The following is a 57,671-nucleotide window of genomic DNA, read 5'->3' on the forward strand; positions in this document are numbered from 1 at the left end:
GAGTGGTAGCAAGGGGCGGACTTGAACCGCCGACCCCAGCATTATGAGTGCTGTGCTCTAACCAGCTGAGCTACCTTGCCACAGAGGCCGCGAATTGTCCGCGAGCGCCCCGCGCCTGTCAAGGCGGGGAACCCACACCGGGGATTGAGCGTCCATTTCTTGCACACTGGGAATTTAGTTGATAATGATTATCAATTATTGTTCCGGTAATACTTGACCGATTTAGTTGGTTTTCACTAGTCTATCACCGTAATCACGTACCAAAGGTGTGGGTATGCGTCTGACCACCAAGGGCCGCTATGCGGTGACCGCGATGCTGGATCTGGCTTTGCACGCGGACACCGGCCCCGTCTCCCTGGCTGACATTTCCGACCGTCAGGGAATCTCCATCTCCTATCTGGAGCAGTTGTTCGCCAAGCTGCGTCGCCGCCATCTGGTCACCAGTGTGCGCGGCCCCGGCGGCGGTTACCGGTTGAGCCGTTCCGGTGACGATATCGACGTGGCCGCAGTGATCGCGGCGGTGGACGAGTCCGTGGACGCCACCCGCTGTGGCGGCCAGGGCGACTGCCAGGAAGGCGACATCTGCCTGACCCATCACCTGTGGTGCGACCTCTCCGATCAGATCCAGGATTTTCTGTCCGGCATCACCCTGGGTGAGCTGGTGGCCCGCCATGAGGTGCGGTCCGTGGCTCAGCGTCAGGACGCACGGCAGAACCGGGTTCCGGTGAGCACCCTTTAACCCGTAACCGAATCTTCCCATCATGTCCCAAGCGGTTTATCTGGATTACGCCGCCACCACCCCGGTGGACCCCCGGGTGGTGAAGGCAATGACGGCCTGTCTGGGGCCGGACGACAACTTCGGCAACCCGGCCTCGCGCAGCCACCTGTACGGCTGGCTTGCCGAGGAGGCGGTGGAAAACGCCCGCCGCCAGGTGGCCGACGCCATCAACGCCGACCCCCGCGAGATCGTCTGGACCAGCGGTGCCACCGAGGCCGACAACCTGGCCCTCAAAGGCGTGCTGGAGCAGCGTGGCGGTGGCCATGTGATCACCGCCACCTCCGAGCACAAGGCGGTACTCGATCCCTGCGCCTGGCTGGAGCGCCGGGGCCACCCGGTGACCTGGATCGCCCCGGAGGCGGACGGTCGCGTGGACCCGGCCAAGGTCAAGGCGGCGCTGCGCGAGGACACCGTGCTGGTGTCCATCATGCATGCCAACAACGAGACCGGGGTGATCAACGACATCGCCACTATCGGCGCCCTGTGCCGCGAGCACGGCGCCCTGTTCCACACCGACGCGGCGCAGAGCGCCGGCAAGCTGCCTCTGGACGTGCGCGAGCTGCCCGTGGATCTGGTGTCACTGTGCGCCCACAAGATTTATGGCCCCAAGGGCATCGGCGCGCTTTATGTGCGGCGTCACCCGGATGTCCGGGTGGCAGCCCAGATTCACGGCGGTGGCCACGAGCGCAACATGCGCTCCGGCACCCTGGCCACGCACCAGATCGTGGGCATGGGCGAGGCGCTGGCCCTGGCAATGGCGGAGCGGGACAACGAGCAGGCGCGCCTCGCCGCCCTGCGCGATCGTCTCTATGCGAAGATCGCGGAACTGCCCGGCGTTCATCTCAACGGGCGAGACGCACCTCGCCTGGCCGGTCATCTGAACCTGGCCTTCGAAGGGGTTGATGGCGAGATGCTGCTCACCGCGCTTACCGAGGCGGCGGTGTCCACCGGTTCCGCCTGCACCTCCGCCACCCTGGAGCCCTCCTATGTGCTCAAGGCCATGGGCTTGGCCGACGACCTGGCGCGCAGCGCTCTGCGTTTTTCCGTGGGCCGCTTCACCTCCGAGGCGGACATTGACCGCGTCGGGCAGAACGTGACGGAGGTCGTCACCCGGCTCCGCGAGGCCAGCCGGCACCGCGCCTGAAACCCGCGTCAGCGCCGGGCCGGGCGGTTCCGGCGATTGGCCCGCGCCTTGCTTCCCGCTTCATGAAACGACAAGGGGAGCGGCGCATGCATGGCGTGATTCTGTATCAGTTCCGGCATTTCGTGACGGACCGTTTCGGCCCTGGTGTTTGGGAGGGAGCGCGCCGTGCTGCGGGGCTGGCGGACCAGGCCCATGCCCCGGTGCGGCTTTATCCGGATGCTCATCTGGAGCGTTTGCTGGTGGCCCTCGAGGATGAAGTGGGCCTGTGCCGGAACGATCTTCTGGAGAGTTTCGGGGCCTGGACCATTCCACCTTTGATCAAGATGTACCGGTCTTTGATTCCCGCCCACTGGGACGCCCGGGATTTCCTGCTCAATCTGGAAGAGCATATCCACGAGAAGCTGGTGAGGCTCAAGGATCCCCAGGCCCAGCCGCCGCGCATCCAGGTGCGGGAGACCGCTCCCGGGGTGCTGGAGCTGTATTATCACTCGCACCGGGATTTGAGCGCTCTGGCGGTGGGGGCGGTGTACGGCGTGGCCGGGTATTTCGGGGAAAAGGCGGAACTGATGGAAAACGAGCCGGTGCGCGGCGGCCACCGGCGGTTCGTGTTCCGGCTGACGCGCGCGGAGAGCCGGCGGCCCTCGCTGACCGCCGTCTAGCAGGCTGCCAGGAGGTCAGGCGGACAGGGCGGCGGCTTCCTGCTTGATGCGGCCGACCATGGACAGCAGGCCGTTGCCCCGGGTGGGGCTCAGGTGGCGCAGCAGGTCGATGCGTTCGAAGAAGGCGTCCATGTCGTAGGCGGCCACCTCTTGCGGCGCCTTGCCATTGAGGGCGGTGAGGATGATCGCCGCCAGGCCGCGCACGATCAGGGCATCGGATTCCACCGCCAGATAGAGGATGCCGGCGTCCGCGTCATAGTCGGTGACCAGCCATACCTGGCTCTGGCAACCGCGCACGAAGCGCTCCTCGGTGCGCAGTTCCTCCGGCATGGGCGGCAGTTGCTTGCCCAGGTCGATGATGTAGCGGTAGCGCTCTTCCCAGTCGTCCAGGAATTCCAGGTCCTCGCAAATGTCCTCGGCGGTGACGTCGCGGCCCAGCTTGATGTCGCGGATATTAAACTCGCTCAAAACCCAATGTCTCCGCTTGCACGCAACACGCTCCACGCTCACACGCCGCGTGCTGGCGTGTTGCGTGCAAGCGTGTCGGCGTTTTCAAAACAAGCCCAGTTCGAGCTGGGCTTCCTCGGTCATCATGTCGCGGCTCCAGGGCGGATCGAAGATCAACGCCACTTCCACCGCGTCCACGTTCGGCACCTTGGCCAGTCGGTCCTCCACGTCGCCCACCAGCACCGGGCCCATGCCGCAGTTGGGGGCGGTGAGGGTCATGCGCACCTGCACCACGTTTTTTTCGTCACGGCGGATCACGTCGCAGCCGTACACCAGGCCCAGGTCGACGATGTTCACCGGGATTTCCGGGTCGTAGATGGTGCCCAGCACCTGCTGCAGGTCCTCGTCGCGCACCGAGCCGTCTTCTTCCGGCGCCTCGAAATCCAGCTCCAGCGGAGTCTGGCCGATGGCGTCGGCGTCGGTGCCGTCGATGCGCGCCATGTTGCCGTTGATCGTCACCGTGTAGGTGCCGCCCAAAGCCTGGCGCAGGTTCACGAAACTGTTCTTGTGGATGGTGATGCGGGTGCCGTCCGGCACCAGCCGCGCCGGTACGTCCCGGCTCACCACCACGGTGCGCTGTTCCAAGGTAGAGGGTCCGGTGGCCAAATCAGATCTCGTCCATATCCTCGACGGTGAAGCTCTCGCCGCAGCCGCATTCGCCGGTGGCGTTGGGGTTGCGGAACTTGAACAGGCTGTTGACGCCTTCCTTCACATAGTCGATTTGCAGGCCATTGAGCATGGCCAGCCATTTTTCCGGCACGTACAGCACCACGCCGTCCACCTCGAAGCGGCGGTCGCCGTCCTGCGGTCGCTCGACGAAGTTGAGCTCGTACATGTAGCCGGAGCAGCCCGACTCATCCAGGTCCAGGCGGATGCCGCCGGCGTTGGCGCGGGCGATTTCGCGACGGGCCTGATCGCGGGCGGCGTCGGTCATGTGAATCTCGGCCTGGCCGGGTACGAATGTCTGTACGGTCATAGCGTCACCTTGCTGAGTGGCAAGTTGCGGGCGGCCACATAAGGCCGCTGGTTCAAAGAAAAGTCTGAACCTTCTTCAGCGCCTGGAACAGGCTGTCCACCTCTTCCAGGGTATTGTAGATCGAAAACGACGCGCGCACCGTGCCGGGAATGCCCAGGCTGTCCATCAGTGGCATGCAGCAATGGTGGCCGGTGCGTACCGCCACGCCCTGCTGGTCGAGCAGGGTGCCCACGTCCGCCGGGTGGGCGCCGTCCAGCAAGAAGGACAGCACGCCCACCTTGGTGGCGGCGTTACCGATGATTTTCAAGCCGTCGAAGGCCCCGGCCTGCTCGGTGGCGGAAGCCAGCAGCGCGTCTTCGTGGGCGCTCAGCGCGGCGCGGTCCTGCTGGCCGAGCCAGCGCACCGCCGCGCCCAGGCCGATTACCCCGGCGATGTTGGGGGTGCCCGGCTCGAACTTGTAGGGCAGCTTGTTCCAGGTGCTTTTCTCGAAGCTCACCGTCTCGATCATCTCGCCGCCGGTTTGGTAGGGCGGCATGGCGTCGAGCAGCTCGCGGCGGCCGTACAGCGCGCCGATGCCGGTGGGGCCGAACAGCTTGTGGCCGGAGCAGGCGTAGAAATCACAGCCCAGCTCACGCACGTCCACCGGGAAATGGGCCACCGCCTGGGCGCCATCCACCAGGGTCACGGCGCCGACGTCGCGGGCCGCTTTCAGCCAGCGTTTCAGCGGGTTCACGGTGCCCAGGCTGTTGGACACATGGGACAGGGCGACAATGCGCGTGCGCTCGTTGAGCAGGTCAAGATAGGCCTGCTCGTCGACGCTGCCGTCCTCGTTGAGCGGCACCACTTTCAGTAGCGCGCCGGTGCGTTCGCAGGCCTGCTGCCAGGGCACGATGTTGGCGTGGTGTTCCAGGGCGGTGATCAGCACTTCATCGCCGGGCTGGAGCCGTTCGCGGCCATGGCTCTGGGCCACCAGGTTGATGCCCTCGGTGGTGCCCTTGGTCCAGATGATTTCCTCGCGGTCGGCGTTGAGGAAATCCGCCACGGTGGCCCGGGCCGCCTCGAACTCGGCGGTGGCCTTGTCGCTCAGGTAGTGGGCGCCACGGTGCACATTGCTGTTGACGCCCTCGTAGTAGGCGGTCACCGCGTCGATCACCGCCCGGGGCTTCTGGGTGGTGGCGGCGTTGTCGAGATACACCAGCGGTTTGCCGTTCACCGTCTGTTCAAGGATCGGGAACTGCGCGCGCAGGGCCTGCACATCGAAGCTCATGCGGCCTCCTCGTCAGCGCCCGGGCGCTGGCCGAGCTCGGCGGCCAGCCAGGGTTGGGCCCAGTCCGCCACGGCCTGGTCCGGCAGGCTCATGATCAGCTCGTTGACGAAGCCCAGGCTGAGCATGCGCTTGGCCTCGGCCAGCGGGATGCCCCGCGACTGCAGGTAGAACTGCTGCAGGGCGTCGAGCTGGCCGACGGTGGCGCCGTGGGCGCATTTGACGTCGTCGTTGTAGATTTCCAGCTCCGGTTTGGTGTCGATCTCCGCGCCGGGGTTGAGCAGCAGGTTCTTGTTGCTCAGTTCCGCCAGGGTGCCCTTGGCGCCCGGGTGGATGTGGATGCGGCCGTTGAGCACGGCGCGGCCCTTCTCTCCGGCCAGCCCCCGGTACACCTGATTGGAGGTGCACTCCGGCACGCGGTGCTCCACGCACAGCTGGTTGTCGATGTGGCTGCGGTCGCGGGCCACGAAGATGCCGTGCATATTCAGCTCGGCGCCGCTCTTGTCCAGGAAGGCGCGCACGTCGTTGCGGCGCAGCCGGTTGCCGGCCATCAACTGGTAGCTGTCGATGCGGCTGACGCCGGTTTGCTGGAACAACAGGGTGCCGATGTGCAGGCTGTCGCCGGCGTCGGCCTGCAGCCGGTAATGGGTCAGCCGGGCGTTGTCGGCGGCCTGGATGGCGGTGACCGCGTTGGTCAGCACCGGCCCGGCGCCCAGGTATTGCTCGATCAGGGTCAGGCGGCTGCCGGCGGCCAGGTTCACTTCCAGCCGGGTATTGCAGTGCGAGGGCGCGTCGCCGGCGCTCACGTGCAGCACCTGGATCGGGGCGGACACATCGGTGTTGGCGGCCACGTCCAGGGTCACCGCGTCTTCCAGGGCGGCGCCGTTGTAAAGGGCGAACGGCGTGGTCAGCCCCTCCAGACGGCTTGCCCGGCGGCCCAGGGAGACGCCCTCGGGCAGGGTGGTGTGGCGTTCATCCAGGCGACCGTTGACCAGCACCAGCCGGTAGTCGCTCAGGCGCGGCAGATGCTCCGGCGCGGCGCCTTCGGCGCGGGCCGCCAGGTGGCCGTCGGTGAGCGCGTACAAGGAGGTGTACTTCCAGGCCTCGGTCTTGCGCCCGGGGAAGGCGGCGCCTTCCAGGGCCGCCAGGGCTTCCTGGCGCAGCGGCGCCAGCGCTTCCACCGGCGTTGCCTGGCGGGCGTTTTCCAGAGCCCGGGTCTTAAGGTCCTCGGGCAGGTTCAGGGCGTTGTCGCCACTCATGCCGTCCGGTCCTCTTTATCGTTGCCGCCGTTCTGGTCGTCGGTCAGCCAGCCGTAGCCGTGCTGCTCCAGTTCCAGGGCCAGTTCCTTGCCGCCGGATTTGATGATCCGGCCGCCGGACAGCACATGCACGTGGTCCGGCACGATGTAGTCCAGCAGGCGCTGGTAGTGGGTCACCAGCACGATGCCACGCTCCGGCCCGCGCAGGGAGTTGACCCCCTTGGCCACGGTCTGCAGGGCGTCGATGTCCAGGCCGGAGTCGGTTTCGTCGAGCAGCGCCAGCTTCGGCTCCATCAGCAGCATCTGCATGATTTCGTTGCGCTTTTTCTCGCCGCCGGAGAACCCCTCGTTGACGCCGCGCTTGAGGAACTGCGGGTCCAGGTCCACCTGTTTGCAGGCCTCGCGGGCCTTGCGCAGCAGGGTCACCGAATCCCACTCTTCCTTGCCCTGGGCGGCGCGGGTGGCTTCCAGGGCCGCCTTCAGGAATTCCATGTTGGAGACGCCGGGGATTTCCACCGGGTACTGGAACGCCAGGAACAGACCCAGCTGCGCTCGCTCTTCGGGCTCCAGCTCCGCCAGGCTTTTGCCTTCGAACAGGGCTTCGCCGCCGGTGATCTCGTAGTTGTCGCGCCCGGCCAGCACGTTGGCCAGGGTGGACTTGCCGGAGCCGTTGGGGCCCATGATGGCGTGCACCTCGCCGGGCTTCACGGTGAGGTTCAGGCCCTTGAGGATCGGTTGGCCGGCCACGGAGGCGTGCAGATCGCGAATTTCCAGCATTAATCGACTTCCAGACAATTCATTCAGATTCGTTCAACGGAGGTGGGCCGTTGGCTCAGCCCACCGCTCCTTCCAGGCTCACTTCCAGCAGCTTGCCGGCTTCCACCGCGAACTCCATGGGCAGTTCCTTGAACACTTCCTTGCAGAAGCCGTTCACGATCATGGAGATCGCCTTTTCCGGATCGATGCCGCGCTGCCGGCACAGGAACAGCTGGTCGTCACTCACCTTGGAGGTGGTGGCCTCGTGTTCCACGGTGGCGCTGGGGTGCTTGGTCTCGATGTAGGGGAAGGTGTGCGCGCCGCAGGTGTCGCCCAGCAGCAGGGAGTCGCACTGGGTGAAGTTGCGCGCGTTCTCCGCCCGCGGGCCCATGCGCACCAGACCCCGGTAGGCGTTGGAACTCTTGCCCGCCGAAATGCCCTTGGAAACGATGGTGCTCTTGGTGTTGCGGCCCAGGTGGATCATCTTGGTGCCGGTGTCGGCCTGTTGGGCGTGGCGGGTCAGCGCCACCGAGTAGAACTCGCCCACGGAATGGTCGCCGCGCAGCACCACGGACGGGTACTTCCAGGTGATCGCGGAGCCGGTTTCCACCTGGGTCCAGCTGATCTTGGCGTGGTCGTGGGCGACGCCGCGCTTGGTCACGAAGTTGTAGATGCCGCCCTTACCGTCCTCGTCGCCGGGGTACCAGTTCTGCACCGTGGAATACTTGATCTCGGCGCCGGGCAGGGCCACCAGCTCCACCACCGCCGCGTGCAGCTGGTTCTCGTCGCGCTGCGGCGCGGTGCAGCCTTCCAGGTAGCTCACGTAGCTGCCCTCGTCGGCGACGATCAGGGTGCGCTCGAACTGGCCGGTGTTGGCCTCGTTGATGCGGAAGTAGGTGGACAGCTCCATGGGGCAGCGCACCCCCTTGGGGATGTAGACAAAGGAGCCATCGGTGAATACCGCGGAGTTGAGGCCGGCGAAGTAGTTGTCGCCTTTGGGGACCACGGAGCCCAGGTACTTCCTGACCAGCTCCGGGTGCTCGCGCACCGCCTCTGAGATCGAGCAGAAGATCACCCCGGCCTCGGCCAGCTTGCTCTTGAAGGTGGTGGCCACGGACACCGAGTCGAACACCGCGTCCACGGCCACGCCGGCGAGCATTTCCTGTTCGTGCAGGGGGATGCCCAGCTTCTTGTAGGTCTCAAGCAGCTCCGGGTCCACCTCATCCAGGCTCTTTGGCCGATCTTCCATGCTTTTCGGCGCGGAATAGTAGGAGATCGCGTTCAAGTCCACCGGCGGGTATTCCACGTGGGCCCAGTTCGGCTCCTGCATGGTCTGCCAGTGGCGGTAGGCTTCCAGGCGCCATTCCAGCAGCCATTCGGGCTCTTCCTTCTTGGCGGAAATAACGCGGATGACGTCCTCGTTGAGGCCCGGGGGCAGGGTGTCGGATTCCACCAGGGTGGTGAAGCCCGCCTCGTACTCGGAGCGGATGACGCGATCCAGTTCGGAATTGTCGAGTTCGGCTTGGCTGCTCATAGTTCGTGGCTCATCGTTGCAAAGTGCCGGTTGCTGCTTAGGTACCGGTCTTCGCGGAATACCATAGTAAATTACTCAGGTATTATAGAGGATAAGGCGGCGAGGGGGAATCCGGTCAGGCACGGCGGTCCGTTAGCGGCGGCCAACGGTATCATATTCGGCCCTTGATGCGTATAATCCGCCGGTTTCAGCGACCCCCAAAGACTTATGCAATTCTGGAGTGATCAGACAGATGGCTGTTGAGCGTACCCTCTCTATTATCAAGCCCGATGCCGTGGCCAAGAACGCGATCGGCGAGATCCTGGGCCGTTTCGAGAAAGCGGGCCTGAAGGTGGTGGCGATGAAAATGCTGCACCTGAGCCGTGAGCAGGCCGAAGGCTTCTACGCCGAGCACAAAGAGCGTCCGTTCTTCGGCGACCTGGTGGCTTTCATGACCAGCGGCCCGGTGACCGTGCAGGTGCTGGAAGGCGAGGACGCGGTGAAGAAAAACCGCGATCTGATGGGCGCCACCAACCCCAAGGATGCCGACGCCGGCACCATTCGCGCGGATTTCGCGGAAACCATCGACGAAAACGCTGTCCATGGTTCTGATTCCACCGAATCCGCCGCCCGCGAAGTGGACTACTTCTTCGCCGACGAGGAAATCTGCCCGCGCACCCGCTAATACGGGTGCCTGGAGGAGACGCATGACCGCCCACGAGGTCCAGACCGACAAGGTGAATCTGCTCGGACTCACACGCCCCGCCATGGAGGAGTTCTTCCTGGCCATGGGCGAGAAGAAGTTCCGTGCCCAGCAGGTACTCAAGTGGATCCACCACCACCAGGTGGACGACTTCGAGCACATGACCGACGTGGGCAAGGCCCTGCGCGAAAAACTCGCCCGCGTGGCCGAGATTCGCGGTCCCGAGGTGCTCCACGAGGGCATCTCCCGGGACGGCACCCGCAAATGGGTGTTCGAGGCCGACAACGGTGGCGCCGTGGAGACCGTATTCATTCCCGACGGTCGCCGCGGCACCCTGTGCGTGTCCTCCCAGGTGGGCTGCGCCGTGGACTGCAGTTTCTGCTCCACCGGCAAGCAGGGCTTCCAGCGCGACCTGACCAGCGCCGAGATCATCGGCCAGGTATGGCAGGCCAGCCGCTCCTTCGGGCCGCGCAAGAACCTGGGCGAACATCCCATCACCAACGTGGTGATGATGGGCATGGGCGAACCGTTGCTGAACTACGGGCCGGTTCTGGACGCCATGCGCATCATGCGTGACGACCTGGGCTACGGCATCAGCAAACGCCGTATCACCCTGTCCACCTCCGGGGTGATCCCCAAGATTGATCAGCTTAGCGCCGACCTGGATGTGTCCCTGGCGCTGAGTCTGCACGCCCCCAACGACGAGTTGCGCAATGAACTGGTGCCGCTCAACCGCAAGTATCCGCTCAAGGAGCTGATGGCGGCGTGCAAGCGTTACAGCGACAACATCACCCATCGCCACAACACCATCACCATGGAATACGTGATGTTGCGCGATGTGAACGACAAACCGGAGCACGCCCGCCAGCTGGTCAAGCTGCTCAAGGGCATCCCGGTGAAGGTGAACCTGATTCCCTTCAACCCGTTCCCCCATGCCGGCTACGAACGTTCCCGCAAGGCGGACATCCTGGCATTCCACAAATTCCTGAATGACAATGGCGTTCTTACCACGGTGCGCACCACCCGCGGCGACGATATCGACGCGGCCTGCGGCCAGCTGGTGGGCGAGGTGAAGGACCGCACCCGCCGCAGCGAGCGGTGGAAGGCTTCCATTTTCCACCGCGCCGAACAACCGGACAGCAATACAGCGCCCGCGCAATGAGCCCTACGCTTCGACAGTTCGTCCTCATGCTTGTCCTCGCCGCCACCCTGGGCGCTTTGGGCGGGTGCATGACCGTCACCGAAGGGGGCGACCCGAACGAGGTCAACGTGGAGGACGCGGTGGCCACCCGGGTGGCCGCCGGCATGAAGTACCTGCAAATGGGCAACCCCTCCGAGGCGCGGCGTCATTTCTCCCGCGCCCTGTCGCTCGATGGCAACAGCGCCCAGGCACAAAACGCCATGGCCCTTCTGTACAACTACGAGCGCGACCCGGTGCAGGAGGAGTATCACTATAAGCAGGCGCTGCGCGCCGACCGTAATTATTCCCCGGCGCTCAACAACTACGGCACGCTGTTGTTTTCCCAGGGGCGCTATCAGGAAGCCCTGGACAAGTTCAAGCGCGCCGCCCACGACCCGGGCTATGAAGGCCGCGCCAGTGCTTTCAGCAACATGGGCGCCGCCTACAAGGCACTCGGCAAGCCGGAGCAGGCCCGCGAAGCCTATGTCCGCGCCCTGCGCCTGAATCCCCGTGCCAGCGCCGTGCTGCTGGAGCTGGCCCGCCTCTATTACGACGATGGCCGGCCCCGGTTGGGCTGGGACTACTATCGCGACTACGAGCGCCGCGTGCGCCCGCAGAGCGCCGAGGCGTTGTGGGTGGGCATTCGCCTGGCCGCGGCCCTCGGCAAGCGTGATCAGCAATCCAGCTATGAGCTGGCGTTGCAGAATCTCTACCCGGGCAGCCGGGAGTACCGGCTTTGGCAGGATTGGCGTAACGGGCAGGAGGGAGCTCAATGAGCGTGGACGAAGAGGCCATGTTACCCGGCGAGCGTTTGCGCCGGGCCAGGGAAGAGCAGGGTCTGAGTCAGGACGAGGTCTCCAAGCACCTGAGGCTGTCGCTGTCCTACCTGCGGGCCCTGGAGGAAGACGACTACGACCGGCTCCCGGAGCCGCCATTCATCAAGGGCTATTTGCGTAACTATGCCCGCTTTCTGGGGCTCCCCGCCGAGGAACTGGCGCGCCGCTTCCAGCAGGAGGTCGACGCTCTAAGCAGCGCCGAGGACGAGCGCCACCAGGAAGCCCAGGAAGACACGCCGCGCGGTCGGGAGTGGCGCCTGCCGATATTGCTGATCCTGGTGGTGGCGCTGGTGGTGGCTCTGGGCTGGTGGCTGTGGCCCCGGGACGGCGCGGTGCCCGGGGCCTCGGCTCCGGCCGGGGAAGCCGGCGCGCCGGCGTCGGAAAGCGCCCCGGCGGAGGGCGGCACCCCGGAGCCCGCGCTGCCCGAGAACACCGACCCGGTGGCCCCCGCCGACGAGACCCTGGAGCCGCTGCCCGACAACGGCGGCGCCAGCCCGGACGGTGGCGGCCCGGCGCCCTCGCGGCTGCCGGGCTCCATGTCCGACGAGTCCGAACTGGCCGACGCCGGCGCGCCGGATGCCGGTGTCGCCGACACCACCGACGCCGCGCCGCGCCCGGCGGAGGACGGCGTGGACCGCCTGCGCCTCTCTTTCTCCCGGGTCTGCTGGATCAAGGTGGTGGACGCCAGCGGCGCCACCCTCAGCCAGGGGCAGCGCCAGGCCGGTGACAGCGTTACCCTGGAAGGCGAGGCCCCGTTCCGGCTCACCGTGGGTGACGCCGCCGCGGTCTCCTCGGTAAGCGTCAACGGCGAATCCCTCGCCCTGCCCAGCCAGCGCTCCGGCGATGTGGTACGCGTGACCTTGCCCTGAGCGCCCTTGCGCTTGCCACGAGCGCGCCCACATTCCTCACAGCTCGAACGTTTCAGGAAGCAGGTTATGGAACCGGAACTGTCCATTCAGCGTCGCAAATCGCGCCAGATCCACGTCGGCAAGGTGCCGGTGGGCGGTGATGCGCCGATCTCGGTGCAGAGCATGACCAACACCGACACCTGTGACGTGGACGCCACCGTGGGCCAGATCCGCCGGCTCGAGGACGTGGGCGCGGACATCGTGCGGGTCTCGGTGCCGACCATGGAGGCCGCCGAGGCCTTCGGCAACATCAAACGCCAGGTGTCGGTGCCGCTGGTGGCCGACATCCATTACGACTACAAGATCGCCCTCAAGGTGGCCGACGAAGGCGCCGACTGCCTGCGCATCAACCCCGGCAACATCGGCCGCGAGGACCGGGTGCGCGCGGTGATCGAATCCGCCCGCGACCACGGCGTGCCGATCCGCATCGGCGTCAACGCCGGCTCCCTGGAAAAGGAGCTGCAGCGCAAATACGGCGAGCCCACCAGCGACGCCCTGGTGGAATCCGCCCTGCGCCACGCCGAGATCCTGGACCGCTACGATTTCCAGGACTTCAAGATCAGCGTCAAGGCCTCCAACGTCTTCATGACCCTGCAGGCCTACCGCAAGCTGGCCAGCCAGATCGAACAGCCCCTGCACCTGGGCGTCACCGAGGCCGGCACGTTCCGCTCCGGCACGGTGAAGTCCGCGGTGGCCCTGGGCGGCCTGCTGATGGAAGGCATCGGCGACACCATCCGCATTTCCCTGGCCACCGACCCGGTGGAGGAAATCCGCGTCGGCTTCGACATCCTCAAGAGCCTCAATCTGCGCAAGAAGGGCGTCAACATCATCGCCTGCCCGAGCTGCTCCCGGCAGAACTTCAACGTGATCGATACGGTCAACGAGCTGGAAGCGCGCCTGGAGGACATCAACGAGTCCGTGGACCTGGCGGTGATCGGCTGTCTGGTGAACGGCCCCGGCGAAGCCCGCGAGGCGGACATCGGCCTGACCGGCGGCACCCCCAACAACCTGTCCTATCTGGATGGGGAAAAGAGCCACCACATCAAACAGGAAGCGCTGGTGGACGAGTTGGAACGCATGGTGCGCGCCAAGGTGGAAAAAATGCGCGAGGACGAGGCCAACGGCATCATCGCGCGCAGCGAGTAATAACGCCGGACGCTTGACGCCGGAGGCCGGACGCTGAACAACACCGGCTTCCGGCGGTCATTGTCGGGCGACGGATTAAACTGCGTCGGGCGTCCAGCGTCCGGCGTCGAGCGTTTTTTTAAGGAGCACCGGTGAGTAAGAAGATCGCGTCGGTACGCGGCATGAACGATGTATTGCCCGAGCAGACCCCGCTCTGGCAGTGGCTGGAGCAGCGTGCCCGCACGGTGCTGGCCGCCTACGGGTACCGGGAAATCCGCATGCCCATCGTGGAGCGCACCGAGCTGTTCGCCCGTGGCATCGGCGAGGTCACCGACATCGTCGAGAAGGAGATGTACACCTTCGAGGACCGCAGCGGCGACAGCCTGACCCTGCGCCCGGAAGGCACCGCCGGTTGCGTGCGTGCCGCCGAGGAACACGGCCTGCTGTACAACCAGACCCAGCGGCTCTGGTACACCGGCCCCATGTTCCGCCACGAGCGCCCCCAGGCCGGCCGCTACCGTCAGTTCCACCAGATCGGCGTGGAAACCTTCGGTATGGAAGGCCCGGACATCGACGCCGAGGTGATCCTGCTCACCGCCCGCCTGTGGAAGGATCTGGGGCTGGCGGACCAGGTCACCCTGGAACTGAACACCCTGGGCGACCCGGACGACCGGGCCCGCTACCGGGACGCCCTGGTGGCGTTTCTGCGCGAGCACCGCGAGCGCCTGGACGAGGACTCCAAGAACCGCCTGGAACGCAACCCGCTGCGGGTGCTGGACAGCAAGGACCCGGGCACCCGCGAGGTATTGCAGGACGCGCCACGGCTGGCCGACCACCTGGGCGACGCCGCCCGCGATCACTTCGAGCAGCTCAAGGCGCTGCTGGAAGCCGCCGGCGTCGACTACGTGATCAACCCCAACCTGGTGCGCGGGCTGGATTACTACGGGCGAACCGTGTTTGAGTGGACCACCGACGCGCTGGGCGCCCAGGGCACGGTGTGCGCCGGCGGTCGCTACGACGGCCTGGTACAGCAACTGGGCGGCAAACCCACCCCGGCGGTGGGTTTCGGCATGGGGCTGGAACGGCTGGTGCTGCTGCTGGAGAAAAAGGGTCAGGAACTGCCGGGCCCGGTGGCGATCTATATTACCGCCATGGGTAATGTGCAGGCCCAGGCACTGGCCCTGGCCGAGCGTCTGCGCGATGCCCTGCCGGGCGTCGGCATCCAATGCCACTGCGGCGGCGGTGGTTTCAAGAGCCAGATGAAGAAAGCGGATCGCAGCGGCGCCCGCTACGCCCTGATTCTGGGTGAGGACGAAGTGGCCGCCAGGCAGGTGGCCGTGAAGCCGCTGCGTGAACAAGACGAGCAACAGCAACTGAACGAGGACGAGGTGGCCGACTGGTTGGCCACCCGCCTGGCCGACTAAGGAGAACTGGGGTGGTCGACTACATCCGCGACGAAGAAGAACAGGCCGAACGGCTCAAGGAATGGTGGCAGAAGAATGGCACCGCCACGATCATCGTGATCGTGCTCGCCATCGGCGCGCTGCTCGGCTGGCGCCAGTGGCAGGACCACAGCGCTGGCCAGGCCGGCGAGGCGTCGCAACATTACGAAGCGATGATGACCGCGCTCGGCCAGCAAGGCGACGCGGACCTGGTACGCAACGCCGCCAACACCCTGATCGAGGATTTCGGTGGCAGCGCCTACGCTGGCTACGCGCATCTCGCCCTGGCCAGACTGGCCGTCAATGACGGCGACCTGGGCGCCGCCGCCGAGCAGCTCACCACCGTGGCCGAGGACCCGGCCACCCGCGAGCTGGAATACACCGCGCGCCTGCGGTTGGCCCGTGTTCTGATCGCCCAGGGTGACCTGGACGCCGCCGACAAGCAGATCTCGCGCACCTTCCCGGAGGCCTGGCAAGGCCAGGCGCTGGAGCTGAAGGGGGACATCGCCAGCGCCCGGGACAACCAGGACGCGGCCCGCGCCGCCTACGGCGACGCCCTGGAGGCGCTGGACGAAGGCGCCGCCCGGGACCGCGTGCAAATGAAACTCGACGACCTGAAGTCCTAATCGTGAGCCTTTATTCGTGAAACATTCGTTTTCCGCCCCCGCGGCCGCCGTACTGCTTTGCGTGATGGCGCTGGCCGGTTGCTCCAGCAACCCCAACGCCATTGAACCCAACCCGCTGCCGGACTACGACAAGCGCTTCGACGTGGATCGCCTGTGGCGTTCCGGTGCCGGAGATGGCGTCGAGGAAAGCGCCGTCACCCTGCGCCCGGCGGTCACCGCCCAGCGCGTGTTCGCCGCCGACGTTCAAGGTCGCGTTTACGGTTTCGACCGTGAAAAAGGCAAGCGCCAGTGGCGCGCCAAGACCGGTGATCGTATCTCCGGCGGCCTGTACGCCGGCTATGGCCAGGTGCTGTACGGCACCCGCGAAGGCGACGCCGTGGCCCTGGACGCGGAGACCGGCGAGGAACTCTGGCGTACCCCGGTGAGCAGTGAGGTAATGGCCGAGCCCACCAGCAACGGTTTGCTGGCCATCTTCCAGACCATCGACGGCCACGTGCAGGCTCTGGACGCGGAAACCGGCGAGCAGGTCTGGGACTACGAAACCACGGTGCCCAACCTGACCCTGCTGGGCGCCGCCCAGCCCGTGATCGAAAGCGGTCGCGTCTACGCCGGCTTCGCCAGCGGCAAGGTGGCCGCCATCGAGCTGGAAACCGGCGCCCCGATCTGGGAGCGGCGCGTGGCCGAGCCGACCGGTCGCTCCGAGCTGGATCGTCTGGTGGACGTGGATTCCAGCCTGCTGGTGGAAAATGGCGGCGTGTTCACGGCCACCTTCCAGGGCAAGCTGGCCGTGCTCGACTGGGAAAACGGTCGCCCGTACTGGAACAAGGACCTTTCCAGCCATCAGGAACTGAGCTCCTACCTGGGCTCCCTGTTCGTCGCCGACAGCGACGGCCTGGTGCGCGCCGCCGAGCAGCGCAGCGGCAGCTTCCTGTGGCAGCAGGACAAACTCTACGGTCGCCGTCTCACCGGCACCGTGGTGCAGGGTGGCCTGGTGGTGGTCGGTGATTTCGAAGGCTATCTGCACTGGATGGACGCGGACACCGGCGAACTGGTGGCCCGTTATCATCATGACGGCGACCCGTTCGCCGGCACCCCGGTGGTCTACGACGACGTGCTCTACGCCCTTAGCGCCGACGGCCGGCTGGCCGCCTATCGCATCGAAGAGCGCGACTGACCCGCCCGCCCCAGGGCTCGGTAGGAGCGGCTGAAGCCGCTCCTACGGTTCCGTTCAGGCGGCCCGCTTTCCGGGCCGCCGGCCTCGGCGGCGCGCCATGTGTGGCGTCCGCCGCCCTATCCGGTATCATGGCGGCCTGACAGCCATCTCTTCCGACCCTTGAGCACTTAATGAAGCCCGTAATCGCCCTGGTGGGGCGCCCGAACGTGGGCAAATCCACCCTGTTCAATCGCCTCACGCGCACCCGCGACGCCATCGTGGCGGACTTCCCCGGCCTCACCCGGGACCGTCAATACGGTGACGGCAAACTCGGCGAGCGCCCCTATACGGTGGTGGACACCGGCGGCATCGGCGAGAGCGAGGAGGGCATCGACCGGCCAATGACCGACCAGGCCCGTCAGGCCGTGGGCGAAGCCGACGCGGTACTGTTCCTGGTGGATGGCCGCGCCGGCCTTACCGCCGCCGACGAGCAGGTGGCCATGGAGCTGCGCAAGCTGCCCAAGCCGGTGTTCCTGGTGGTCAACAAGACCGACGGCCTGGACCCGGAAACCGCCATGGCGGACTTCTACGCCCTGGGCCTCAGCGACCTGTTTCCGATCGCCGCCGCCCACGGTCGCGGCGTGCGCGCCATGGTCAACACCGTGCTGGATGCCTTCCCGGACGCCGAGGACGAAGAGGCCGTCCCCGAGGACCCGGACACCGTGCGCGTGGCGGTACTGGGGCGGCCCAACGTGGGCAAATCCACGCTCATCAACCGTATCCTCGGCGAGGAGCGGGTGATCGTCTACGACCACGCCGGCACCACCCGTGACAGCATCGAGGTGCCCTTCACCCGCCAGCCCAAGGACGGCGGCGAACCCCGCGACTACGTGTTGATCGACACCGCCGGCATCCGCCGTCGCGGCAAGGTCCACGAAGCGGTGGAAAAATTCTCCGTGATCAAGGCCCTGCAGGCGGTGGACGCGGCCCAGGTGGTGGTGCTGGTGGTGGATGCCCGCGACGGCATCACCGACCAGGATCTGCACCTGCTCGGCTATGTGCTGGAAGCGGGTCGCGCCCTGGTGGTAGCGGTGAACAAATGGGACGGCCTGGAGCCGGACCACCGGCAATGGGTGAAAACCGAACTGGAGCGGCGCCTGCATTTCGTGCCCTGGGTGAAGGTGCACTTCATCTCGGCCCTGCACGGCACCGGCGTGGGGGATCTGTTCGGCTATGTGGAGCGGGCCTGGGAATCCGCCTTCCTCAAGCTCGGCAGCAACGCGCTGACGCGTATGTTGCAGGACATCACCGTTTCCCACCCGCCGCCGCGCAACGGCCGCTTCCGCGCCAAGCTGCGCTACGCGCACCTGGGCGGCTCCAACCCGCCCACGGTGGTGATCCACGGCAACCGCACCGAGTCGCTGCCGAACAGCTACCAGCGCTATCTGGAAAACCGCTTCCGGGAGCTGCTCAAGATCGAGGGTTCGCCGATCCGGCTGGAACTGAAATCCGGTGACAACCCCTACGAGGGGCGCAAGAATCAGCTCACCGAACGGCAGATCAAGCGCAAGAGGCGCATGATGAAACACGTTAAGAAATAGCATGTTGCCCCAGTAGGAGCGGCTTCGGTCGCGATAACGGCCGGGCCGGGATGCCTCGGTGATCGCGGCTGATGCCGCACCTGCGGTGGGGCCGGGGGAAGAATCGTGAGACGCATTGGGGGATGCGCGCTGCTGGCACTGGGGCTGGCGGCGCCGGCCTGGGGCCAGTTCGACGACGCGGACGCCGAGGTGCCGCGCGTGCTGACGCCGGCGCGCCTGGACCAGCCGGTCTCGGAGGTGCCCGCCAGCGTCACCGTGATCGATCGCGAACTGATTCTCGCCAGCGGCGCCCGGGAACTCCATGAAGTAATGCGCCTGGTGCCCGGCATGAGCGTGGCCAAGGCCGACGGCAATCTGCCCTCGGTGAGCTACCACGGTACCCAGGCCCGCGATCAGCGCCGCATGCTGGTGCTGGTGGATGGCCGCAGCGTCTACCAGCCCGGTTTCGCCCGCGTGGACTGGAACGCCATCCCGGTGGGCCTGGAGGACGTGGAGCGCATCGAGGTGACCCGCGGCCCGGCCTCCGCCGCCTACGGCGCCAACGCCTTTACCGGCGTGATCAACATCATCACCCGTGATCCCCGCGACGTGGACGGCCAGCAGGCACGGCTGCGGCTTGGCAACAATGGCATCCTCGACACACGCGTGGCCGCCGCCCACCAGTTCGGCAACGGCGCCTGGCGGCTGAGCCTCAATGATCGCCGCGACGACGGCTACGACGCCGGCGTACCCCCCCTGGACACCGGTGACGCCAAGCGCGTCACCACCCTTAATGGCCGCTCGGTGTGGGAGCTGGGGCCCCGTGACACCCTTACCGTCCATGCCGGCGGCAGCCGCACCCGGCTCGACCGCCCCAACGAAAGCGGGCTGGACGCCATCGCCACCTACCGTGACGACAGCCAGGAACGGACCGAACGAGCCTTCCTCGGCCTGGAATGGCAGCGCCAGGTGTCACCTCGCCACGGATTCAAGGCGAGCTTCTATGGCCAGTACAACAACGACGACATCAACCTGGACCTGTGCTACCAGGACCCGCTCACCGGCGCTTTGGGGCCCGGCGGCGGCCTTTATTTTTCCCGGGAGCTGCGTGAGCACTTCCTGGCCAACGGCGGAGACATCGGCCAGACCCTGGCCACCGCCGCCGCCAACCCGGCCATCCAGAGCCGCTACGCGACTCTGCTGGCCAGCGGCGGCGGGCCCTTCTGCGGCATCGGTTATCTGGATGTGCGCGAGGACCGCTACGATCTGGAACTGCAGGACACCCTGCAACTGCGCCCCTGGGCGCGCCTGGTCACGGGCCTCAACCTGCGCCAGGACCGGGCCCGCTCCCAGGCGTTTCTGTCCGGCACCGCCGAGAATCTGAGCCACCGCCTGTTCACCAGCCTGGCGCTCAAGCCGCTGCCGCCGGTGACCGTCAACCTGGCCGGTTTTTGGGAGCACGACGAGATCAGCGGCCCCCACTTCAGCCCCCGCGCCGGCGTCAACTGGGAACTGATGCCAGGCCACACCCTGCGCGCCGTGTACGCCCGCGCCCTGCGCACCCCGGACATCTACGAGGATCAGGCGCGCATCAACCTGCCGATCAGCGGCCTGTCTGGCCCCTACGGCGACCGCCAGGGCCTGCTTGGCTGGGACCCGGCCTATTTCTTCATCACCCAGAACAGCCCCGGCACCCTGAACACGGAGCGCATCCGCTCCCGGGAACTGGGTTACTACGGCCGCTTCGCCGTGGAGGGCGTCGGCGGGTTCGAGGTGGATGTACGCTACTTCCGGGAGGAGCTCTGGGACCTGGTCAGCGGCGCCCTTAACCCGTTCAACTTCGAACCCGACAACGACGGTGAGGTAGCCCACCGGGGCACCGAGGCACAGCTGAGCTGGCGCCCCTCCGGCCGTCATCTGTTGCGGCTCACCGGCGCCCATATACACACCCGCGCCGCCGATGCCACGGAAACCCGTTTCGCCGCCCGCGACAGCGCCAGTGCCCTGTGGCTGTGGCGGTTCCACCGCGATTGGTGGTGGTCCACCGCCTGGTACCTGGCCCGGGACTACAATGATCACCCCTTTGAACGCCTGGATGCCCAACTCGGCTGGCGGCAAAGGCTGGCCGGCGCGGAATGGGAATGGCGCCTGCAGGTGCAGCAGCCGCTCAATAACCAGCCGGTGGTGTACTCCGAAAACCTCTATCAGGACGATCAACGCTACTGGCTCACGGTCTCCGTGAACTTCTAGCGGGCGAGGGAACCATGATGGACGCCACCGGCAGCACAGGACGGAGCCTCGGAGTCACCCGCTTAGGGTGGGCCGCGAGCCTGCTGCTGGCCGCGGCCCTGTGGGCGGGCCCGGTCTGGGCCGAGCCGTTGACGGTGCGCCTGCGCGCGCCGGACGCGACCGTGGCGCAACGGTTCGCCAGCCTGTTGGAGAGCGCCGGTGGTGGCCGGGTCGCGGTGGTGGAGCAGGGTGCCGCCGTGACCCTGGCCCTGGGAGAAGCCGCCTTCCGCGCCGAACTCGCCGACCCGGGCCACGGCCCGCTGCTGGGGCTGGCGGTGCCGCGCGCCGCCGCCGGCCTGGTCAGGCCGGGCTGCCACTGCAGTGCCATCTGGCGTGGCGTGCCCCTGGCCACGCAACTGGCGCTGATCGAGGCCCTGATGCCCGAGGCCGGTCGCATCGGCGTGCTGTTCGGCCCGAGCAGCGCCTGGGCCCCACCGCTGACCGCGCCCCGTGGGCGCCTTCTGGAAGCCGTGCTGGTGCCCGGGCCTGCCCGGCTGGCGCCCCTGCTGCGCCGTCACCTGCCCGACTGGGACGCGCTGTTGCTGCCCGAGGACGACGTCCTGTTTGGCCCGGGCGCCGCCAAGCTGGTGCTGCTCACCAGCTACCGGCAGCGGGTGCCGGTGTTCGGCCCCGGCGCCGATTTCGTGCACGCCGGCAGCGTCGCCAGCGCCTACCTGGATCCGCGCGACCTGGCACGCGGCGCCCTGGACTGGCTGGAGGCGCGGCGCCGCCACGGGGCATGGCCGGCCCAGGGCTTCGCCGGCCATTATTCCCTGGCGGTGAACGACCACGTGGCCCGCGCCTACGGCCTGAGCATCGTCGAGCGTGCGCGGCTGGAGCGCATCCTGGAGACTTCGCCATGAGACTGACCGGCGGCATCCGCCGACAACTGCAATGGCTCGGGGTGATCCCCGCCTTGATCATGCTGGTTCTGGTGCTGGTGGCGCTGACCTGGCAGCGCTTCGAGGACGTGGACAAGGAAGTGCGCCAGTTGGGTGGCTTCCTGGCCCAGCAAATGGCCGCCGGCGCCGAGTACGGCGTGCTTTCCGGCAACATCGACGATCTCCGCCGCCAGGCTCGCATGGTGCTGGAGCGACCGGACGTGCGCTACGTGGCCTTCCTGGACGAGCAGGGCGAGCCGCTGCTGCGTGCCGGCGAATCCCGCGATGACACCGGCGCCGTGCTCGCTTTCCACGCCGGTATCTACCGCCAGCCGGCGCTGGTGGACGGTGGCCTGGACGTGGTCAGGGACCAGCCGGATCGCATTGGCGAAGTGGTGCTGGGGCTGTCCCGGGGGCGCATCCTGGCGCGCCAGAAGGAGATCCTGGTGGCCAGCCTGCTGCCCGCCCTGCTGGCGGTGGTGGTGGGCCTGCTGATCGCCCGCTACCTGGCGCGCCGCATCGCCGAGCCGGTGACTCACCTGTCCCGGCTGGTGCGGGTGATCCGTGGTGGCGATTACCAGGCCCGCGGTACCCGGCTCCTGGAAGGGGAGCTGGCGGCCCTGCAGACCAACATCAACGACCTGGCCGCCGGCCTGGAGCAGGCCCGGGAAGACCAGCAACGGGCCATCGCCGACCTGCGCGACGCCCACCGGCAGGCCCAGCAGGCCAGCCAGGCGAAAAGTGAATTCCTGGCGATGATGAGCCACGAGTTGCGCACCCCCATGAATGGCGTGCTCGGCATGCTGCAACTGCTGGAAACCACCCGCCAGGACGACGAGCAGCGCGAATACACCCAGGCCGCCCTGGAATCCACCGGCCACCTGCTGGAAGTGATCAACGATATCCTCGATTTTTCCCGCATCGAGGCTGGCCGCATGGAGGTGGAGCAGACCTTCTTCGCGCCGGTGCCGCTGCTCAACAACTGCGTCGGCACCTTCCGCTACCTGGCCCGGGAAAAAGGGCTGTACCTGCGCCTGGAGGGCGCCGGCTGCCTGGCGGACCTGGAAATCCGCTCCGACCCCACCCGCCTGCGCCAGATCCTCAGCAACCTGATCTCCAACGCGGTGAAGTTCACCGAGGCCGGCGGCATCCGTGTGCAGGTGAGCATCTGCGACCAGCACCAGGACATCATCGACCTGGCCATCGACGTGCGCGACACCGGCATTGGCATCCGCCCCGAGCAGCGCGAGAAACTGTTCCGCGCCTTCTCCCAGGTGGATTCCTCCGCCTCCCGGCGCTTCGGCGGCACCGGCCTGGGCCTGGTCATCGCCCGCCGCCTGGCGCGCATCCTGGGCGGCGACCTGACGCTGATCAGCGAGCCGGGGGAGGGCAGTTGCTTCACCCTCACCCTGCGCCTGCACACCCGCCCGGCGGTACTCACCGAGCTCGACCACCGCGAGCGCCGCCCGGAACGGCTCAGCGGCCGAGTGCTGCTGGTGGAAGACAATGAGGTGAACCGGCTGGTGGCGCGGCGCATGCTTGAGCACCTGGGTCTGGAAGTGGTCACCGCCGGTGATGGCGCCAGCGCCCTGGCCCTGGCCGGTGAGCAGCGCTTCAACTGCATCCTTATGGACGTGCAGATGCCGATCATGGACGGCCTGGAAGCCACCCGCGCCCTGCGCCGCCGGGAACGGGAAAGTGGCCGCGACCCGGTGCCGATCGTGGCGCTCACCGCCAACGCCATGTTCGAGGAGCGCCAGCGCTGCCTGGCCGCCGGCATGGACGCCCACCTGGCCAAGCCGTTCCGCCGCAACCTGCTCGCCAACCTGCTCAGCCGCTTCCTCCCCGCTGCCTGAGGCGGGGCCCTTGGGGTAGGCCCCCACCGTGGTTATCGCGACACGTCTTTGTAGGAGCGGCTTTAGCCGCGATCCGGCGCTTGGGCAAGCTTCCGGCGTGGCAATCGCGACTGAAGTCGCTCCTACAGTGGGGGGGCTCCGCGCCGGCTTACTTCGGGGGGTTAACGCGGGTGACGGTGGCTTCGAAGGAGCCCTTCGCCAGCCGCGTCTCCACGGTCTGGCCTTTCTGGAGGCTTTCCACCGAGCGCAGCGGCTCGCCATCCACCAACGTCAGCGAATAGCCCCGGTCCAGGGTGGCCAGCGGGCTGGCGGTATTCAGCCGGTGGCCCAGACCGCTCAGCCGCTGGGCCAGATGGCGCTGTTGATGGGTGAGCGGCACCGGCAGCCGCCGCCGCAACTCCGCCAGCCGCTGGGCCTGCCGCGTCACCTGCTGGGCCGGGGACTGCTGGCGCAGGCGCACGTCCAGGGGCCGCCAGCGGCTCTGCAGCAACGCCAGCCGCTGGCGCAGGGCCCGGGCCAGCCGCGCCTGCTGCTCGTCCACCAACTGCCGGGTCTGCTCCAGCTGCCGCTCCGGATGGCGCACCTGCAGCCGCCGGGTCAGGCCCTCCAGCCGCTGGCGCTGGCCGCGCAGGGCCAGCCCCATGAATTGCCGCTGACGCCGCGCCAGCACCGACAGCCGCTGCAGCAAGGCCTCGCCGTCCGGGCTGATCAGCTCCGCCGCCGCCGACGGCGTGGGCGCGCGCACGTCCGCCGCGAAATCGGTGAGCGCCACGTCCACCTCGTGGCCCACGGCGCTCACCACGGGCACCGGACTGGCCGCCACCGCCCGCACCAGGGCCTCGTCGTTGAACGCCCACAGATCCTCCAGGCTGCCGCCGCCCCGGCCGATCACCAGCACATCGCAATCGCCCCGGGCGGTGGCCCGTTCCAAAGCCGCGCGGATTTGCCCCGGTGCCTCGGCGCCCTGCACCGGGGTGGGGAAAATCAGCACTGGAATCGACGGCGCGCGCCGCTTGAGCACATGCAGAATGTCACGGATCGCCGCCCCGCTGGGGCTGGTGATCACCCCGATCTGCCTGGGCCAGGAGGGAAGTGGGCGCTTACGTTCCTGGGCGAACAAACCCTCGGACTCGAGCTTCGCCTTGAGCGCGTCGAACTGTGCCCGCAGGGCGCCTTCACCCGCCTCTTCCATGTGCTCGACGATGATCTGGAAACCACCCCGGGGCACGTACAACGTGATGCGCGCCCGCACCAGCACCTGCTGCCCGTCCCGGGGCTGGAACCGCAGCAGGCTGTTACGATTCCGAAACATGGCCCCGCTAACCTGGGCGCGGTCGTCCTTGAGGCTGAAATACAGATGCCCGGAACGGGGCCGCGCCAGATTGGACAGCTCCCCCTGAAGCCAGATCAAGGGGAAGCTGCCCTCCAGCAGGCCCTGGGCCTCCAGGTTCAAGCGGCTGACGGAATACGGTTGGCTGCGCGATGATGGGTCCATGGCGCGCAATGTAGCGATTTCCGCGCGCCCTTGCACCCTTCAAGGCGCGCCGGTACCCGCGCCCGTGCCTTTGTAGGAGCGGCTTCAGCCGCTCCTACGAGCATGGGCGCGGGGCCAGGAAGGCCACGCTTCACAGCGTTTTTGGATTGCCTGAAAGACGGTTTTTCCGGTAGACTATCCGGCTTAATTTAACGGAGCCCCTGGTTCGCCCTCGCGCCGGCTCCTCCCCGCCCGACCCGGCTTCCCGGCCGGCGACAGCCCGGCGCTCCGGGGTCCAGACTCCCCCAGTTTCTCTCTGTGCCTAGGGGTGCAAAATGCTCAGAATCGCGCAAGAAGCACTGACGTTCGACGACGTTCTGCTCCTGCCCGCCCACTCCGATGTGCTGCCCAACGAGGTCTCGCTCAAGACGCGCCTGACGCGCAATATCGAGCTGAACATCCCCCTGATCTCGGCGGCCATGGACACCGTCACCGAACACCGCCTGGCCATCACCATGGCCCAGGAAGGCGGCATTGGCATCCTGCACAAGAGCATGCCGGTGGAAGACCAGGCCCGGCAGGTACGCGCGGTCAAGAAATTCGAATCCGGAGTGGTCAAGGACCCGATCACCATCAGCCCCAACGCCACCGTCCGTGAGCTGATCAACCTCACCGACGCCAACAACATCTCCGGCGTGCCGGTGGTGGAAGGTGAACAGGTGGTGGGCATCGTCACCAGCCGCGACACCCGCTTCATCACCGACTACGACCAGCACGTGGCCGACATCATGACCGGCCGCGAGCGCCTGGTGACGGTGGGCGAGGGCGCCGACGCCAGCGAAGTGCAGGCGCTGCTGCACAAGCACCGCATCGAGAAGATCCTGGTGGTCAATGAATCCGGCGCCCTGCGCGGCATGATCACCGTCAAGGACATCGAAAAAGCCACCCGTTACCCCAACGCCTGCAAGGACGCTCAGGGCCGCCTGCGCGTGGGCGCGGCGGTGGGCACCGGCGGCGGCACCGAGGAGCGCGTGGCCGCGCTGGTGGAAGCCGGCGTCGACGTGATCGTGGTGGACACCGCCCACGGCCACTCCCAGGGCGTGCTCAATCGCGTCGCCTGGGTCAAGAAACACTTCCCCGAGGTTGACGTGATCGGCGGTAACATCGCCACCGCCGAAGCCGCCAAGGCCCTGCTGGAAGCCGGCGCCGACGGCGTCAAGGTGGGCATCGGCCCCGGCTCCATCTGCACCACCCGCATCGTCGCCGGCATCGGCGTGCCGCAGATCACCGCCGTCTCCGAAGTGGCCGCCGCCCTCAAGGGCACCGACGTGCCGCTGATCTCCGACGGTGGCATCCGCTTCTCCGGCGACATCGCCAAGGCTGTCGCCGCCGGGGCGCATGCCATCATGATCGGCTCCCTGCTGGCCGGCACCGAGGAAGCCCCCGGCGAAGTGGAACTGTTCCAGGGCGGCTACTACAAAGCCTACCGGGGCATGGGCTCCCTGGGCGCCATGTCCGGCAAAACCGGCTCCTCCGACCGCTACTTCCAGGACGCCGCCGCCGGCATCGAGAAGCTGGTGCCCGAAGGCATCGAAGGCCGCGTGCCCTACAAGGGCCCCATGAGCGCCATCGTCCACCAACTGATGGGCGGCCTGCGCGCCTCCATGGGCTACACCGGCTGCGCCGGCATCGACGAAATGCGCACCAAGCCCTACTTCGTGAAGGTCACCAACGCGGGCATGAAGGAATCCCACGTCCACGACGTGACCATCACCAAGGAAGCGCCGAATTATCCAGTCGGGTAACGGCCCTGTGATAACGCTGTAGGAGCGACTTCAGTCGCGATCAACCGGGGCCCGATCAAGGCCCAATCGCGGCTAAAGCGGAACGCCGCCCGGCCGCTCCTACCGCAAGACCAAACAAACCAAAACGGCCGGCTCACCCGCCGGCCTTTGCATTTAAACCGGCCCGCAACCGCCGGCCTAACCGGAAACGGACCATGCAAGACATCCACGCCCAGCGCATCCTGATCCTCGACTTCGGCTCCCAGTACACCCAGCTGATCGCCCGCCGCGTGCGCGAAATCGGCGTCTACTGCGAAATCCGCGCCTTCGACGCCACCGCCGAGGACATCGCCGAGTTCGACCCCAAAGGCATCATCCTCTCCGGCGGCCCGGAATCCGTCACCGCCGCCGAAACGCCCCGCGCCCCCCAAGCGGCCTTCGAACAGGGCGTGCCGGTGCTGGGCATCTGCTACGGCATGCAAACCATGGCCGAGCAACTGGGCGGCGCCGTCGTCGCCGGTGAAAAACACGAATTCGGCTACGCCCGCGTCGCCAAAGCCGACGGCAGCGAACTGCTCAACGGCATCATCGACCACGAAGAAGCCGGCACTGAATACCTGGACGTCTGGATGAGCCACGGCGACCGCGTCGGTGAAGTGCCCGACGGCTTCGTCGTCACCGCCACCACCGACAGCTGCCCCATCGCCGGCATGGCCAACGACGAAAAACGCTTCTACGGCGTCCAGTTCCACCCGGAAGTCACCCACACCCTCCAAGGCGGCCGCATCCTCGAACGCTTTATCCGCGAAATCTGCGCCTGTGACGCCCTCTGGACCCCGGCCAAGATCATCGACGACGCCATCGCTACCATCCAGGAACAGGTCGGCACCGACCACGTCATCCTCGGCCTCTCCGGCGGCGTCGACTCCTCCGTGGTCGCCGCGCTACTCCATAAAGCCATCGGCGACCAGCTCACCTGCGTCTTCGTCGACAACGGTCTCCTCCGCCACGGCGAAGGCGACCAGGTCATGGAAATGTTCGCCGACCACATGGGCGTCCGCGTCATCCGCGTCGACGCCGAAGACCACTTCCTCTCCCGCCTGGCCGGCGAGGCCGACCCGGAGAAGAAGCGCAAAATCATCGGCAACACCTTCATCGACATCTTCGACGCCGAAGCCGCCAAACTGAAAAACGCCAACTGGCTCGCCCAGGGCACCATTTACCCCGACGTAATCGAATCCGCCGCCTCCAAAACCGGCGGCGCCCACGTCATCAAATCCCACCACAATGTGGGCGGCCTCCCCGAGCACATGAAGCTCAAACTGGTCGAACCCCTGCGCGAACTCTTCAAAGATGAAGTCCGCAAAATCGGCCTCGAGCTCGGCCTCCCCTACGACATGGTCTACCGCCACCCCTTCCCCGGCCCCGGCCTGGGCGTGCGCATCCTCGGCGAAGTAAAGAAAGAATACGCCGACACCCTCCGCCTCGCCGACCACATCTTCATCGAAGAACTCAAAGCCGACGGCCTCTACCACAAAACCAGCCAGGCCTTCGCCGTCTTCCTCCCGGTCAAATCCGTCGGCGTCGTCGGCGACGCCCGCCGCTACGAATACGTGGTGGCGCTCCGCGCCGTCGAAACCATCGACTTCATGACCGCCCGCTGGGCGCACCTGCCCTACGAGTTCCTGGAGAAGGTCTCCAGCCGGATCATTAATGAGATCCCGGGGATCGGCCGGGTGACCTATGACATCTCGTCCAAGCCGCCGGCTACGATTGAGTGGGAATGACCTGATCTAGCCTAGCCTGGTAGTAATGGCTTACTTAAAAGGCCGCCGGCGCGGGAGCGTCGGCGGCCTTTTTGCGTTTTGGGAAAGCGGGAGGTCAAGATATCAGGAGGCAGCCGGCGGTGGGGTTTGTAAGCGGCTGATTTTTCTGCTTTTATTTAAAACCATAGGAAATCAAGAAAAGGGATATGGCGCTGGCGCGGTCATTGGGTATTCGAGATGGCGCCCTAATTCCTGTTAGAGCGAAAAGGTACAAGTTGTGGATCCAGGTTACGAAATGCTCTTTGAAACCACTATCCGATCCTTCATAGGGGATAAGGCATTCCATATTGCTGGCCAGGCTCATTCCGAAAAATCACGGAAAGATTGGTATCGAAAAGCAATCCAAAAGGTGGTCCATAGAGTTTCGGAAATCGAAACGAGCACAAAGCACAAGGAGCAATTGTGCTATTGGAGCGAAAGGGCGCTTGGCTCTTTGAGTGAACGTCCTTTTAACGAAACACTGTTTACGCTGTGCCTGTTGAGGCTAGTGGCTTCTTTGGTTGGCTATTTCGGGGTAAGGCCATACAGCATAGTTACGCCAGCATATTTTCAAACTCCGCCTCAGCACTACACCGAAATCATCGCCAATGGCGGTGATGTCATGCAGGATTACTACGATAAGAAGAGCTCGATAGAAACAAAAAGAAGGCTAATCCTCCAGCTCAAGCAAGAAGGGATGACAGATTTTGAAATCTCGTTGGTGTTCAATGTATCAGAGTATGAAGTTAGAAAACTCCGCAAAGAGCTCTAACAAACTGTTGTAGTTCGTTCCGGCCTGCGGCCTACACCGGACGTCCTTATCAGGGCGCCGCTAAACCAAGGCGTTATGCCTTGAAATGGATTAGGTGAAGTTGGTCAAAAAATGAAAAGATATGACGTTCAGTTCGAGCTCTCGTATTCAGGTGCAGATGCTGAGACTCACGAAATAGACTTTTATGATGTCTCTCAAGCGTTAATTGGGTTTCAACGATCCTTGGCCATAACCACTCACCTGATATTGAATGGTGAAATAATAACGCAAGCGCCTTCTTTGAAAGGTGCGCAGATATACGCCTTCCCGTCGGAAGAAGGAAGTTGGAAGGCCAAAGCAGGCGTACTAATTTTAGGGACAGCGGCGTATCATGTTGCAACAGCACCGAATAATACACCTCTCGGCCATTTGGTTTATTCTGCCTACGATTACGTCATCTCTGAAAGTCTTGGTTTTCACGTCGACTACGACAAATCTTTAGGCCAACTGTACGAGGAGAGCAAAGAGAAGAACATAGAGCTTCCCGAAGTTCGGGAGGCTCAGCTGGATTCTGTCATTGAAAAATGCTCAACCGCTATAACAGAAATTCATAGGCCCATATATAAAAATCAGACTGCTGAAGAAGCGAGAATATATACAAACATTAATAATGAGAGGACTCCTCTCAGTCCAGTGTTTTCGTTTGATACGTTTCGGTACATTATCGAGGAGTACGTGGAAGACGAAGTGGTAATTGTTCGAGGCTTTATCTCTAGCTACAACTCTAATACATACAAGGGAAGAATCTACGTCCCTGTAGAAGAAAGGCCGATATCATTCGAGTTGGCAGATAACGTTCGGGGCGAAGGAAGTATTCAGATTATAGTTGACAGCTTGAGAGCTAATGCTCTGAGAAACTTTGAGGCAGAGCCTGTTGAAGTCTTTTGTAGAGTTCAGCGCATTACGACACAGGCCGGTCATTTAAAGAAATATAAAGTGTTGGCTGTATCCGGAGAAATATTTAGTGAGTGATACGCTTGGCATAACAAAGGCAGTCAAGCCCACCCGTTTTTCACTACGCTTCGCTTCGTTAAAAGCGGGCGGTTGCTTCCGGCGTTAGGTGATTTGAATGAGAAAAATTTCTTTGCCCGCAACTAATACTGTTTCTATACCTATTTCATTGGATGGCAGTACGGAGGCCGATGGAAATGGCGAGGTCTATTTGGGCGCAATAGGCGCTGATGAAATCTCTATGCTCGGTACTGCTAGAGAGAACGGAATGCATATAATCTGGTCTACAATTTGCCTAGAAAAAAAGCTCGAAGATACGATTGCGGACTTCTTTTTTGGAAAAACTAACTTTCCGACAAGTCGCCGAAATGTGTTTTTAAATGAAGTTTTGCAATCGTCATCTTTCCAGCTTTCGTTCAAAAAGACCCTTATTGGCAAGGTCGTCAAAGAAACCGAGGTATTGAAAGGTAAAGAGTCGAGTAAGCTTCAGGGTTGCCTCAAGAAAATCATGATTTGGCGCAATGCTTTCGCACACGGAATTCTGAAATTTGATACAAAAGACGGCGTTTTACTCAGTTATTTTTCGGGTGGCCACCAGAAAATAATCTTGAATGAAGATTTTTGGGGTGAAGTTGAAAGCGTATTCGAAGAATGCACAGAGTACGTGGATAAAATTGACTCTGCGCTTTAAGACCTAACCAGTCGCGCAAGTCGGGCGGCTTTTAGCCGCCGCTTCCCTTCGCGTTAGGAACCCAAGTCACCAAGAAGAGTAGCAGCCATAGATGGTGAAGAAGAAAAAGCTAAGCAATCCCTTTTCTACGGGCGGTGGCGGTGTTCATTTTGAAGCGCATGTCCAGGCGTCTTTTGTTGCACTTATGCTCACTGGCGGTCATGCCCCATGTCTTCCCTGTTGGCCAATTGCAGAAATCAAACTTCAGGGCAAAATCGACGGCTTTGATACAGACGACCTCGTTGTTGTCGTAGAAAACTTGAACAGCAATGAAAGGCGGAAACTTCTCGGGCAGATCAAGCATACCATTGCCATCACGCAGGGCAGCACCCTTTTTGGGGAGGTGATGCAGGCCGCTTGGAATGATTTCAATAATCCTAAGGTGTTTTCTAGGGGTAAGGATATTATTGCACTGATCACAGGGCCGCTCAGCGTGACTGATGCACATAATGTGCAATGGTTGCTGAACCAGGCGAGGCACACCCAAGACGTTGATGAATTTTTTAGAAACGTCCAGCAGGCAAATTTCAGCCCACCCAAGAGTGCCGAGAAACTGGAGGTCATTCAGCATCATCTGAAGGTAGCAAAAGGCGGCAACGATGTTTCAAGGGACGAACTCTATGACTTCTTGAACCACTTTCATCTACTCGGCTACGATCTTGGGAGCGAGTTCGGTGTAGTCCTGTCTCTGCTGCATTCCCACATTTCCCAATTCCAGCAACAGTCTCCGCAGTGGGTCTGGTCACGGGTTGTCGATATCGTACAAACCTGGAATCAGGATGCCGGGACCATTATACCCAGCAAGATCCCGGACGACCTTCTGGATGCCTTCAAAAAAAGGGTTGTAGCGGAGATGCCCGAGGAGTTCAAGGCGGCACAGGAGAAACCTAGAACCGATTGGGCTCGGCACCCGGACGCCACCTATTTGGCCCTGGCGGTCTTGATTGGGAGCTGGAACGAAAAAAATGAATGTGACCTTGAGTCGATAGTCCAACTGCTTGGCATCAGTTATGACGAATGGTTGAAGAAGGCACGGGAAATATTGCATTGCCCTGACAGCCCGTTGTCTCTCAGAAACGGCATCTGGAAAATTGTTGATCGAGCCGAGCTTTGGAGTCTACTGGGATCGCGTATCCTTGATCAGAACCTCGACACGTTCAAGTTGCTTTCGGTTTCCGTACTGAAGGAGCCAGACCCCGGATTTGAACTGCCCGCTGAAGAGCGATACGCGGCAAGCATTCATGGCAAGGTGCTAAAATATTCAGACGTGTTGCGAAAAGGCATTGCCGAGGGCTTGGCTATTCTGGGAAACCAACAGGAGGCGTGCACTAACTGCTCGCAAGGGCAAGCTGAAGCAACCTGCGTATTGGTGATACGTGAACTCCTAACCGATGCTGACTGGGTTTTGTGGGGTAGCCTTAACAGTTTACTGCCCACTCTGGCGGAAGCCGCCCCGGATGAACTTCTTGATGTGGTCGAAAAGGCGATGCGTCTTACGCCCTGTCCTTTTGATGAGCTTTTTTCCCAGGAGGGAAACGGCTTCACTGGCGGTAACTATTTAATCGGTCTGCTATGGGCGTTGGAAGGGCTGGCTTGGGATGAACAGTATCTGGTTCGCGTCTGTGTTGCGCTCGGTGAACTTGCCAGCCATGACCCCGGCGGCCAGTGGGCTAATCGCCCAGCCAATTCGCTTGCAACCATTTTGCTACCCTGGCTTCCGCAAACTCTGGCATCTGTTGACAAGCGCAAGGTGGCTGTCCGTACGATCCTACAGGAATGGCCGGATATCGGCTGGGATTTGATCATCCAGCTTCTGCCCGGCCAGCACCAGATCTCTTCTGGATCTCACAAACCAACCTGGCGAAAGGTCATCCCCGATGATTGGGAAAAAAGCGTTACGCATAAGGCATACTGGCAGCAGTCATCTTTTTACGCGGAACTTGCGGTGACTGCCGCTGGTCAAAATACCAGTAGGCTTTCCACATTGATTGGTCATTTTGATGACTTGCCTGAACCCGCTTTTGATCAACTGCTCCAGGTTCTTGCTTCCAAACCCATTTCAGAACTCCCCGAAGAGCAACGACTTTCGATTTGGGACCATCTTACGAAGTTTACAAACAAACACCGAAGGTTTTCCGATGCGAAATGGGCAATTCCCGACGAACTGATTACCAGGATTGAGCACGTTGCAGAGCAACTCGCTCCCACTAACCCTTTCAATTTATATCAGCATCTTTTTACAGATAGTGACTTTGATCTGTACGAAGAGAACGGCGATTGGGAGGAGCAGCGGAAGAAACTGGACGCGCGACGCGAAATGGCCGTTTCGGAAATCTTTCATCAAGATGGTTCCGATGGTGTTATCCGATTTGCTGAATCAGTTTCCTCAGCCGGTCAGGTAGGGCAAGCGCTAGGGGTTATTGTCGATTCAGTCATTGAGCGCACCCTTTTGCCCGCCTTCCTGGCGTCAGAAGACAACAAACGCAACGCCTTGGTGAGCGGTTTTATCTGGAGGCGTTATCTTCTCAAAGGCTGGGAGTGGTGCGACGATCTCGATAAATCTGGTTGGACGCCCGAGCAAGTAGGACAATTCCTGGCTTATTTACCGTTTACAAAAGAAACATGGCGCCGTGCTTCTGAATGGCTCCAGGCGCAAGAGTGTGAATACTGGATTCGCACCGACGCGAATGCTTATCAGGCCGATGGTGATCTTGCCGATGCAGTTGAAAAACTGATTGAACATGGGAGACCATATGCAGCAATCGACTGTCTGGACAGGATGCGCCATGCCAAGCAGCCAATCGATAGTAGCCAATGTGTTCGAGCGCTGCTTGCAGCGCCTTCTTCCAGTGAGCCCAGCTACGCCATGCATGCGTACCACATTGTTGAACTGATTAAGTTTCTCCAGACAGAATCTTCAGTGGACCTGGATGATCTCTTTAGAGTTGAGTGGGCATATGTTCCTTTGCTCGACCGTTATAGAGGTGCTGCGCCCCAACTTCTTGAAAGCAGATTGGCCAATGACCCGGAGTTCTTTTGCGAGGCAATTCGCCTTATCTACCGTTCCAAGAAAGAGGGCCAGACGCCGAGAGAGCTAACCGAGGAATCAAAGGCAATTGCAACAAATGCCTGGCGGCTACTACATGAGTGGAAGACACCGCCTGGAACACAACAAGATGGAACATTCAGCGAAGAGCGTTTTACTGAATGGCTCCGAAGTGTAAAGGAAGCCTGTACGGAATCCGGCCACCTGGAAGTTGCGCTCATCAATATTGGCGAAGTATTGATTCATGCCCCACCCGATCAAGACGGCTTATGGATACGCCGCGCGGTCGCTGCCGCACTGAATGACCGCGAAGCTGATGACATGCGAGATGGTTACAAGACGGGGATATACAACTCACGCGGTATTCATTGCGTTGACCCAACCGGAAAACCGGAGCGAGAACTCGCTGATCAGTTCCGAAGCAAAGCCGAGGATGTAGAGAACGCAGGTTTTCAGCGATTTGCCGTTACCTTGCGAGGTTTGGCGGACGGCTATGACCGAGAGGCAGAGCGAATAATTGTCGATTATAAAGACCCGGATGATGACTAATAGCAATATTTAACAAGACCGTAAACGCGGTTATATTCCTTGCTCGCTGCGCTCACCAAAAGTACGCCGGTTACGGCTGGCGTTAGCCGTATGAACGAAGAAGAACGCTGAGATTATATAGTGTCCCTTGATGAATAGTTCTCAAAATATGGGGCATCCTGTCAGAGCGGTGCTTTTTTATCATCCGAGAATCGGACTTGGCGTTTGCGCATGGAGTGAATCTGGCATCAATGCTGACGGCAGTTTCTGGCAGTAATCTATAAGGTTAGATCTTGCCTTTGGCCTATCTCGCGGAAGCGAGAAGCCCCGGCGCAAAGCCGGGGCCAGCCGCTCACTGAAGGCGCTCCTGAACAATCGAAAGCCGCCCGTCCTCCACGATCACGGACACAGGCGTGTCGATGGTGAATCCGGCCTGTTCCAGCCAGGTACCTTTGAGAAGAAGAAAAGGAATAATCGGATTGCCGCTATAAGGCTTGCTCTTCAGGGTGTAGTCCCGGTGGCCTTTGCGGACTTTCAGTTTGCGCTGTTTCATGGTCTTGCTCCTGTTGTGCAATTTCTAGGTTGCGTAAATAGGGCGGTCGGGAGGCTAGAAACAGCAACAGGTACTGCTCCGACTATTTCCTGCAAGCAGGTGTTGTATTCGCCGGACCTCCCGGCCATTACGTCCCGGATTTCGGGCACAGAAAAGCCGCAATGCTTCCGGGGTGCGGCTTTGCCCGCCTGTTGGAGTTTCTAGGCTCCTGAATCAAGTGTACCTTCGTGTAATGTACTGTCAATATGGCCAGTGCGGATGATTACGATAAGGAGGTTGTGTGAGTGACATCGTCATTTTCGAGGAGGGCGCCCGTCAGGTGGAGGTTCGCTTGGAGGGCGAGACCCTGTGGGCGACGCAAGGTCAGATGGCCGAGCTTTTTGACACCTCCACGGACAACATCGGCCTGCACCTTAAGAACCTCTACGCGGAGGCGGAATTGGACGAGGCGGCAACCACCGAGGATTTCTCGGTAGTTCGTCAGGAGGGCAAGCGCCAGGTCCGTCGGCGGCTCAAGCACTACAACCTGGATGCGGTGATATCCGTCGGCTACCGGGTCAGTTCCCGGCGCGCCACGCGCTTCCGCCAATGGGCCACCCGCGTCCTCCGCGAACATCTGACCCAGGGCTACACCCTCAACGAGCACCGTTTGGCCCGGCAGGGCCTCACCGAGTTGGAGCAGGCCGTGGAACAGCTCGGCCAGACCCTGACCCGACAAGAGCAGGTCTCCGACATTGGCGAAGAAGTGGTTGGTCTGATCCTCGGCTATGCGCGCACCTGGCGCTTGCTCCAGGACTATGACGAAGGCGCGCTGGGCGTGCCTCCCGGGGCCCGTCCGGCCCGCGGCGTGCTGGGCGTGGATGAAGCTCGCCGTGCCCTGGATGCCCTGGCCGGTGAACTGCGCGATAGGGGAGAAGCGAGCGACCTTTTTGCCCGGGACCGGGATGACGGCCTGGCCGCCATCCTCGGGAACCTGGAACAAAGCATGTTCGGCGAGCCCCTCTACGGAACCCGCGAAGAACGCGCCGCCCACCTGTTGTATTTTGTGATCAAGAACCATCCCTTCTCGGACGGCAATAAGCGCTCCGGCGCCTTCCTGTTCTTGCTCTACCTGCGCCAGGAAGGCATGCGCCTGACCTTGAACGAGCAGGGCCTGACTGCCCTGACGCTGTTGATCGCCGAAAGCGACCCGAAGGCCAAGGATCTGATGGCGCGGCTCGTGATGAACCTGATTGCGGATGACAGCAATGTGGCCAGCAAGGATGAGACGAGTACCGAATGAAGGCAGTCCCACTCAGGGCCAAGCCCACGGTTGGAACGGTCACATGGCAAAAACGCGACGCCCGGCACCCGTAAAGCTCCGGCCAACACCCTCACCCGGGGTCACAAAAAGAAAGCCCGCACCCGGCGGCAACTGCTGGACGCCGCCCTGCGCATCTACGCCCGCGCCGGCGTCGGCGGCCTGGCCCTCAACACCCTCGACGACGGCACCCTCTACAACGACTTCCGCTCCCGCGAACAAGTCCTCGAAGCCGTCGGCCTGGAACTCGCCGTCCAACTCTCCGAACAGATCCTCACTGTCAGCGAAGCCGAGGAAAGCGGCGCCGAACGCCTCAGCATCGCCGTGCGCACCTTCACGAACAAAGCCCGCACCGACCCCGACTGGACCCGCGTCCTCATCACCGTGATCCGCTACGCCGAAGGCATGCGCTCCGCCCTCGCCACCTACCTCCGCGCCGACCTCCAAGCCGGCCGCCGCCAAGGCGACTTCCACTACGCCCACGAAGAAATGGCCCTGAGCATGGTGATCTCCGCCACCCTGGGCGCCATGAACCTGCTGGTGGAAGAGGGTGAAGTGGAGCGTGCCGACCGTATTGCGGCGGAGATGGTGCTGCAGGCGTTGGGGGTGCCGCCGGGGGATGCCAGGCGGATTGCTGGGTTGCCGTTGCCGGGGGAGGGTGGTTAGCTGGACTTGTTGCAGCATGGGGGCTGACCTGGGATTTATCTGATTTGGGTGATTAGTAAGGGCTTACTTAAAAGGCTGTTGGCGCTTGGGCGTTGGCGGCCTTTTTTTGGGAGAGTGACTTGGTCAAGACATCAGGAGAAAGCCTGCTCCCTGAATTTGTAAGTGGCTGACTTTTCTGGTTTTATTTTGCGCTAAGGAATCCAAGAAGAATGATATGACGCCGGCGCGTTCATTGGATATTCGCGCTGGCATCCTAATACCTGTTAGCCACTTATTCCAACCCGTGCCTTAACTACAGAGAAAGCAATGGAAAGTACATTGATTGAATTCGATGAAAAAGCAGCCGATCTCAAAGATTATGTAGATAAACTAAAAGGCTACATTGGTAATATTCCGATTTCTAAAAACTTAAGAGATGGTTTTAAATCTTTCTACCAGCACCTAGATGCCTATTCCGCAGCCACAAAACGGGGAGATATTGAAAAAATTGCTAGCTCAGCAAGTGCAGTTGCAATATATGGACAAGTTATTGGGCAAGGTATAGCTCAATTTAAAGATGCAGACAGTCAAATGAAAAATATTGGCTCAGACCTACTAAGAAAGTCAAATGAATATAGAGATTTAACTGAAAATAGTCCTCTTGAATATAAGCCAATGGAGCCAATTGATTCGAAGGAAGCAGATTTATCATTGGCTAACTATCAGTCCATTAAAAATAACTTCAAACAGATTTCTAATGATCACATAGCACATGACCAGAGAATAAAAAAGTTATTAAACGAAAGTGAATCTAATGCGGTCAAGTTAAGTGGCCAGATTGAAAAATTAGAACGTGAAGTAAAAAGTGAAATAGAAAAAATAACGTCTTTCTATAAAGAGGCGAAAGATGAGATTGATTCTAAGAAACAACAAATAGATGATGTCCTTGGGCACGTTTCAGGGCGGGCAATTGCCGGTGATTTTGAAACGAGTTCAGCAGATGAAAAGAAAATGGCAGACTGGCTAAGGTGCGCATCTCTTGGGTGTATGGCCGTTATTGTCGCTGTTGTCTGTTATTCGTTTTGGGAAACGACAACTGAAGATTTTCAGTGGCAGAGCTCTGTTTTTCGTATGGTTTTAGCTGTAATGCTGTCTGTGCCGGCCGCATATTTGGCTCGAGAATCAGCCAAACATCGAGAACAACAGTATAACCACTTGCAGACATCGCTAGACCTGAAGGCTATTAGTCCATATATAGCCTCACTGCCTATTGACGAACAGCATAAAATAAAGATTCAAATTGCTAATAGACTCTTTGCAGCAGGGGATTATTCAAAAGTTGGCGCCGATCCTTACCCAATCAATGTCCATGAAATCGTAATGGAAATAATTAAAAAGTTAGAGCTAAATAAGCATAGTAAAAGTGACTGAAATGGCTAAAAAGCGCATGTTGTCGGACTGATTTTCCGCTGCGCTCCAAACCAGCGACAAATGCGGGCGTTAGGCAAAGAAGCTATGGAATTCTCACAGTTTGAACATAAAACTATTCAAGGTATCGAGGGTTGTCGTGGGGCAATCAAGAATTGTGGGAGAAATTCCATACTTCACTTAGAAAAAGCGTCGGCGATACGTGATTTGGATATCGAAATGGCGTTTTTTCGAGGAATAACCGCAGAAGAAGAGGCCGCATCCGCACTATTTTATTGTTTGAAGAACCACAAATATCAAAATTCAAAAAGAATACTGTTCAAAGAGCATACATACAAATTAGGGCTTTATCCATTTCTATTGGGAATAGGTGCATTCCTTGATGAGACGCTTCAGCACGACTCTAGCCCATTTGATAAGTTCTACCTCAACCACATCGAGACGAATGGAAGGCAGGCGATAGAGCTTCTACTGAATATGCCTAAACAAAAGGTCACCGCGCGCCCGGTGCCGCCATTAAACTTCACCGTTTCTGAATCCTATACTGGTGAGGTTTGTACATTCGAAAACAACTTCAATGAACTGGTCAATGGTGCTGGTTTCGATGACGTGCTGAAATATGTTAAGGATGTCGCAACCACTAGAAATAAAATCCTGTATGCCGACAGCTCAGGCCGACCTAGAGTCGAAGGAGATATTGTCTCGTATCTGAACCACCAGAAAAGGAAAGTAATGGCGTTCCTAAATATTGTGCTAATGATCGATCCTTGGGAAAAAAATAACGGAACATCGCTATTTGTGCAGCAAGCCTTGGATTCGTTTCTATTGGTGCTCAACCGAATCAAGGCTGACGACGTATATCAGCCTAACCATTGAATCAAACCGACCGTTTTGCGCTGGCGCTCCAAACGGCGGATTACTCTGGCGTTATAGAGAGATCAATGATTGATGTGTCGGATCTAACAAAGTTATCAATGACCCTGGAGATATTCGGCCTTGCTCTTGCTTGGGGCGAGACTAGAAGGCCTGCGTGGTTCGTCAGTTTCGACGAGCAAATGGATAAAGTCGCAGAAGCTGATCTCGGCGATGTTTTATCATTGATGCCATTTATCCTTGAGTACGTGGTTTTTGCATTTTTGGTTTGGGGCGTTCTTCTGTTCGGCTTAAGCTTTGAGTCAGAGGATTTTAAGTATCTCTACGGCACTGCATTCCTGTTAGTCTTATCTGCACCGTTTTTAGTGAAGAAAATGAAGCTGTTTTCTGGCGGCAATAGCATGGCCACGTTGGGCCTTATCGTTGCCGGAGCAGGCGTGGCTGTTCAAGTGGCGCAGTGGCTCTAACAAGGTGGTGTTTGTCGCCGCTTCGCGGCTGGGACGGCTTACGCTACGCTCCAGCCGCCCCAAACCACAGCGTTAGGTAGAAGTATGAAGATTGATACTAAGAGTGAGCTTACCAAGGACATTGAGGCTAGTATCTCCCTGGCTCATGATTCTGGGCAGCCCAAGAAAACGCAAAAGCAAGTGCGTGAGCATTTAGCCTATATTTTGCCAAAGCTCACTGAGCCCAACGCGTTAATTCAGCCGATCAAAATGGCGCTCGCAGCAATTGAGCAGAGAGAAAGCCGGAAATCGTGGTACGAAAAACCGATTGGAGTTGTCTCCTTGAGTGTCTTGGCTGGTCTTTTGGTTGCATTTTTAGCCTTCAAAGCCGGATGGGGTTGACCGAATTCTGCGGGTGAGCGTGTGACCGCTACCTAACTAGTGCAGGCACGGCGACGCCCTTTACATCGCGCCTTCGGCTACATTCCAAGCGCGCGCATGCCGCAAGCGTTATGCCGCAGGACACGTCTATGACAATGAATGATTCCCTCAGGTTTCCGCGACTTAAGCTCGGCTTGCTCCTGTTCCTTGCAGGCATGCTCGGTGTCGGTGTTCTCAGCATCACGGTGCTTCCCCAGGTTTTGGGCGACGCGTCCCTCCCGGTACCCTCCTGGCTTGTTCTTGTGGCGAGCATCACGCAGAGCGGGGTCCTTGTCGCGCTCGTTGTGTGGGCCGGCACTTCGCTTGCACCGAAGGTTGGTCTCGGTGCTCCCGCGTTTGAGGCAGCGGTCAATAATCAGTCGGTAGCAGCAGCACTCCGCCCCCAACTACCCCCGGGGATCCTTGGCGGCTTGCTGGGAGGGCTTGGACTCTTTGCGGTTGGCGGCTACGCCCCTGCGGAGATTACTGACATGGATCAGCCGTTCACCGTGCCACTCCTCGCCCGCGTTCTCTATGGCGGCATCACGGAGGAGTTGCTTTTACGGTGGGGGCTTATGACGTTACTCGTTTGGATGGCGTGGCGCCTCCTGCAACGTCGAATAGGTACACCAAAGATCATCTATATCTGGCTCGCCATTGTCGTAAGCGCACTCTTATTCGGCGCAGGTCACCTGCCAGCTGCCGCAGCGCAGGTTGAGATGTTGACCACTGACGTTACAATGTTCATCGTCGGCGCGAACACGGTCTTCGGCATACTTTTCGGTTACCTGTTCTGGCGATACGGTTTGGAGACGGCGATGATCGCCCACGCGTTGGCGCATGTGGTGAGCTCTGCCATTAGCGTTGTAGTGGCCTAACAATGGTGACGCAGGGGACACCAGAAAGTGTCACACCTTTCAAGTTCGTAAAAACGGCGCCGCTATCCAGCAAGTGACGGCGGTGGTGGCTCAGGACAAACGTGTAAGTGCGGACCCGCCCTGCCGGTTCAGTCACTGGCCGGCTGTGCCTCACGGGTTCGCCAACCAAACCTCTTGCCACGCCGAAAATCGTGAGGGCTTAATCCGATAGCGGGCAAAGTTGCCGGCGTGCAGGCTCAGGACCTCGTTTTCGGCCACTTCCCTGAACCGCTGCCGGTCCTCTTGCGGAATATGCTGTTCCACCCATTGAACAATGCGGTTGAACGCGGCTTTCTTGTTCAGCCGCTCAAGCACAATATTCTGGACGACGTCCTGCAATGCCGAGCGGTACTTTAACCGGAACGGGTCGGGTTCGCCGAGCGATTGTCTGACGGCGGTGTAATGCGCCGCCGACCGCTCATAAGCCCAAATGAAAACGTCCTTGAGCAGGTCGATCCGGTTCAGTTCATACACGCCGAGCATCGCTTCGGTATAGATGTCAGCGGGCACCTCCGTGAAGGAGAGCGGGATCAGGTTGGCTTTGATGAACGGTATATTCGCCGCCAGCCGGGAAACGCGCTTGTTCACGTCATCGAAGGGTTGCAGATATGGCAATTGAACCATGATAAAAAACGCCTGCTCGAAAGGATCGTCGATGGCGCTGGCCGTCGCCAGAATCTGATCAAAATAGTCTTCAATCAATTGTGGCACTTCGAGGGGGTGAAACACGGACTTCTCAATGCCAACTGCGATTCGGCGCAAGCGTCCGGTTGCCTCCGGGTCGGCCAACAGGTTGTTAGCCAGCAACGCATGAAGGTTCAGGATCGTATAGCGGTTGAAGCCGATCTCCTCCGCCGAGCCCACCAGAAATTCGATGGCGTCCTTGTGGTTCAGGATCATTTGCGACTCGATGTGCGCCTTACCCGCCGTCTCTTCCCCGAAGGCAATCAATCTTTTCGTATCCAGCAGGGAGTACGTGTTCCCCTCCAGGCGGCTGGAGTTCCACGAAAGATCGATCAGCAGGCGGTTCAGAATCTGTTTCGCATAGGTGCCCGCCGGCCGGGGTCCCGAGGGTGGCGTGCCGATTTCCCGAAGATGCGCGCGCTCGGCGGGTGCAAGGTACGCCGTATGGTTGGGCCGGTACTGGTCGAGGAAGCTGTGTTGATACCCCGCCGGCTTGCGTGACCGAAGCGGCTTGCGCAAGGCGGTCTGGATCTCAGCGGCCTGGCGGGAGACAGGTATAGCGCCCGCCGCTTCCTCGTGGGAGGGTTCTCTAACGCTGCTGCTCGTCCTGCGCTCGGTATCCGCAGGGAAGTATCGGACCCACCGCTTTCCCCCGGTCTTGATGAGCCGGCCCGCATCCACCAGGTGTTTTAAACGGTACTGGAGTGTGCGCCGGGGCAATGATTGCTCAAGAGCGTCCAGGACGGCTTGCAGGCCGACACCCTCGGGGTGAGCGGAGACCACCGCCTCGATGTCCTGTAGCGCCTTTTCAGGTATGGGTTTCGCCATGATTTGAGTATGTTGCGCATTGAGATTTATGCGCAATTAAAGCACGCCTATACGCAGTTATCAATCCTATGCGCAATTAATGTTGCGCATAGGATTAGGTGGGGCTCCCGTGGAGCAAGACGCGTTGGCTGCAGGATTCGGGGTTCTTCACGGTGTCGCCAGATTTGCAGTCGGTGTCCGGCGTTCAGCACCCGCAAGGCGCTTTTTTGGGGGGGCTGCAGACATGGAACCGGACTGAGGTACCTGCTACCTGCCCCGCGCGTTCCTGGAGGTCGAATCGGAGAATTAGCAGGGGCGCTGGCGGCAACTTGAGGTTCGGGGGCAAGGCACTAGTGAAGTTGGCTGGCCTAGTTTGTAAGTCGCTGATATTTCTGTTTTTATTTCGTGCGATGGACGTTCAGTAAAAGGCAATCGACGCAGGCACGGCGACAGAGAAAGGCCGCATGTTGCGTCTCCATACCGATCGAGATTCTGACGGCAATCGACTGGTTAGCATGATAGATTAGAGTCCCAAGCAAGAGCGCACACTTTAAGCTGGATACCACGAAAAGAGACAATGGGATGCCTCTGAAAGAAAGCCAAATCGAGCAAAAATTAATCAATAAGCTCGAAGACCTTAAATACTCCTATCGTCCTGACATCCGTGACAAGGCCAAGTTGGAGCAAAACTTTCGCGACAAGTTCGAGGCCCTCAATCGCGTCCGCCTGACTGACGCCGAGTTCGCCCGCCTGCGCGACGAAATCATCAACGCCGATGTCTTTCAGGCCGCCAAGACCTTGCGGGAATATGGCTATTTCCAGCGCGAGGATGGCACGCCGCTACACTACATGCTGGTCAACCTCAAGGATTGGTGTAAAAACGACTTCGAAGTCATCAACCAACTGCGCATCAATACCGAAAACAGCCATCATCGCTATGATGTGATCCTGCTGATCAACGGCCTGCCCGTGGTACAGATCGAGCTGAAAACCCTAGGAATCAACCCCCGCCGAGCCATGGAGCAGATTGTCGAGTACCGGAATGAACCTGGCAATGGCTATTCCAATACGCTGCTATGTTTTACGCAGCTATTTATCGTCAGCAATCGCGACCACACTTGGTACTTCGCCAACAACCAGACTCAGCATTTCGCCTTCAACGCTGATGAGCGATTCTTGCCTATCTATCAGTGGGCCGATGAAGGCAATCGCAAGATCACCCATCTGGATGACTTTTCTGATGCTTTTTTGGCCAAATGCGCCTTGGGACAGATGATCAGCCGCTACATGGTACTGGTTGCCAGCGAGCAAAAGCTGATGATTATGCGGCCGTACCAGATCTATGCGGTCAAGGCGATTGTCGACTGCATCCACCAGAACCGGGGCAATGGCTATATTTGGCACACCACCGGCAGTGGCAAGACGCTCACTTCCTTCAAGGCATCCACGCTGCTTAAGGACAACCCGGACATTGAAAAATGTTTGTTCGTAGTGGATCGCAAGGATCTGGACCGGCAGACTCGCGAGGAATTCAACCGCTTTCAGGAAGGCTGCGTCGAGGAAAACACCAACACCGAAAGTCTGGTGCGTCGCCTGCTCTCGGAGGATTATGCCGACAAGGTAATAGTCACCACCATCCAGAAGCTCGGCCTGGCGCTCGATGAAACCAGCAAGAAAGCCAGGCAGCACATAGAAAAGGGCAAGCAGACCTACAAGGAGCGGCTTGCACCACTGCGGGACAAGCGGATTGCTATCATCTTTGACGAGTGCCACCGCTCTCAGTTTGGCGATAATCATAAGGCAATCAAGATGTTCTTTCCGAAGGCGCAGCTATTCGGCTTTACTGGGACACCTATTTTTGAAGAGAACGCCAGCTACAAGCAGATCGACGGCACCGTTGGCAGCTACCGCACCACCAAGGATATCTTTGAAAAGGAGCTGCATGCCTACACCATCACCCATGCCATCGATGACCGAAATGTGCTGCGCTTTCATATCGACTATTTTAAGTCTGAAGCGAATTCGGAAGGCGAAGAAAGTAAAAATATAAATAGTAAGGCTAGGAAGGCGAAGCCTAAGCCCGATCAGGCGCTGGCCCAACGAGCGGTAGTGGACGCGATTCTGGGCAAGCACGACGCAGCCACTAACCAGCGCCGCTTCAACGCCGTGCTGGCTACTGCCTCGATTAACGATGCCATCGGCTATTACCGCTTGTTCAAAGAGATTCAGGCCGAATACCAGGCCGAAGACCCGGAGTATACTCCATTGAATATCGCCTGCGTCTTCTCGCCCCCAGCTAATGGCGACAAGGACGTAAAGCAACTCCAGGAAGATCTGCCTCAGGAAAAGGCCGATAACCAGCAGGAGCCGAAGCAGAAAAAAGCCGCCCTGCAAGAGATTGTCGCCGACTACAACATGCAGTATGGCACCGGCCATACCATGAGCGAGTTCGACCGCTATTATCAGGATGTGCAGCAGCGTATCAAGGATCAGCAATATCCCAACAGCGATCTGCAAAACAAGCACAAAATCGATGTCACGATTGTGGTGGATATGTTGCTCACCGGCTTCGACTCCAAGTACCTTAACACCCTATACGTGGACAAGAACCTCAAGCATCACGGCTTGATTCAAGCCTTCTCGCGCACAAACCGGGTGCTCAACGACACCAAGCCCTACGGCAACATCCTCGACTTTCGCGGCCAGGAGCAAGCCGTTGACGATGCCATTGCGCTTTTCTCTGGTGAGGACACCGGCCGCTCGCGCGAAATTTGGCTGGTGGATCCAGCACCTAAGGTTATTGAACAATATGAACAGGCAGTCGCAGCAATGAACCAGTTTGCAGCACGGCAAGATGGCAATGGTGACATTGAAGACGAAGGTGGCCCCCTTCGGATCGCAGAGCCCAAATCCGTCTATAATATTAAGGGCGATGCCGCGCGCGTGGAGTTCATCAATCGTTTCAAGGAAGTCCAGCGCCTCAAAACTCAGCTCGACCAATATACCGATCTGAAAGAAGAGCAAAAGCAACGTATCAGCAGCGTCCTCCCCGACGACGACCTGCGCTCATTGCGAGGTGCCTATCTGGAAACTGCCCAGCGTTTGAAGGAACAGCAGGGTAAGAACGGGGAGCAAGCTTCTGAGGCCCAGGAGGCTATCGAGCAGCTGGATTTCGAATTCGTGCTCTTCTCTTCGGCGCTGATCGACTACGACTACATCATGGGTCTGATCGCCCGCTTCAGTCAGGACAAGCCCGGCAAGAAGACCATGCGCCGCGACCAGCTTATCAACCTGCTCGCCGCGAGCAGCAACCTGATGGACGAGCGCGAGGACATCATTGCCTACATCAACACCCTGGAAGCTGGCAAGGGCCTGAACGAGCGGGCTATCCGTGACGGGTACCAGGCCTTTAAGGCTCAAAAAGCCCACGATGAAATCGCCGCCCTGGCCGAGCGCCACGGGCTAGACCGCGACGTTCTTCAAGGCTTTGTGGACGGCATTCTCGACCGCATGATCTTCGATGGTGAGCAGTTAAGCGACTTGTTCGAGCCGCTGGAATTGGGCTGGAAAGCGCGCAGCCAAGCCGAGCTGGCATTGATGGAAGAGCTGGTGCCGGTTCTGAAGAAGCAGGCCAGCGGACGGGAGATATCGGGGTTGGCGGCGTATGAGTAAGGCGACGAAGAACGAAAAGAAGGGCTTGGTGCCCCGATTGCGGTTTCCTGAGTTTCGGGAGGCGGGGGAGTGGAACACTGATCTGGTGAAGGACCTGGTAACCACGGTGACACCACCGAAAAAGCTAACCTCGAATCAGTATGAACATGAAGGAATGTTCCCGGTTGTAGATCAGTCCCAGGAGTACATTTGCGGTTGGACCAATGATGAACATGCCCTTGTTTCGCTTGAGTCACCATTAATCGTTTTTGGCGACCATACCTGCGCATTGAAAATCGTTGATCAACCATTTGTACAAGGTGCTGATGGTATAAAAATACTGAAATCTAAAAATGTCATTGAGCCGGAGTTCTTGTATCAGTATCTCCTATTTTCTCCGGTAAAAATGGAAAGCTATAAGAGGCACTTTTCCACCCTTAAAGAGAAGTCGGTTGTATACCCCGATAAAAGAACAGGAGAACAACAAAAAATAGCCTATTGCCTCTCGTCCCTCGACGCGCTGATCGCCGCGCAAGCGGACAAGATCGACGTCCTCAAGGCCCATAAAAAAGGGCTGATGCAGAAGCTCTTCGCCCGCGAAGGCGAAACCGTCCCCGGCCTGCGCTTTCCCGAGTTTCGGGATGCGGGGGAGTGGATAAGCAGAAAGCTTTCCAAGCTGCTAAAGAAGATTGGTGACCCTGTAACGGTTGAAGATGATCAGATTTATCGAGAGGTAGGCATTCGATCACATGGAAAAGGCATATTCCATAAAGAGCCTATTTTGGGGGCGGCGATCGGTAATAAACGGGTATTTTGGATAGAAGAAAACACTCTAATTGTGAATATCGTTTTTGCTTGGGAGCTGGCAGTTGCAAATACAAATGAAGCTGAGAAGGGAATGATAGCTTCTCATAGGTTTCCTATGTATCGCGCGAGGGAAAACAAAGCTGACGTTAGGTACATGAAATATTTCTTCCTTACACATAAAGGAAAGGAACTTTTATGGATTGCTTCTCCAGGTGGCGCTGGAAGAAACAAAACATTGGGTCAAAAGGACTTTGAGAACTTAGAGTTTTTGATTCCTAAGCGTCTGACAGAGCAAAAAAAAATTGCCGATTGCCTCTCATCTGTTGATGAGCTGATCGTCGTCCAAACGGAAAAACTCGACACCCTCAAGGCCCATAAAAAAGGCCTGATGCAGCAGCTCTTCCCCATCCCGGAGGCGGTTGGCGTATGAGCCAAGAGACGCCCTTGTCATTTCCGTCCAAAACCGCCTACGACTCAACCCAGGGTTGCGTGGTTTGGCAGGGTGAATGCGCCAATGACGGCGCCGAGCTGATGGCCTTTATGCATGGTCCGGTGGCTGCGCGCCTGCACGACACAGAGGGTAGTGAAGTGTTGCATGAGCACCTCCGAGGGCTAAGCCTCACAGGCATGGGGCAGGATGCGCTGGAAGAGGTGCTTGCCGCTGAAGTGCCGGAAACGAGAGATTGGGCGGCGGGAGAGGCGCTGGCCGAGGCTGTGCTAGAAGCGCATCACGAAGTGGAACTGCCGTGGAACAATGAGCGCGACAAGCGCAACCCTTTCGCCTCGCTGCCGGGTGCGGATATCGTAGGCTTCCAGCGTGTTGGTGACTCCCATCGACTGGCCTTGGGTGAAGTTAAATCTTCGTCCGAAGCCCAATGGCCTCCACAAGTGATGAGCGGTCGGAGTGGCGGTCTGGGTCATCAAATCGACAATTTGGCCACGAATCTCGGAACTATCCATCAGTTGCTCAGTTGGCTTTTGCCTCGCGTCAAGGGCACTGAATATCAAGCTGCCTTTAACGCAGCTTGCACCCGCTATCTCAATTCTGGGCGTCGCGACCTGGCGCTGTTCGGCATTCTGGTTCGCGACCAAGAACCTCGGGAAGCCGACTTGAAGGTGCGTGGTGGCAAGTTGGCGGGCAGCCTGACTGCTCCAACTTGTTGCTGTCTAATTGCGCTCTATCTTCCCTGGCCCATCACGCAACTTCCACAAGCCATCGGCCAAGGAGGCGCAGCATGAGCCACTGGCTGCTGGATACCATGGCGGACAAACGGCGCCTGGCGTTGCGAGAGGCGGACCGCCTGCAGTTCTACCGAGAGATGGGCCGGGAACTTCCTGATTTCGATGAGGAGATTCTGCGTGAATCGGCTGCTGCCCTGGAGATTGCTGTACTCGATTTGGAGGTTGATCGGCTGGCCGACGATCCCGAGAAGCGCACGCTGTCGCGTCAGGCTGCTGGGGATGCCTTCCGACTCCTGCGGATGCTGCCCCTGCCTATCAATCCCATGGACGCGGGCACTCATTTGTTGCGGGCCTCAGTGCTGGCGGTGCTGGGTGATCGCGGTGCGGATGCCGCAAGATGGTTACGCAGCCTGGATGAGTCGCTACAATGGCCCGACTTGCCGCTTGATGCTCCGGATTGGGGGGCGCGCTGTCGGGCGACCCTTACGGATGTTTGGCTGCGGTTAGTACGCAAAAAGGGCTGGTCTGACCGTGATGCCGTTCTGGAGCGAGTTGCCGCACTGCGCAGCACCCAGCAAACATTTGAACGAGAGTATCTCCACGCTTTTGGGCCCTTGGACGCGAAACGTTCAGCCCTGGAGCTGATCGCAATCTACCATCTGGCAAAAGCAGCGGATGTGTTGGCTCATTACATCACCGATGGCGTGGTGGACGGCAGCCATCAGATCCAGCCAGTGCTTGATTCTCACTTCGACCCGGCCATTGACGCATGCGACACTGCGCAGTTGATCGAACTGGGGCCCCTGACGCGGCTGCTGGCGCGCGCCGCTCAACAAATGGCGGACAATGCCCTGTGGACGGTGACTCGCGCCGTAAATTCCCGTGTCACTGAGTTTGTACGCGAACTGGTCAACCGTGGCCGGGGGGACCGCGCTCTTTTTGATGTGCTGCCGCCGCAACGCCGGACCCTCGCCGAGCAGGGCCTGTTGGGTTCCAGCCGCCGGGCGGTAGTAGTCAGCCTCCCCACTTCCAGCGGCAAGACACTGATTGCCCAGTTCCGCATGTTGCAGGCACTCAATCAATTTGAGGACCGTAAAGGCTGGGTGGCCTATCTGGCGCCTACTCGAGCCTTGGTTAACCAGGTGACGCGACAGTTACGCCGAGATTTCGAGCCTTTGGGGCTGCAGATTGAACGGGTCAGCCCAGCCATGGAAGTTGACGGTGTTGAAGCAAGCATGCTGAGGGAGTCTCACGACGAGACGCAGTTCCGCATTCTGGTGGCCACCCCAGAGAAATTTGACTTGATGCTGCGTCAAGGTTGGGAGGAGACGATAGGCCGCCCCTTGTCGCTGGTGGTGGTCGATGAAGCACACACTATTCAGGAGGGTGAACGGGGGCTTCGACTGGAGCTGCTATTGGCCACAATCAACCGCGAATGCCGGGAGGCACAATTCCTGCTGTTGACGCCCTTCATCCAGAATGCCCGAGAAGTCGCACGCTGGCTGGGCGGCCAGAACGCAGAAGATATCAGCCTCGGGGTGGACTGGCAGCCTAATGATCGGGCTATCGGTATCGTCAGCCCGGTGGATGATGGTGCCATTAACGGCCGTAGTCGCAACTACCGACTGGATTTCCAGACGGTGCACACCTCACGCCACACCATCGACCTCGATGACACCTTCTCGCTGGGTAAAGAGGATGCGCTTGCAACGACCCTGTCAAAGTCGCAGGACGTAGGTACTTTGGCTGCTATCGCGGTGCGCAAACTCAAGGTGCGCGGTCCCGTAATCGCCATGCACAGCCGACCGGATTTTGTTTGGTCACTGGCGGAAAAGATCAAATCAGGCTCGTTGCCCATCTTGTCCGATGATGTTCGGTTTGTGCAGAAGTATGTTGCCGCTGAGCTGGGTGCGGAGTTTCCTTTGGTGGACCTTCTTTCTCATGGTGTTGGAGTACACCACGGAGGGTTGCCTGAAGAAATACGTATGCTGATGGAATGGCTGTTTGAGAAAGAACGGCTTGACGTGCTTGTGGCGACGACAACCATTGCTCAGGGCGTTAACTTTCCCGTTAGTGGCGTTGTGATGGCTGCGACAAGTTATCCATATGGCCAGCCGATGCCACCAGAGGATTTCTGGAATATTGCTGGTCGAGCTGGTCGTGTCTCGCAAGGGCAGTTAGGTGTAGTAGCTCTCGTAGCAAAAAATGAAAGTGAGGTTGCCCAACGCCGGGAGTTTATTGGCCGCGCCACCGGCGACTTGAACTCTGCATTGATTAAGCTTGCTCAGGCGACTGCCGATGAGCTAGCCGACCTGGGCATGATCGTTTACCGCCACCCCGAGTGGTCAAGCTTTCTTCAATACCTCGTGCACACCTATCGACAGTTAGGTGCACCGGCCAACTTTGCCGACCAGGTTGAGCAGGTTTTGCGAGGAACACTGGGCTTTGAAAAGCTGCGAGCATCGGACAGTCGAATTGCCAGTCAGTTGCTGGGTGGTATTCGGAACTATGTCTCTTATATTGCTGACCCTGGGCAGCCCCTGAAGCTGGTAGACAGCACTGGTTTTTCACTGCAAAGCATTCGCACAGTGATGGCTCATCGCGGCAATATCGGGCCGGATTCCTGGGATCGAGAGCGCCTATTCAGCCAGGGTGACCGTACGCTTCAGGATATGATGGGAGTACTTCTAAGGGTTCCAGAGCTGAGAGGGAACCTGCAAGAAGTCTTGGGGGAGAGGTCGCTAGAGGGAGACAAGCTTGCTCTTATCCTGAAAGACTGGGTGAATGGCGAAGAAATCACCACCATCGCTGAACGCCATTTCCGTAAAGACGGAAGAGATGAGGTTACAGCCTTAACCAAGTGTGGACAGAACCTTTTTGGCAAGCTAGCGCAAACCTCTTCCTGGGGATTGAATGCCTTGATGGCGATTACTGCATCCGACCTGCCGGAGGAAGAGCGCAACCGGCTGGCCAACCTTCCTTCACAGGTTTTCTATGGGGTATCCACCGACGAGGCTATCACCTTACGCTTGCTCGGCGTCCCTCGTCGAGCGGCGACGCCACTTGCCCGGACTTTGAACCTCAGTGCAGGAGAGTCCCTGCCAGCAATCCGGCAGCGGCTCGCCGCATTATCACCGCAAGACTGGGCTGCAGCACTTGGCCCTGCTGGGATCGTCTATCGCAAGGCGTGGCAAATCATGGATGGAGTGGAGGGATGACAACTAGCGACACATTCCAAAATCTCCCCGAGCTTGCGACCCACCTACGTGAACGGCTGGAGCACAAGAAGTGCATCCTGCTGTTCGCCTTCAACGGTACCGGAAAAACGCGCCTGTCTATGGCCTTCAAGGAGCAGGGAAAGCAAGGTGACGGTGATGAAGAAACCCGAGACACCCTCTACTTCAACGCCTTCACCGAAGACCTGTTCTACTGGGATAACGACCTGGAGAATGACGCCAAACGGGTGTTGCGGCTGAACCGTGATTCCCACTTCTTTGACGGGCTGCAAGAACTGGAGATGGAAAATCGCATCGGCCCATTGCTGGCGCGCTATGCGGATTTTGATTTTCTGATCGACTACGAAACCTGGGAAATCACCTTTTTCCGGGACACAGACGTCGACGGCGCGCCCATCCCCATCAAAGTGTCACGCGGCGAGGAGAACATCTTTGTCTGGTGCTTCTTTCTCGCCGTCGCCCAGTTGGCGGTGGATCAGGAGGAGGGCTCGCCTTATGCCTGGGTCAAGTACCTGTATATCGACGACCCCATTTCATCGCTAGATGACAATAACGCCATTGCCGTGGCCAGCCACCTGGCGCAACTGCTGAAGAATGCGAACGGGCAGATTAAAACTGTGATCTCCACACACCATCATCTGTTCTTCAATGTGATGTGCAACGAGCTGGGCAACGCGGTTAAAGGCTTCCTGAGCAAGGAGGCCGACCATTTTCGGTTGGCGGATACTGGCGAGACGCCGCGCTACCATCATGTGGCCTTGCTGAAACATCTGCACGAGGTGGCTGAATCGGGGGAGGTCTATACCTACCACTTCAATATCCTGCGTAATATCCTGGAAAAGACGGCCACCTTTCACGGATTCCGCAGCTTTTCCGCCTGCATCAAGCAGGACAGTGACGACCCCGACGGCATTCTCCATGCCCGGCTGGTCAATGTGCTCAGCCACGGCAATTACTCCTTGTATGAGCCTCAGGAAATGCTGCCGGAGAATAAGGACTATTTCCGTAAAATTCTCAGGGACTTCATGAACAACTACCGCTTTAACCCGGAATTGTTTCCGGGGCCGAGGCAAGAGAGCGCGAACGCATGACCAAAGACCAACTCAGCCAATTGGGCAAGACCCTTTGGGCTATCGCCGACGACCTGCGCGGGGCTATGAACGCCGACGACTTCCGCGACTATATGTTGTCGTTCCTGTTTCTGCGCTACCTCTCCGATAACTTCGAGGCAGCAGCAAGAAAGGAGCTGGGGGCGGACTATCCCAGGCTTGATGATGAAGACCGTCGCGCACCACTGGCGGTTTGGTACGCGGATAATGCTGAGGATGTGCCCGCCTTTGAAAAGCAGATGCGGCGTAAGGTGCATTACGTGATTCGCCCGGATTACTTGTGGAGCAGCGTCTACGAACGCGCCCGCACTCAGAACGATGAGTTGTTGCAAACCCTGGAGCGGGGATTCAAATACATTGAGAACGAATCTTTTGCCAGTACCTTCCAGGGGCTCTTTTCCGAGATCAACCTGAACTCCGAGAAGCTGGGTCGGACGCCTAAGGCGCGCAATGACAAGCTCTGCACCATCATCACCAAAATTGCCGAGGGTATCGCGCGGTTCTCAACAGACAGCGACATTCTGGGTGATGCCTACGAGTATCTGATTGGCCAGTTTGCCGCTGGCTCCGGCAAGAAGGCCGGAGAGTTCTACACCCCGCAAAGTGTTTCCACGATCCTCTCTCGCATCGTGACGCTGGACAGTCAGAATCCTGCCTCTGGAAAGAAGAAAAAGCTCAACAACTTGCTGGACTTCGCCTGCGGTTCCGGCTCGCTTCTGCTCAATGTGCGCCACCAGATGGGGCCGCACGGCATTGGCAAGATCTACGGACAGGAAAAGAACATCACGACCTACAACCTTGCGCGTATGAACATGCTGTTGCATGGGGTCAAGGACAGCGAGTTCGAGATTCACCATGGGGACTCCCTGACTAACGACTGGGACTTGCTCAACGAAATGAACCCGGCTAAGAAGCTTCAGTGCGATGCAGTGGTGGCCAATCCACCCTTTAGCTATCGCTGGCAGCCCAATGAGGCGCTAGGCGAGGACTTCCGCTTCAAAAACTATGGCCTGGCGCCCAAGTCTGCCGCCGATTTTGCTTTTCTGTTGCACGGCTTTCATTTCCTAGGCGACGAAGGAACTATGGCTATTATCTTGCCCCACGGTGTGCTTTTCCGGGGTGGAGTGGAGAGTCGTATCCGTACCAAGTTGCTTAAAGATGGGCATATTGATACAGTCATTGGTTTGCCAGCCAATTTGTTTTTCTCTACAGGCATCCCGGTTTGCATCTTGGTGCTGAAAAAATGCAAAAAACCAGACGACGTACTTTTCATTAATGCTGCCGAGCATTTCGAGAAAGGGAAGCGACAAAATCAACTGCTACCGGCGCATATTGATAAAATTGTCGATGCCTACCAACAGCGCCCTGAGAATACCGAGCGCTACGCTCGATGCGTCAGCATGCAGGAGATTGAAAAAAACGACTACAATCTTAATATTTCCCGCTATGTCAACACCGCTGAGCCTGAACCAGAAATCGACTTGGCTGCGGTTCATGCGCAACTGATTGATATTGATCGGCGCATCGCTGAAGCAACTAAAGCACACAATAAGCATTTGAAAGAGTTAGGTTTGCCGAAACTATAAAAGGTGGCCGAATTATGATCCTGAAGCTGATCATGATTCGGCCTTCGCGCCGCATTTTCATCGACTAAATGGAACTGGCTTTATGTATCAGCTATTCAATAATGCTGATTTGATTGCCTCCGCACCTTTCCGATAACACACCACGGCAAGCAGCTCCGAATCAACCCAAACGCCCCAGTACCGACTCCCACGATAATGCCCGATCTCAATGTTCGGCTTGCGCTTTTTCATGATTCCCTCCATGGGTTTGAGTGATACGTAAAGTCATCATAGATCAGGGCGGCTGAATATGATACTTATAGTGTGTAGATTTATAGTCATCTATAAGAACAATTTGAAATATGACTACTCACATTGATGACGCACAGAAAAAGCTGGGTTCCGTGATCCGGGAGCGGAGGCGGGCCGCCGGTATTTCCCAGGAGGCCTTCGCCACCGAGGTTGGGATTCATCGCACCTACATCGGTGCGGTGGAACGTGGCGAGCGCAATGTTTCCCTCGCGAACATCCTGCGTATCGCCCGGGCGTTGAAGGTCTCCGCCGCCCAATTGTTCAATGAGGCTGGCCTTTAGTCCGTACTGAATTCAAAGACTTCCTCGTCTAGCTCCCCGGTTCGCCACCCACCAGGAGACAACCATGATTATCTCCTCCACCCACGATTACCGCCTCGCCGCCAAACGCCGCCTGCCGCCGTTCCTGTTCCACTACATCGCCGGGGGCGCGTACGACGAGCACACCCTGGCGCACAATGTGGCGGATCTGCGCGATCTGGCGTTGCGGCAGCGGGTGTTGAAGGAAGTGGGGGAGGTGGATCTGTCGGCGCGGTTGTTCGGGGAGGCGGTGAGCCTGCCGGTGGTGTTGGCGCCGGTGGGGCTTACCGGGATGTACGCGCGGCGGGGCGAGGTGCAGGCGGCGCGGGCGGCGGCGTCGCGGGGCGTGCCGTTTACGTTGTCGTCGGTGTCGGTGTGTCCCATCGAGGAGGTGCAGCCGGCGATGACGCGGCCGATGTGGTTTCAGCTGTATGTGCTGCGCGATCGCGGGTTCATGAAGAACGCGCTGGAGCGGGCCTGGGCGGCGGGGGTGCGGACGCTGGTGTTCACGGTGGATATGCCGGTGCCGGGGGCGCGCTATCGCGATCGGCATTCGGGGATGTCCGGGCCCTTCGCGGCCTGGCGGCGCATGCTGCAGGCAGTGACGCACCCGCGCTGGGCGTGGGACGTGGGCCTGCGCGGTCAGCCGCACGATCTGGGCAATGTGTCGGCCTATCTGGGTCACCGCATCCAGCTGGAGGATTACATCGGCTGGCTGGGCGAGAACTTCGATCCGTCCATCGGCTGGCGGGATCTGGAATGGATTCGTGAGTATTGGAAGGGCTCGATGGTGCTTAAGGGCATTCTCGACCCGGAGGACGCCCGCGAGGCGGTGCGGTTCGGCGCGGACGGCATCGTGGTTTCCAACCACGGCGGGCGCCAGCTCGATGGCGTGCTGTCCTCGGCCCGGGCGCTGCCGGCCATCGCCGACGCGGTGCAGGGCGACCTAACGGTCCTGGCGGATTCCGGCGTCCGCTCCGGCCTGGACGTGGTGCGCCTGCTCGCCCTGGGCGCGGACGGCGTGCTGCTGGGTCGCGCCTTCGTCTACGCCCTGGCCGCCGCCGGCGAGCAGGGCGTGGCCCATGTGCTGGACCTGATCGCCAGTGAGATGAAGGTGGCGATGACGCTTACCGGGGCGAGGGCGGTTGGGGAGATTTCGCGGGAGAGTCTGGTGCAAGCCGGCGATTGAATTCTGGTGCCGTGGCGTCTAATCAAAAATCGAAGGCGACAAAATCGTCGCCTTCGCCAGGAACTCGATATCCCCGGCTTCCATCCCCGCCGCTGAAAACAGCTCCTTCCAGTGGGTCTCCACCACCTGCTTCATGGCTTCGACGCACTCGGCGGCTTCGTGTTCGCTCAGGCCAAACCGCTCCGCCTGGCTGAGGGCGTTGTGGAGCGTGGCCGCGCGGCCCTGGTGGCCGACGGTCATGGCCAGGTCCGCGGAGTAGCCCAGCCGGGGCTGGGGGCAGATGTCGTAGCCGGGGGTGAGGTCGAGGGCTTTGCCGTCCCAGAAGCAGGCGTGGTTGCGGGCGTGGTCGTCGGTGTTGCCGATCAGGATGTTGAAGACCATGCGCCGGAACAGCTCCCGGCCGTCCCGTTCGAAGTCCCGGGCGTATTGGCGCAGCACGTCGGCCAGTTCCAGGTAGCTGGCTTCGCCGCTGCGGACGGCGTATTCGTCCAGGTCCAGCAGGGTCATGGCGCTGAGCATGTGGCGGCGGGTCGGGTGGCCGGTCGCGTTGGTGTCGCGGTCGAAGCGGCGGACCAGCAGCACGTCCTTGCCGGAGACTTCCAGCACCCGGGTGTCCGCCACGTTCAGGCCGGCTTTGGCGGCGAGCCGCATGGCGCCGCTTTCCGCGGCGATCATGTTGAGGGTGTCCCGGCTGGAGCTGAATTTGGCGACCAGCCAGGACTTGCCGCGCCGGAACAGCACCTTGGGGCGGGCGCCGCCGATGCTGGTGCCGTGGTTCAGGGCGGCGTCCAGGTCGTCATCCAGTTCCTGGCCGCGTTCCATCCGTTCCGCCGCTTCCAGGGCGTCCGCCAGTGGGCGGATCGGCTTGGCGCGGGGCGCGTAGGCGTCCGGTCGGTCGGTGGCGTCCAGGGCGCCAATGCGGTCGGCGCCGGCGCCGAGCAGGTAATCAATCTCTCCGAGCTCGCCTTCGAGGCGGTAAGGGGCCTTGCCGGTGGGGTCGAGGGTTTTCGTGATTTCCCGCTGGATGATGCGCCGGCCCCAGGCGTCCGGCGCCGCGTCGCGCACGGCGCCGCTGAGCTCATGGTCGAGGACGTAGGGCTCACCGGTGAGCTCGCCCAGGGGGCGGCCGGGGATCGAGAGCGGGATGGCATCCGGCCGGGCCAGGTAGCTTTTGCCGTAGCGGAACACGTATTCGGCGCCGTCCCAGGCGACCACGCCGCACACCACCGGTTCCGCCTGCCCCGGTGGAAAGAGCCAGAGGTAGGCGCGATCAGAAATCATTGTCGACGTCCTGGGGTCGGAATCGGCGCCGGCTGGTGGGGCGGCGCGCGCCGGCGCGGTTCTCGGCGACCCGGTAATACCCTTTTGGGGTGGGCTGGCCCGGTTGGGGCAGGGTCGCCAGCAGGGGCAGGTCAAGCAGCCACAGGGCCGCCACCACCAGGCCGACGTCGACCTTCGGGTCGCCTTTTTCCAGGGCGCTCACGTGCCGCCGGTCCACCTTGCCCAGGCGCGCGCCCAGGTCGGTCTGGGACCAGCCGCGCGCCTTGCGGGCCTCGGCGATCAGGGCGCCGGTGTCGCGCAGGGCATCGAGAATCTGGGCCTTTTGATAAACGGGAGAATCGACTGTCCGGGGCATTTTGATCACTAAAACGTACAAAGTGGCGTTAAATGTACGGTATGGCGTT

49 protein-coding genes and 1 tRNA gene are annotated in these 57,671 nt (G+C 60.4%); 36 read left to right on the top strand and 14 right to left on the bottom strand.

The genetic code is table 11. The features are described from left to right. Positions 1-3: 3 nt before the first annotated feature. A tRNA-Met gene (locus tag ACLD02_RS05855) sits at positions 4-80 on the bottom strand. A 194-nt stretch (positions 81-274) separates the two neighbouring features. Here ACLD02_RS05855 and iscR point away from each other — a divergent pair. The 3 genes from iscR (at position 275) to ACLD02_RS05870 (ending at position 2,581) form a co-directional block, all read left to right on the top strand. Next, positions 275-739 (top strand): Fe-S cluster assembly transcriptional regulator IscR, encoded by a 465-nt coding sequence (gene iscR, locus ACLD02_RS05860; RefSeq protein ID WP_203104934.1) that lies wholly within the window; start codon positions 275-277, stop codon positions 737-739. 22 nt (positions 740-761) lie between these two features. Beyond that, the gene (locus tag ACLD02_RS05865; protein ID WP_203104933.1) at positions 762-1,922 is read left to right on the top strand and encodes an IscS subfamily cysteine desulfurase; all 1,161 of its coding nucleotides are present in this window, start codon (positions 762-764) and stop codon (positions 1,920-1,922) included. 86 nt (positions 1,923-2,008) lie between these two features. After that, positions 2,009-2,581 carry a heme NO-binding domain-containing protein gene (locus ACLD02_RS05870; protein ID WP_203104932.1) on the top strand — a complete coding sequence of 191 codons (573 nt, stop codon included), beginning with the start codon at positions 2,009-2,011 and terminating at the stop codon, positions 2,579-2,581. 15 nt (positions 2,582-2,596) lie between these two features. Here ACLD02_RS05870 and ACLD02_RS05875 read toward each other — a convergent pair whose 3' ends face one another. The 7 genes from ACLD02_RS05875 to sufB all read right to left on the bottom strand — a co-directional run bounded on the left by ACLD02_RS05875 (position 2,597) and on the right by sufB (position 8,876). After that, on the bottom strand, positions 2,597-3,049 hold the full coding sequence (locus ACLD02_RS05875; protein WP_203104931.1) for a SufE family protein: 453 nt from the start codon (positions 3,047-3,049) through the stop codon (positions 2,597-2,599). An 84-nt stretch (positions 3,050-3,133) separates the two neighbouring features. Continuing rightward, positions 3,134-3,673, bottom strand: a complete 540-nt coding sequence (gene sufT / locus ACLD02_RS05880) for a putative Fe-S cluster assembly protein SufT (protein WP_203104930.1) — start codon at positions 3,671-3,673, stop codon at positions 3,134-3,136. A gap of 22 nt (positions 3,674-3,695) precedes the next feature. Further along, positions 3,696-4,064: a HesB/IscA family protein gene (locus ACLD02_RS05885; protein WP_203104929.1), complete on the bottom strand. Its 369-nt coding sequence runs from the start codon at positions 4,062-4,064 to the stop codon at positions 3,696-3,698. A gap of 52 nt (positions 4,065-4,116) precedes the next feature. Then, positions 4,117-5,331: an aminotransferase class V-fold PLP-dependent enzyme gene (locus tag ACLD02_RS05890; RefSeq protein ID WP_410298155.1), complete on the bottom strand. Its 1,215-nt coding sequence runs from the start codon at positions 5,329-5,331 to the stop codon at positions 4,117-4,119. Further along, on the bottom strand, positions 5,328-6,587 hold the full coding sequence (gene sufD, locus ACLD02_RS05895; RefSeq protein WP_410298156.1) for a Fe-S cluster assembly protein SufD: 1,260 nt from the start codon (positions 6,585-6,587) through the stop codon (positions 5,328-5,330). The genes ACLD02_RS05890 and sufD overlap by 4 nt, the downstream gene beginning before the upstream one ends. Continuing rightward, entirely contained in the window at positions 6,584-7,363 is a 780-nt protein-coding gene (sufC, locus tag ACLD02_RS05900) for a Fe-S cluster assembly ATPase SufC (protein ID WP_203104926.1), read from the bottom strand. Before sufC ends, sufD begins: the two co-directional genes overlap by 4 nt. A 55-nt stretch (positions 7,364-7,418) precedes the next feature. Next, positions 7,419-8,876, bottom strand: coding sequence for a Fe-S cluster assembly protein SufB (sufB, locus tag ACLD02_RS05905; RefSeq protein ID WP_410298157.1), 1,458 nt, complete (start codon positions 8,874-8,876; stop codon positions 7,419-7,421). A 232-nt stretch (positions 8,877-9,108) separates the two neighbouring features. Between sufB and ndk the strand changes: the two genes are divergently transcribed. The 12 genes from ndk to ACLD02_RS05965 all read left to right on the top strand — a co-directional run bounded on the left by ndk (position 9,109) and on the right by ACLD02_RS05965 (position 23,434). Beyond that, positions 9,109-9,540, top strand: a complete 432-nt coding sequence (gene ndk, locus ACLD02_RS05910) for a nucleoside-diphosphate kinase (RefSeq protein WP_203104924.1) — start codon at positions 9,109-9,111, stop codon at positions 9,538-9,540. A 22-nt stretch (positions 9,541-9,562) separates the two neighbouring features. After that, on the top strand, positions 9,563-10,720 hold the full coding sequence (gene rlmN, locus ACLD02_RS05915) for a 23S rRNA (adenine(2503)-C(2))-methyltransferase RlmN (protein ID WP_203104923.1): 1,158 nt from the start codon (positions 9,563-9,565) through the stop codon (positions 10,718-10,720). Positions 10,721-10,746: 26 nt separating this feature from the next. Next, positions 10,747-11,514 carry a type IV pilus biogenesis/stability protein PilW gene (pilW, locus tag ACLD02_RS05920; protein ID WP_410298158.1) on the top strand — a complete coding sequence of 256 codons (768 nt, stop codon included), beginning with the start codon at positions 10,747-10,749 and terminating at the stop codon, positions 11,512-11,514. Beyond that, positions 11,511-12,443: a helix-turn-helix domain-containing protein gene (locus ACLD02_RS05925; RefSeq protein ID WP_203104921.1), complete on the top strand. Its 933-nt coding sequence runs from the start codon at positions 11,511-11,513 to the stop codon at positions 12,441-12,443. The genes pilW and ACLD02_RS05925 overlap by 4 nt, the downstream gene beginning before the upstream one ends. A gap of 66 nt (positions 12,444-12,509) precedes the next feature. Next, the gene (ispG, locus tag ACLD02_RS05930; RefSeq protein ID WP_410298159.1) at positions 12,510-13,628 is read left to right on the top strand and encodes a flavodoxin-dependent (E)-4-hydroxy-3-methylbut-2-enyl-diphosphate synthase; all 1,119 of its coding nucleotides are present in this window, start codon (positions 12,510-12,512) and stop codon (positions 13,626-13,628) included. A 131-nt stretch (positions 13,629-13,759) separates the two neighbouring features. Beyond that, complete coding sequence (hisS, locus tag ACLD02_RS05935; RefSeq protein ID WP_410298160.1) at positions 13,760-15,031, top strand: histidine--tRNA ligase; 1,272 nt, start codon at positions 13,760-13,762, stop codon at positions 15,029-15,031. Positions 15,032-15,042: 11 nt separating this feature from the next. Further along, positions 15,043-15,675 (top strand): tetratricopeptide repeat protein, encoded by a 633-nt coding sequence (locus ACLD02_RS05940; RefSeq protein WP_203104918.1) that lies wholly within the window; start codon positions 15,043-15,045, stop codon positions 15,673-15,675. A 16-nt stretch (positions 15,676-15,691) separates the two neighbouring features. Then, a complete protein-coding gene (bamB, locus tag ACLD02_RS05945; RefSeq protein WP_410298161.1) occupies positions 15,692-16,849 on the top strand; it encodes an outer membrane protein assembly factor BamB in 1,158 nt (385 codons plus the stop codon). 170 nt (positions 16,850-17,019) lie between these two features. Further along, a complete protein-coding gene (gene der, locus ACLD02_RS05950) occupies positions 17,020-18,429 on the top strand; it encodes a ribosome biogenesis GTPase Der (protein ID WP_203104917.1) in 1,410 nt (469 codons plus the stop codon). A 105-nt stretch (positions 18,430-18,534) separates the two neighbouring features. Then, the gene (locus ACLD02_RS05955; RefSeq protein ID WP_410298162.1) at positions 18,535-20,658 is read left to right on the top strand and encodes a TonB-dependent receptor plug domain-containing protein; all 2,124 of its coding nucleotides are present in this window, start codon (positions 18,535-18,537) and stop codon (positions 20,656-20,658) included. A 14-nt stretch (positions 20,659-20,672) separates the two neighbouring features. Beyond that, positions 20,673-21,560 carry a hypothetical protein gene (locus tag ACLD02_RS05960; RefSeq protein ID WP_203104916.1) on the top strand — a complete coding sequence of 296 codons (888 nt, stop codon included), beginning with the start codon at positions 20,673-20,675 and terminating at the stop codon, positions 21,558-21,560. Next, the gene (locus ACLD02_RS05965) at positions 21,557-23,434 is read left to right on the top strand and encodes an ATP-binding protein (protein WP_203104915.1); all 1,878 of its coding nucleotides are present in this window, start codon (positions 21,557-21,559) and stop codon (positions 23,432-23,434) included. Before ACLD02_RS05960 ends, ACLD02_RS05965 begins: the two co-directional genes overlap by 4 nt. Before the next feature lie 148 nt (positions 23,435-23,582). Here ACLD02_RS05965 and xseA read toward each other — a convergent pair whose 3' ends face one another. Next, positions 23,583-24,929 (bottom strand): exodeoxyribonuclease VII large subunit, encoded by a 1,347-nt coding sequence (xseA, locus tag ACLD02_RS05970; RefSeq protein WP_410298632.1) that lies wholly within the window; start codon positions 24,927-24,929, stop codon positions 23,583-23,585. A 314-nt stretch (positions 24,930-25,243) separates the two neighbouring features. Here xseA and guaB point away from each other — a divergent pair, with 314 nt between their 5' ends. The 6 genes from guaB to ACLD02_RS06000 all read left to right on the top strand — a co-directional run bounded on the left by guaB (position 25,244) and on the right by ACLD02_RS06000 (position 34,584). Continuing rightward, positions 25,244-26,713, top strand: a complete 1,470-nt coding sequence (gene guaB, locus ACLD02_RS05975; protein WP_410298163.1) for an IMP dehydrogenase — start codon at positions 25,244-25,246, stop codon at positions 26,711-26,713. Positions 26,714-26,907: 194 nt separating this feature from the next. Further along, the gene (gene guaA, locus ACLD02_RS05980; protein WP_410298164.1) at positions 26,908-28,479 is read left to right on the top strand and encodes a glutamine-hydrolyzing GMP synthase; all 1,572 of its coding nucleotides are present in this window, start codon (positions 26,908-26,910) and stop codon (positions 28,477-28,479) included. 274 nt (positions 28,480-28,753) lie between these two features. After that, complete coding sequence (locus tag ACLD02_RS05985) at positions 28,754-29,269, top strand: hypothetical protein (protein WP_410298165.1); 516 nt, start codon at positions 28,754-28,756, stop codon at positions 29,267-29,269. Positions 29,270-29,380: 111 nt separating this feature from the next. Next, a complete protein-coding gene (locus tag ACLD02_RS05990) occupies positions 29,381-30,280 on the top strand; it encodes a hypothetical protein (protein WP_410298166.1) in 900 nt (299 codons plus the stop codon). A 97-nt stretch (positions 30,281-30,377) separates the two neighbouring features. Continuing rightward, the gene (locus ACLD02_RS05995) at positions 30,378-30,950 is read left to right on the top strand and encodes a hypothetical protein (RefSeq protein WP_410298167.1); all 573 of its coding nucleotides are present in this window, start codon (positions 30,378-30,380) and stop codon (positions 30,948-30,950) included. 91 nt (positions 30,951-31,041) lie between these two features. Beyond that, the gene (locus ACLD02_RS06000) at positions 31,042-34,584 is read left to right on the top strand and encodes a hypothetical protein (protein WP_410298168.1); all 3,543 of its coding nucleotides are present in this window, start codon (positions 31,042-31,044) and stop codon (positions 34,582-34,584) included. Between the two features lie 331 nt (positions 34,585-34,915). On the opposite strand, the gene ACLD02_RS06005 is transcribed toward ACLD02_RS06000, so the two are convergent. Then, complete coding sequence (locus ACLD02_RS06005; RefSeq protein ID WP_410298169.1) at positions 34,916-35,116, bottom strand: SymE family type I addiction module toxin; 201 nt, start codon at positions 35,114-35,116, stop codon at positions 34,916-34,918. A gap of 280 nt (positions 35,117-35,396) precedes the next feature. On the opposite strand from ACLD02_RS06005, the gene rhuM reads away from it, so the two are divergent. The 7 genes from rhuM to ACLD02_RS06040 all read left to right on the top strand — a co-directional run bounded on the left by rhuM (position 35,397) and on the right by ACLD02_RS06040 (position 41,106). Continuing rightward, a complete protein-coding gene (gene rhuM / locus ACLD02_RS06010) occupies positions 35,397-36,398 on the top strand; it encodes a RhuM family protein (protein ID WP_410298170.1) in 1,002 nt (333 codons plus the stop codon). Between the two features lie 30 nt (positions 36,399-36,428). Further along, the gene (locus tag ACLD02_RS06015; RefSeq protein WP_410298171.1) at positions 36,429-37,082 is read left to right on the top strand and encodes a TetR/AcrR family transcriptional regulator; all 654 of its coding nucleotides are present in this window, start codon (positions 36,429-36,431) and stop codon (positions 37,080-37,082) included. A gap of 306 nt (positions 37,083-37,388) precedes the next feature. Next, positions 37,389-38,492 (top strand): hypothetical protein, encoded by a 1,104-nt coding sequence (locus tag ACLD02_RS06020; protein WP_410298172.1) that lies wholly within the window; start codon positions 37,389-37,391, stop codon positions 38,490-38,492. An 84-nt stretch (positions 38,493-38,576) separates the two neighbouring features. Next, the gene (locus ACLD02_RS06025) at positions 38,577-39,365 is read left to right on the top strand and encodes a hypothetical protein (RefSeq protein ID WP_410298173.1); all 789 of its coding nucleotides are present in this window, start codon (positions 38,577-38,579) and stop codon (positions 39,363-39,365) included. A gap of 65 nt (positions 39,366-39,430) precedes the next feature. Then, positions 39,431-39,829 (top strand): hypothetical protein, encoded by a 399-nt coding sequence (locus ACLD02_RS06030; RefSeq protein WP_410298174.1) that lies wholly within the window; start codon positions 39,431-39,433, stop codon positions 39,827-39,829. 84 nt (positions 39,830-39,913) lie between these two features. Beyond that, a complete protein-coding gene (locus ACLD02_RS06035; protein ID WP_410298175.1) occupies positions 39,914-40,210 on the top strand; it encodes a hypothetical protein in 297 nt (98 codons plus the stop codon). 128 nt (positions 40,211-40,338) lie between these two features. After that, the gene (locus tag ACLD02_RS06040) at positions 40,339-41,106 is read left to right on the top strand and encodes a CPBP family intramembrane glutamic endopeptidase (protein ID WP_410298176.1); all 768 of its coding nucleotides are present in this window, start codon (positions 40,339-40,341) and stop codon (positions 41,104-41,106) included. 150 nt (positions 41,107-41,256) lie between these two features. On the opposite strand, the gene ACLD02_RS06045 is transcribed toward ACLD02_RS06040, so the two are convergent. Further along, positions 41,257-42,693 carry a Fic family protein gene (locus ACLD02_RS06045; protein WP_410298177.1) on the bottom strand — a complete coding sequence of 479 codons (1,437 nt, stop codon included), beginning with the start codon at positions 42,691-42,693 and terminating at the stop codon, positions 41,257-41,259. A gap of 525 nt (positions 42,694-43,218) precedes the next feature. Here ACLD02_RS06045 and ACLD02_RS06050 point away from each other — a divergent pair. The 6 genes from ACLD02_RS06050 to ACLD02_RS06075 are packed head-to-tail and all read left to right on the top strand — an operon-like array spanning position 43,219 to position 54,207. Next, a complete protein-coding gene (locus ACLD02_RS06050) occupies positions 43,219-46,308 on the top strand; it encodes a type I restriction endonuclease subunit R (protein WP_410298178.1) in 3,090 nt (1,029 codons plus the stop codon). Beyond that, positions 46,301-47,524 (top strand): restriction endonuclease subunit S, encoded by a 1,224-nt coding sequence (locus ACLD02_RS06055; RefSeq protein WP_410298179.1) that lies wholly within the window; start codon positions 46,301-46,303, stop codon positions 47,522-47,524. The genes ACLD02_RS06050 and ACLD02_RS06055 overlap by 8 nt, the downstream gene beginning before the upstream one ends. Further along, positions 47,521-48,333: a hypothetical protein gene (locus tag ACLD02_RS06060; protein ID WP_410298180.1), complete on the top strand. Its 813-nt coding sequence runs from the start codon at positions 47,521-47,523 to the stop codon at positions 48,331-48,333. The genes ACLD02_RS06055 and ACLD02_RS06060 overlap by 4 nt, the downstream gene beginning before the upstream one ends. Next, positions 48,330-51,494 carry a DEAD/DEAH box helicase gene (locus tag ACLD02_RS06065; protein ID WP_410298181.1) on the top strand — a complete coding sequence of 1,055 codons (3,165 nt, stop codon included), beginning with the start codon at positions 48,330-48,332 and terminating at the stop codon, positions 51,492-51,494. Before ACLD02_RS06060 ends, ACLD02_RS06065 begins: the two co-directional genes overlap by 4 nt. Next, positions 51,491-52,603, top strand: coding sequence for an AAA family ATPase (locus tag ACLD02_RS06070; protein ID WP_410298182.1), 1,113 nt, complete (start codon positions 51,491-51,493; stop codon positions 52,601-52,603). The genes ACLD02_RS06065 and ACLD02_RS06070 overlap by 4 nt, the downstream gene beginning before the upstream one ends. Continuing rightward, positions 52,600-54,207, top strand: coding sequence for a type I restriction-modification system subunit M (locus ACLD02_RS06075; RefSeq protein ID WP_410298183.1), 1,608 nt, complete (start codon positions 52,600-52,602; stop codon positions 54,205-54,207). Before ACLD02_RS06070 ends, ACLD02_RS06075 begins: the two co-directional genes overlap by 4 nt. A gap of 87 nt (positions 54,208-54,294) precedes the next feature. Here the strand turns inward: ACLD02_RS06075 and ACLD02_RS06080 are convergent, their stop codons facing one another. Further along, the gene (locus tag ACLD02_RS06080; protein WP_410298184.1) at positions 54,295-54,438 is read right to left on the bottom strand and encodes a hypothetical protein; all 144 of its coding nucleotides are present in this window, start codon (positions 54,436-54,438) and stop codon (positions 54,295-54,297) included. 110 nt (positions 54,439-54,548) lie between these two features. Here ACLD02_RS06080 and ACLD02_RS06085 point away from each other — a divergent pair, with 110 nt between their 5' ends. Continuing rightward, on the top strand, positions 54,549-54,779 hold the full coding sequence (locus ACLD02_RS06085; RefSeq protein WP_410298185.1) for a helix-turn-helix domain-containing protein: 231 nt from the start codon (positions 54,549-54,551) through the stop codon (positions 54,777-54,779). Between the two features lie 64 nt (positions 54,780-54,843). Next, the gene (gene lldD / locus ACLD02_RS06090; RefSeq protein ID WP_410298186.1) at positions 54,844-55,986 is read left to right on the top strand and encodes an FMN-dependent L-lactate dehydrogenase LldD; all 1,143 of its coding nucleotides are present in this window, start codon (positions 54,844-54,846) and stop codon (positions 55,984-55,986) included. Positions 55,987-56,004: 18 nt separating this feature from the next. On the opposite strand, the gene ACLD02_RS06095 is transcribed toward lldD, so the two are convergent. Then, entirely contained in the window at positions 56,005-57,267 is a 1,263-nt protein-coding gene (locus tag ACLD02_RS06095) for a type II toxin-antitoxin system HipA family toxin (protein WP_410298187.1), read from the bottom strand. Next, positions 57,257-57,622, bottom strand: a complete 366-nt coding sequence (locus ACLD02_RS06100; protein ID WP_203104893.1) for a multiprotein-bridging factor 1 family protein — start codon at positions 57,620-57,622, stop codon at positions 57,257-57,259. The genes ACLD02_RS06095 and ACLD02_RS06100 overlap by 11 nt, the downstream gene beginning before the upstream one ends. Between the last annotated feature and the right edge of the window lie 49 nt (positions 57,623-57,671).

Source organism: Alloalcanivorax sp. C16-2, assembly GCF_046507615.1.
Lineage (GTDB): Bacteria > Pseudomonadota > Gammaproteobacteria > Pseudomonadales > Alcanivoracaceae > Alloalcanivorax > Alloalcanivorax marinus_A.

Coding starts and splice junctions, on each gene's coding strand:
- sufC (WP_203104926.1), bottom strand. CDS start 7,363: ATGCTGGAAATTCGCGATCTGCACGCCTCCGTGGCCGGCCAACCGATC.
- ACLD02_RS05925 (WP_203104921.1), top strand. CDS start 11,511: ATGAGCGTGGACGAAGAGGCCATGTTACCCGGCGAGCGTTTGCGCCGG.
- ispG (WP_410298159.1), top strand. CDS start 12,510: ATGGAACCGGAACTGTCCATTCAGCGTCGCAAATCGCGCCAGATCCAC.
- ACLD02_RS06000 (WP_410298168.1), top strand. CDS start 31,042: ATGGTGAAGAAGAAAAAGCTAAGCAATCCCTTTTCTACGGGCGGTGGC.
- ACLD02_RS06060 (WP_410298180.1), top strand. CDS start 47,521: ATGAGCCAAGAGACGCCCTTGTCATTTCCGTCCAAAACCGCCTACGAC.
- ACLD02_RS06040 (WP_410298176.1), top strand. CDS start 40,339: ATGACAATGAATGATTCCCTCAGGTTTCCGCGACTTAAGCTCGGCTTG.
- pilW (WP_410298158.1), top strand. CDS start 10,747: ATGCTTGTCCTCGCCGCCACCCTGGGCGCTTTGGGCGGGTGCATGACC.
- ndk (WP_203104924.1), top strand. CDS start 9,109: ATGGCTGTTGAGCGTACCCTCTCTATTATCAAGCCCGATGCCGTGGCC.
- ACLD02_RS06085 (WP_410298185.1), top strand. CDS start 54,549: ATGACTACTCACATTGATGACGCACAGAAAAAGCTGGGTTCCGTGATC.
- ACLD02_RS05885 (WP_203104929.1), bottom strand. CDS start 4,064: ATGACCGTACAGACATTCGTACCCGGCCAGGCCGAGATTCACATGACC.
- ACLD02_RS06020 (WP_410298172.1), top strand. CDS start 37,389: ATGGAAAGTACATTGATTGAATTCGATGAAAAAGCAGCCGATCTCAAA.
- ACLD02_RS06005 (WP_410298169.1), bottom strand. CDS start 35,116: ATGAAACAGCGCAAACTGAAAGTCCGCAAAGGCCACCGGGACTACACC.
- ACLD02_RS06025 (WP_410298173.1), top strand. CDS start 38,577: ATGGAATTCTCACAGTTTGAACATAAAACTATTCAAGGTATCGAGGGT.
- ACLD02_RS05985 (WP_410298165.1), top strand. CDS start 28,754: ATGCTCTTTGAAACCACTATCCGATCCTTCATAGGGGATAAGGCATTC.
- ACLD02_RS05990 (WP_410298166.1), top strand. CDS start 29,381: ATGAAAAGATATGACGTTCAGTTCGAGCTCTCGTATTCAGGTGCAGAT.
- xseA (WP_410298632.1), bottom strand. CDS start 24,929: ATGGACCCATCATCGCGCAGCCAACCGTATTCCGTCAGCCGCTTGAAC.
- iscR (WP_203104934.1), top strand. CDS start 275: ATGCGTCTGACCACCAAGGGCCGCTATGCGGTGACCGCGATGCTGGAT.
- ACLD02_RS06080 (WP_410298184.1), bottom strand. CDS start 54,438: ATGAAAAAGCGCAAGCCGAACATTGAGATCGGGCATTATCGTGGGAGT.
- lldD (WP_410298186.1), top strand. CDS start 54,844: ATGATTATCTCCTCCACCCACGATTACCGCCTCGCCGCCAAACGCCGC.
- der (WP_203104917.1), top strand. CDS start 17,020: ATGAAGCCCGTAATCGCCCTGGTGGGGCGCCCGAACGTGGGCAAATCC.
- ACLD02_RS06100 (WP_203104893.1), bottom strand. CDS start 57,622: ATGCCCCGGACAGTCGATTCTCCCGTTTATCAAAAGGCCCAGATTCTC.
- ACLD02_RS06055 (WP_410298179.1), top strand. CDS start 46,301: ATGAGTAAGGCGACGAAGAACGAAAAGAAGGGCTTGGTGCCCCGATTG.
- sufB (WP_410298157.1), bottom strand. CDS start 8,876: ATGAGCAGCCAAGCCGAACTCGACAATTCCGAACTGGATCGCGTCATC.
- guaB (WP_410298163.1), top strand. CDS start 25,244: ATGCTCAGAATCGCGCAAGAAGCACTGACGTTCGACGACGTTCTGCTC.
- ACLD02_RS06075 (WP_410298183.1), top strand. CDS start 52,600: ATGACCAAAGACCAACTCAGCCAATTGGGCAAGACCCTTTGGGCTATC.
- ACLD02_RS05965 (WP_203104915.1), top strand. CDS start 21,557: ATGAGACTGACCGGCGGCATCCGCCGACAACTGCAATGGCTCGGGGTG.
- ACLD02_RS06035 (WP_410298175.1), top strand. CDS start 39,914: ATGAAGATTGATACTAAGAGTGAGCTTACCAAGGACATTGAGGCTAGT.
- ACLD02_RS05995 (WP_410298167.1), top strand. CDS start 30,378: ATGAGAAAAATTTCTTTGCCCGCAACTAATACTGTTTCTATACCTATT.
- ACLD02_RS06030 (WP_410298174.1), top strand. CDS start 39,431: ATGATTGATGTGTCGGATCTAACAAAGTTATCAATGACCCTGGAGATA.
- ACLD02_RS05960 (WP_203104916.1), top strand. CDS start 20,673: ATGATGGACGCCACCGGCAGCACAGGACGGAGCCTCGGAGTCACCCGC.
- guaA (WP_410298164.1), top strand. CDS start 26,908: ATGCAAGACATCCACGCCCAGCGCATCCTGATCCTCGACTTCGGCTCC.
- ACLD02_RS05870 (WP_203104932.1), top strand. CDS start 2,009: ATGCATGGCGTGATTCTGTATCAGTTCCGGCATTTCGTGACGGACCGT.
- ACLD02_RS05865 (WP_203104933.1), top strand. CDS start 762: ATGTCCCAAGCGGTTTATCTGGATTACGCCGCCACCACCCCGGTGGAC.
- ACLD02_RS06070 (WP_410298182.1), top strand. CDS start 51,491: ATGACAACTAGCGACACATTCCAAAATCTCCCCGAGCTTGCGACCCAC.
- sufD (WP_410298156.1), bottom strand. CDS start 6,587: ATGAGTGGCGACAACGCCCTGAACCTGCCCGAGGACCTTAAGACCCGG.
- ACLD02_RS05890 (WP_410298155.1), bottom strand. CDS start 5,331: ATGAGCTTCGATGTGCAGGCCCTGCGCGCGCAGTTCCCGATCCTTGAA.
- ACLD02_RS06050 (WP_410298178.1), top strand. CDS start 43,219: ATGCCTCTGAAAGAAAGCCAAATCGAGCAAAAATTAATCAATAAGCTC.
- ACLD02_RS06065 (WP_410298181.1), top strand. CDS start 48,330: ATGAGCCACTGGCTGCTGGATACCATGGCGGACAAACGGCGCCTGGCG.
- rlmN (WP_203104923.1), top strand. CDS start 9,563: ATGACCGCCCACGAGGTCCAGACCGACAAGGTGAATCTGCTCGGACTC.
- ACLD02_RS06095 (WP_410298187.1), bottom strand. CDS start 57,267: ATGATTTCTGATCGCGCCTACCTCTGGCTCTTTCCACCGGGGCAGGCG.